Origin of the sequence: Methanococcus voltae (assembly GCF_024807655.1) — an archaeon.
GTDB lineage: Archaea > AGJL01 > Methanococci > Methanococcales > Methanococcaceae > Methanococcus > Methanococcus voltae_D.
Genome location: NZ_JANUCR010000003.1, coordinates 115343 through 173013 on the forward strand (window position 1 = coordinate 115343; position 57671 = coordinate 173013).

The following is a 57671-nucleotide window of genomic DNA, read 5'->3' on the forward strand; positions in this document are numbered from 1 at the left end:
AAATACGATTTAGTAGAGTTTAATAATAGTTTAGCTAAAAAATTGGGCAATAAAGGATATAATATTATAGATTTATCCAAATTAAACACTATTTCAAAATTGGAAAATAAAAATATAACTAAATTATCATACTCATACTCAAATATATTATACAACTTTCCAAATTATTATATTGATGATTTAACAACGTCTTATGTAGTATCAGAACATAAAAATAGCGGATATTATACAATAAATACTTTTTGGGACGTAAAAACGTCAAAAACGTGGATAGAGTTGTATGTGTTGACCTAAACCCCTAAAATTAAAAATAAAATACTAAAAATAAAATACTAAAATATTAATTAATAATCAAAAATACTTTTTTAAATTTTATTTTAGATAACTTAAATTAAATAAAACTTATAATTAATTGTACCAATTGTAATTTAATGTAAGATTAAATAATCCCTTTTGTACTTACAACTCCTTTTCTATTATCTTTTTGCGTAGCCATATCCATAGCGATACCAAATGCTTTAAAAAGTGCTTCTACTTTGTGGTGTTCGTTTTTACCACTTACTTCAAAGTGTATGTTAACTTTTGCGTGGTTTGCAAAAGATTCAAAGAAATGAACAACGTTTTCAGTGGAAAAATTGCCTATTTTTTCAGTATTTGGTACGTAATCCCCCACTACATAAGGCCTACCACCTAAATCAACACAAAAAGTTGCTTTTGCTTCATCCATTGGTATCATAGCCCAGCCAAATCTTTTTATATTGTTTTTTTCGATATTACTAAATGCTTGACCCAAAACAATGCCTATATCTTCAACTGTGTGGTGGTCATCTACTTCTAAATCTCCATTAGCTCTTAAATTTAAATCAAATGCACCGTGCTTAGAAAAGGAGCTTAATACGTGGTCAAAAAATGGTACCCCTGACACAATGCTGTATATTCCAGTTCCATCAATATTTAACTCTAATCCGATTTTCGTTTCTTTTGTTTCTCTGTTTATTTGAAATTTTCTCATTTTTTCACGCAATACCTAAATTGAATAAATAATATGGTGTAATATTCGATATTCTTATATTATTTAGACTTTACATAAATTTTTATATGGCCATATTAAATAATAATGGTAATAATATTACTAATAATATTACTAATAATATTACTAATAATAATTTATTTATTGTATGATGGTATATGATAAATTATATTAATACAGTTATTTAATCTTTTATGACTTGATACGGTGGAAGTATGATTACAAAAAAATTATTGAATACAGAACAATCAGAAATTAGAAAAATATTCAATATGGCTTCAAAAGATTCCATAAATTTAGGGATTGGCGAACCAGACTTCAATACTCCTCAGCACATTATAGATGCCTGTAAAGATGCACTTGACCGGGGAATTACGAGTTATGTGCCAAATATGGGTATCCCTGAGCTAACAGAAGCAGTTTCTGAAAAATTAAAGAACGATAATAATTTAGATATTCCTCAAGGTAATATAATGATTACTTGCGGAGCTTCTGAAGCGATTATGCTCTCTATAATGGCATTTGCTGAAAAAGGAGACGAAGTAATTGTCCCAAATCCTGGATTTGTTAGTTATAAAAATATGACGCAAATAGCTGAAGCAAAACCCGTTGATATGAATTTAAAATATGAAAATAATTTTAAAATAGACCTTGACGAATTAAATGAAAATATAAACAAAAATACTAAATGTATTGTACATAATAGTCCTTCAAATCCGTTAGGGACTGTTTCTTCAAAAGAAGAAATTAAAGGACTCGCCCAAATTGCAGAAGATAATGATATAATAATTATTTCCGACGAAATATACGAAAAAATTATTTATGGTAAAAAACATTACTCCCCTGCAAATTATACTGATAACTGTATTGTTATAAATGGTTTTTCAAAAGCTTATGCGATGACTGGCTGGAGACTTGGGTATATGGCAGTAAATGAAAACCTAAACGCAAAATATGATGTACTTGACCATATTTTAAAAATACACCAGTTTGGATTTGCTTGTGCAACTTCTTTCGCCCAGTATGGGGCTGTAGAAGCTTTAAAAGGTAATCAACAGTGTGTTAAAGATATGGTAAAAGAGTTTGAAAAACGAAGAGATTTGATATATAACGGTTTAAAAGACAAATTTGATGTTATAAAACCAGAAGGGGCATTTTATATATTCCCCGATGTTAGTGAATATGGAAATGGTATGGAAATTGCAGAAAAATTAATCAAAAATGGGGTTTTATGCGTTCCAGGTCGTGCTTTTGGTTCAAATGGTAAAAATAATGTTAGATTCTCGTATGCTACAAAATATGAAGATATTGAAAAAGCTTTGGAAATAATCGATAAAATAATTTAATAAGCGAAAATGAATAAAAATAAAAAATAAAAAATATAAAAATAAAAATTTAAACGGTGAAAATATGCCTAAATTGATGCTCGCACTTGATGTATTAGATGAATCAGAGGCCATAAAAATATCTGAAGAAACATCTGAATACGTTGATTGTATTAAAATAGGATATCCATTAGTACTTGCCACAGACTTAGGCATAATAAAAAGAATAAAAGAAAAAACGAATAAAGAAGTTATATGTGATTTTAAAGTAGCCGATATTCCCGCCACTAATGAAAAAATAGCAAGATTAACTTTAAATTATGCAGATGGTATTATATGTCAGGGTTTTGTAGGTTTAGATAGTGTTAAGGCTATTATTAACGTTGCAGAAGAATATAAACAGGTCGGAAATTCAAAAAAAGTTATTATGGTCACTGAAATGTCCCACGAAGGTGCAAAATCATTTATGCAACCAATTGCAAATGAAATTGCAAAAATGGCGGGAAAATTAAATGTTGATGGAATTGTTGCACCATCTACAAGACCAACACGACTTAAAGAATTAAAAGAGATTGCAAACAACGCTTTTGTAATTTCTCCAGGTGTTGGTGCACAAGGTGGAGATTTGCAGGAAGTTTTAAAAGTTTTAGATGAAAATGATTATGTAATCGTTGGTAGAGCCATTTATTTAAATGAAAATCCAAAAGAAAGTGCCAAAAAATATAAAGAATTATTATAATTTATTTTTTAATTTATTTTTTAATTTAATTCTTCAAATTTAAATCCATTATCTGCCCTATAGAATTTTATACCTTTTTTAACCACATAATTTAAATCCATTTTAGCAGTGATATTCTTTATCAAAAGTTCAGATAAAGGCGGTTCGGTATTTATGCCGTGTATTGACGTTGTTATTCTCGGATTTACCTCGATTATGGTTATTTCATTTGTTTCTTCATTAATCATAAAGTCTACTCCAACGTATCCATTTAACCCGTCAATACATTGTAAAGCTTTAGCACATAGCTCTTTTGCAGTTTCTTTCAATTTATGGTTAATATTTATTTCTCCGCCACAATAACATTCTTCAATGTATTGTTTATTCATACAAATTGGATATAAATCATATCTATTATTAATTAATTCATTATTTACTTCTTTATTTAATTCATTTTTCAATTTTTTAGATACGATAAATATATAAGAGTAAGGAACGCCCTCAAAATATTCCTGAACTATTAAATTATCACCTATAACGTCGTGTATTCCATCACAGCCCAAATTTTCCTTTATAATGTACTTTTTAATTGGTAGTGTGTAGGGGGTAGGTACAGTATCCTTTATAGCCAGGTAAGTAAGATATTTATTACCTGCAATTTTAACACCTTCGCTATTACAGCCTAAATTAACGATATTTTTGTTATTTTCAATTATTTGGGTTAGTTTTTCTAATTCATTGTCATTTTCCGGACCGATTATAAAACCAGCTGTTTTATTATTTTTTACATTCGCAATGTTGTTAAATTTTTCCAAAGTTTCCGATAGTTTTTCTTTATAATCAGAAGTTAAATTATTAGTATTATTATTATTATTATTATTATTATTAGCATTATTATTAGTATTCCATTCATTATGGGTTATTACAATAGTTAAATTCCCATTAGAGGAGTTATTTAATGTTTTGTACTCTTCAGAATATTTATTGTACACCTTTTCGTCTAAAAAGCAGGTTAAATTATATTTTAAATCAGAATTTAAAAATTGCTTTAAAAGGGTATCAAACATTAATTTACCTTCATTTAATAAATTTTCATCAGGGAATCCCGTAGACACCATATATTCTAAAAAAACAATGTTTTTTATGTGATTAGAGTTATCAATTTGATTATTCAAAATTTCCCTCGTAATTATGGTAATTAAAATATAGTCCATATCGATTTAAGGTAGTATAAAAAGAATTTAGTATAAAAAGATTTGTAAATTGAATTGAAATTATTATTAAAATATTATAAGTAGTAAAAATAAAAATAATATAAAAAAATAAGTGATTAATAAAATAATAAATTAATAAAGTAATAAAGTAATAAAGTAATAAATTAATATAAAATTCCTTCATTTATCGCTTCATTGATTGATTCATATGTTTTTTTACAAATAAAGTCTATTTCATCGTTTGTTATCGTAAGAGGTAATACATAAATCAATCTATTAGCAATCGGTCGAATATATACACCTTTTTCAAGTAATTTGTCAGAAATCTTGTACCCTACTTTATCGGCGTAATCATACATTTCTTTTGTTTCTTTGTCTTTTACAATCTCAATTGCTATCATTAAACCGGTTTTTCTAACATCTCCAACTTTTGAAAGTTCTTTTAGCCCATCAAGACCTTTATGCAAGTAATTTATTGTTTCTCCAATTTTTTCAAATGGTTTGTCATTTTCAAGTATATCAAGTGTGGCGTGAGAAGCTGCACAGATTATTTGATTTCCTGCGTATGTATGACCGTGGAATAACTGCTTACATTCTCCATACGTACCTAAAAATTCGTTATAGATTTCATCGGTAGATATAGTTAATGCTAATGGTAAATAACCGCCAGTTATTGCTTTTCCTAAACAAATAATATCAGGTTTCTCAATACTTGTTAATTCTTCTCTTTCTGAAAAGAATGCACTTCCCAAACGTCCAAATGTAGCTATTTCATCGAGAATAAAGATTATATCGTGCTCTTTGCAAACTTTTGCAACTTCTTCGATATAGTCTTTTGGGTAAGGAATCATACCTGCTGAGCCCATAACACCCCCTTCAAGAATTACACAGAATAATTCGTCCTTTTTTTCCGTTATGAGCTTTTTAATATTTTCAAGGCACTTCATATTGCAACCTTGTTTGTTTCTGTCGTCAGTATCTTTAAATTGGGGGTTATGTGTACATCTATAGCAGTAAGGAGCTTCTGCAAAGTATCCATCAAATAATAAAGGTCTAAAACATCCGTGGAACAACTCGCTACCGCCTACACTCATTGCACCCACGGTATCACCGTGGTATCCTTCTTTTACAGATACAAATTTAGTTCTTTTGAATGTCTTTTTAACGTCTTTATTGTCTTTATTATCTTTATTATCTTTAGTATTGTTATTGGTACTATCGTTATTGTTATTTTTTTTGTTATCTCTCAAAAGACAGTATTCAAAAGCCATCTTCACGGCAATTTCTACAGCTTCTGCACCATCTTCTGAAAAGAATACTTTGTTAAGGTGTTTTGGTGCAAAATCTGCAAACCTTTTCGCAAGTATTGCGGAGGTTGTGTTTCCGCAACCCAATTGTGTTGAATGCCCTATTTTAAAGGCTTGTTCTGAGATTGCTTCAGATATCCGATTTTCCGAATGTCCAAAGAAGTTGCACCAAACTGATGAAACGCCATCAAAATACTTCTTGCCATTTACATCAATTAAATAGTTTCCTTCCCCCTTTTCAATTAATATGGGGTTTCCCTCTTCATATTCTTGCATTTGCGTGAATGGGTGCCAAACTAAGGTTTTATCCCATTTTTCGACGTCTTTTTTATCATAAACTATTTCTTCGTTTGTAGCATAATTTTTTAATATTATTTTTTCATTTTTTAAGTCATTTTCTGCGTTCATTTTACCACGAATTAGTCGGTATCCCTTATTTTAAAATTTTAAGATAGGGTTGTTTTTTTCAATAAGATATATTAAATTCTCATATATAAATTGAATGACAAATAAAATTCATAAAATACGAATAAATTTGATAATTTAATAAATACGAAAGAATACGTCATTAAAATATAATTACATATAAAATAAAATACGAAAATAATCTAAAAATAATAATAATAATAATAATAATAATAGTAATAGTAATATCATTTTTTAAAATAAATAATAATTTAATTATTAGTAATTAATATTACTAATAATAATAAATTAATTTTTTATTGGCCAAGTGGCAGTACTTGGAGCTTCTGGCATTTTACCGATTTTTTTCTGGATTAATTCTGGCCAGTCTTCAAATTCAAGACCATACTGGGATAAGAAACCCATTACCCACCGGGTTAATCCGTATCCTGTACAACCAGTCCATACTTTTCTACCTTTGTAGTCTTTAATTCCAAATCCTTCGATAAAGTGAGTACCGTGTATGTTTGCAGAAGTTACAGCTACACCTTTTCTTTCATCTTTAATGTGTGGCATCCAAAGTCTCATTTCGTATTTAGGAACATCTGGGAATTCTATTCCCCTATCTTCTGACTTTCTACCTTCTAAGTAGAATGGGTCGTCTCCTACTTCAGTCCAGTACTCCAAGTCTAATTTTTCAGCTAATTTTTCAGCATATAATAAACTGTCGTCTCTGGTTTTTTCAACGAACTCAGGGCTACCCATCCATACACATTCGCCTCTTAAGAATTCATTTACTCTATCAAGACCTTTAGCTCCTCCGCCTTCCCATCTGTAAGTCCAACCGCTTTTATCAAAGAATTTGAACGGTTTATCAACGTCTACTAACTCGTGGTCAAAGAAGCTGTAAAATGGTTCACATTGTGCAGGTGCAAGAACATAACCTGGGTCTCTCAATAATCCTTTTAATGTTTCTACAGGAATCTCTTTTTTAATCATCATTTCGTTAACAAATTCCTCAAACATTTCAGGGTCTCTTTTTGGAGGGCATACGTAGTACATACCCTCAGGTAAACCTTCTAAGTATCTCATTTTGTACATAACGTCTAAAGGAATTAATTTAGGGAATAAACATTCATCAAATCCTACTTTTTCGATACATTCCTCAACAATTAAGCTCTCAAATGCTCTGAACAATTTTGTCATAGGTGCTGTGTAAAACCATTGTCCTCTACCCACGAACCTTCTAACCCAGCCCTTAGCTTCAGCTATTTCAGTTGGTTCTTGTTCAAATACACTTGCTCTTGTTGTTTTGTATTCTGAAACAATTGTACAAGGTGCAATTTTACAAACGTCAAATGTTAAATCTTGGGAATCTTTTTTCTCTAATTTTTCTAAGTCATTTCTTACAAATTTGATAGCCCTATCAATAATATTTCTTTTTAATTCGCTATCGCCCATATCTGTAAAAATGATTTTTACACCATTTTTATCATATTCGACTTCACATTCAGGCACTTTTAAGTTTTTACTTTGTAATGCTTCGATATATTCTTCTCCAGCAGGTATTGTAATTACGTATCTTTCAATCAAAATATCTCTGATTCCGATTTGGTGTTTTCTACCCACTTTTTCCATAATTGGCTTTTTTAACCGTACAATACCTTCGTGTGCTCTTGTATATGTGCCAGAAATCATATTTAATTTGAGTTCTTTTCCATTAAATTTATAATCCACGATTTTAGAAGCTTCATTTTCCTTGCCTTCAGGCACTCCTTTCAAAAATATGCTTCTATCATTTAATACTTCAATAATATCTGTTTGTGTTTCCTCTAATACATCCTTGCTGAATGTAATTATCCCGTTTAATTCAAATTTCATAACTTCACCGTTTAATGTTCGTATTCATAATTATATGGGTTCATTTTGAATATACTTTGCGAATAATGTTGTAATTCATAATTTAATTAAATAATAATGTTTAATAATGTTTAGTTATTTTTAGTTATTTTTTAACTAATTTAAATTTGTCATTTTGTCATTTTTACCATATTCATTATATTTTAGCAGTATTTAAATTTAATTAATTAAAAAGATATAACTATGATAAATAAGATAATTTTTATATATTTTTCATATACTTTTATACATTGTATTAATTGATAAGGGCGGTAATATGGACTATTCAAAACTTAAAAGAAATAAAGAATCCATAAAAAATTTAATTGAAGAATTTAAGCGTGAAAAAATAGATTGTACACAATATTGGATTAATAAAGATTTTAAAGAAAATGATGAAATTATTAGTAATAATAACAATGAAAATAGCAATGAAAATAAGAGTAAACAATTATCAAAAGATTATAATTTCTTTGCGATAGATGGAAGCTTTAATCAGCGCAGTTTTTTAGATTTTAGCATCTACGTGGTTGGTGCTGAAGCTTACGGGCATAAAATAGGTACAAAAGTAAAACCATTATTAAATGCGTGGGACTCTGGCGTAATTTTGCCATATCAATACAGTAAAAGAAGCCGATTAGAGCACTATATGGCAACTATGGAGCTTAAACTTGCCTTATGCATATTAACTAATAATAGTAATAGTAATAATAATAGTAATAATAATAGTAATAATAATAGTAATAGTAATAATGATAAAATAGAGTCTTTTGATTACTATATTTATGATGGTTCAGTTTATTCCTGGCTTGTGCACGCTAAAAATAACCGATTATTAACAGAATACAAATATAATCGAGCAATTGGGGAATTATATATAAAATATGAAAAAGAATTTAGAAAGTATTTGCTTAATGAGCTAAATTGCGAAAAAATAGACGCTTATTCAAATTTTTATGAATATGCAAATATAAAAGAGGAAGAAGAAACCGAAAGCTTTGGTGAAAATGAGTTAAAAGTACTTTTTGAGCAATTAGAGTATATTATAGTCCTTTCAGAGCTACTAAAACACAGGGACAGAATAATAGGGGTTGCAAAAACCTCCAAAATGAATGTTTACTTTAAAGATAACTTACGTTCCGATATGTCTGCATTTTCACGATGTGAACCGGGTTATTCAATACCTATGAATTTAGTTGAAAAAGACATAAAATCAAGTAGTACAATTGAAGAGTTAAAAAAATTTGATATACATATTGATACGCTTAATTATCAGTTTTTAAAGTTCAAAAAAGGTGCTATGGGGATTACCTCGTTTAAAAAATTAGATGAGGAAGTTTTCGATGCACTTTATCAAATTACAGATATGAATTACCCGTACATATTAAAAAAATGTCATGAAAAGGTTAAAATATCGGAATTAGAAATGGATAAATATATTAAATATCTCGGAATTTATGAAGATACTGAAAGAGGCGTTTATTTGGATTAATAAGGAATAAGTGGAAACTAAAAAGTCAAAATATTATATTTTGATATTTTTAAAAAATTTAAATCAATAAAGATAAAAAGTATAAAAATAAATTTATACATAGATATAATATAAAAACAATAAAAATAACATAATATATCATAAAATAACATATAATAAACTATTAATTAACTAATCAGTTTATACATAATAATACAGTAATATATTGATAAATTAACAACTTATAGGGGGAGTAGCACTATGCAATACAAAAAGATATTAGTACCCACGGACGGTTCAGACGTATCTCTCGAAGCAATAGAGCACGCAGTATCAATCGCTAAAACGACAGGAGCTGAAATTTTTGGTGTTTATGTTTTGGATACGACGCCATATACAGAAATACCTGCTGACGGACTATGGAGTAATTTAAAAGAAATACTCGAAGAAGAAGGAGACAACGCATTGCATCTTGTTGCAAAAGCTGCAAGAAAGTATGATGTAGCTTTTAAAAACCAGGTTTTAGAGGGAAACCCTGAAAAAGAAATCGTTGAATTTGCAGATAAAATTAATGCAGACCTTATTGTAATGGGTACAACAGGTAAAACAGGTTTTGACAGACTTTTATTAGGTAGTGTTGCTGAAAGAGTTTTAAAACATACAAAATGCCCAGTTTTACTTGTTAGGCAAAAAGAATAATTTAATAACTTAAACTTAAAATTAAACTTAAAATTTACTTTTTTTATATTATATTTTTAAATTGTTATATCATTAATTATTAGCTTTATTATCAATTATGTGTTATTTTCTATTTTAATTTTCATAATATTTAACATAAAATAAGTAATTAGTTTTAAATGAGCACATAATGTTTATTTTAATATTATAACTATTACCTATTTATATATTGAAAATTAGAATAAAATAATATAAAATAATATAAAATAGTATAAAATAATATAAAATAATATAAGGTCTAATTCCACAATTATATTGTTATGTATTGTTATATGATTATTAGACGTTATTAAATCATTAAAATTTAAAAAAATTAATTTATTCGGGAAAATATGACAGGACTTATAATTTGCGAAAAGCCAAACGTGGCAAAAAAAATAGCGGATGCTTTGGGAAAACCTAAAAAGAAATCACAGAGTAAGGTTCCTTATTATGAAGTAGATACCAAAGGTAAAACTTATTACGTAGCATCAGCAGTAGGTCATTTGTACACGCTTATTGAGAAAAATAAAACCAAATTCGGAGATTACCCTACTTACGATATCGATTGGGCGCCTGCTTCGACGGTTGAGGGTAAAGAATACGTTCAAAAATATATCAATGTACTTAAAAAGCTCTCAAAAGATGCTAATGAGTACTATGTAGCTACGGACTGGGATATCGAAGGGGAATTAATAGGATATCACGCTTTACATCATGCTTGCGGTCAAGATATTGCAAAAAGGATGAGATTTTCAAGTTTAACTAAAAAAGAAATCTTAAAATCATTTGAAAATACTGATAGTATTGATTTTGGACTGGTGGATGCAGGGGACAGTAGACACAAAATAGATTGGTTCTTCGGTATTAATATCTCGAGAGCTTTAATGCAAGCGATTAGTTCAGCTAAAAGATGGAAAACAATGAGTACGGGTAGAGTACAAGGTCCTGCTCTTGCTTTTTTAGTTGAAAAAGAACTGGAAATACAGAAATTTGTACCGGTACCTTATTGGGTAATCAATGCAAATCTTAAAAATGAAAATGAAAATAATGAAGTTCCACTAATTGCTACCCACGAAATAGACAAATTTTGGGACGAAGAAGAAGCTAATAAGGCATATGGTAATGTAGAAGGTCAAAAAGAGGCTATTGTTGAAGAAATCAAAAAAACTAAGAAAAAGATAAAACCTTATCCTCCTTTTGATTTAGGTGCACTGCAAAGGGAAGCACACAATGCTTTTAGATACTCTCCAAAGAGAACGCAAGAAATCGCTCAAAAACTTTACGAAAAAGGTTATTGCTCATACCCAAGAACAAGTTCTCAAAAATTACCTAAAGATATGGAATATATGAATGAAGTATTAGGTAAACTTTTAAAAAGCAAGGAATATGGAAAATACGCCTCTGAGATACTTGAAAAGAACTTAAAACCAATTGAAGGCAAGAAAGATGACCCTGCACACCCTGCAATTCACCCCGTAGATGTTCCAAAAGAAGCTTTACCGGACGATGAACAGAAATTATACAATTTAATTGCAAGAAGGGCACTTGCTGCATACTGGGATGATGCAGAACGTGAATATTCAAAAATAACCGTTGACATAAACGGTGAAAAGTTCAAATTAAGTGGTTCACGTACTACACACGAAGGTTGGCACGAAATTTATTACTTTACAAAATTTGATGAGAATGAACTTCCAGAACTTAAAAAAGGTAAGGTATTACCAATAGAAAGTACGGAAAAACTTGCAAAAGAGACCAAACCACCTAAAAGGTACACTATGGCCTCAATCATTAAGGAACTTGAAAATAGACATTTAGGTACAAAAGCTACCAGAGCCGACATTTTGGAAAAATTAACTAAAAGAGGCTATGTAATAGAAGATGGTTCACTTAGTGTCACGGAATTAGGTATCGGAGTTATAGAAACTCTTAAAAAATACTGTCCTGAAATCGTAGAAGAAACACTCACTCGTGATTTAGAGGATAAATTAGAAAAGATACAAGACCATAAAATAAAAAAAGAGCAAGTAATAGACGAAACTAAGGTAAAATTATCGCAAATACTTGATGAATTTAGGAAAAAAGAAAAAGAAATCGGTAAAGAGCTTGTTGAAAAGATAGATTCCACCAATCGGTCATTACAACTTATTGGAAAATGTAAATGCGGTGGAGACCTTATAATTATTAAATACAAAGGCAAAAGCAGATTTGTAGGTTGCTCTAACTACCCAGATTGTGATATTACATACCCATTACCTCAAAAAGGTGCTATAAAAGTGCCGAATAAAGTTTGTGAGGTTTGTGGGCTTCCAATAATAAATTATATGGGCAAAGACCTATGTGTAAATATAGAATGTAGTTCGAGAATTTCTGAAGAAGATAAAAAAATACTCGAAAAAATCGAAAACGAAAAAGAAGAAGAAAAAATATGCCCTAAATGTGGTGGAACTCTTACCATTAAAAGAGGGGCTTTCGGCGTTTTCAGAGGATGCTCTAATTATCCCGAGTGTAAATATACGGAAAACTTAAAAGGCGAATCTAATGAAAAAGAAATCGTTGGAAAATGCCCTAAATGTGGTAGCGACTTAGTTAAACGTAAAGGTAGATTTGGGGAATTTATTGGTTGCTCTAACTACCCTAAATGTAGACATACTGAAAAGATACTAAAAGAAGGGGAAGAGGGTAAAGAACCTAAAAAGGCTACTAAAAAGACTACTACTAAGAAAACAGCTACTAAAAAGACTACTACTAAGAAAACAGCTACTAAAAAGACTACTACTAAGAAAACAGCTACTAAAAAGACTACTAAAAAGACCCCTGCTAAGAAAAAAGAATAATAAATATAATAAATTTTTAATTATCTTTTTTTAAAAATTCTAATTCATTATCCTCTGGAATATATTTTTTTAAATCACCATTCGGTCGTAAACCATATAATAAAGCTTTATCAGTGTAATTTAAAACTAAATTCATTATATCAGTGGAATTTATTCTATAATATCCGTTTAAAACATCCATTTCATTGAAAGCTTTTGTACTATCTTTGCCTACATTTTTACCGCATATTGCAATAGGCACTAACTCTCCCGAATGAATTAAACCCCCTGTTGAAGGTGTAGCGTGGTCTCCAGTGATTATATATAAATTTTCGTCTCCATTTTCCTTTTCTTTGTCGATTTCATCAATTACAACTTTTAAATTTTTATCTAATTTTTCTAAAACTCTTACCTTATTAATTGGATTTTTTGTATGACCTGCTTCATCGGGCTCTTTTGTATGAATATGGATAAAATCATAAATTTTTTTATTATTTATATTATTATTCTGATTATTATTATTATTATTATTACTATTATTATTATTATTTGTATTATCATTTTTAAATTTTAAACCTAATTCAATAGCTTTATCAAATTCTTTAACTTCATAATAATCCATTTTTAATAATTTTGCCAAACCTCTGAATAAACTACTATTTGCGATTATTACACCGTTTAAACCCCATTTCTGTTTAAAAGAAGGTAATTTTTTATAACTACCCGCCCATTTTGTTAATAAAAAGTTTGCAAGAGATTTATTTTCATTTTTACGACTTATATTTATTGAATCATTTTCCAATAAAGTATTACAAGTTGTTAAATACTTATTTAAAGCATTAGAAACATTTAAAGCGTTTAAATATTCTTCATAAGTTCCTATTAATTTAATCACTGGTTTAACCATTATTACGTGCCTATCTTTATAAAATGGGTCGCTATCAGAGATTTTATTAGATATACAATTATTAATATTATTAATATTACCATATTTTAAAATATTTTTTTCATTACAAAATTCTTCATAAGTTAATTCAAATCCATTCTTTTTAAGATTATTCTTTTTAAGATTAGGTTCTGTTTTTAAATTACCATCATTTTCCAATTTTGAAATTTCTAAAATACTATGTATGCCTTGCATATGATGTATTGTAAACAAATAGCCATCTATATTAATATTTGAGATTTTATTTAATAGTTCTGAGATTTCTTGATTGTTTATATCTTTTGTTCGCCTATCTAAAACTAAAAAGTTGTTTTCTTTTTGATTATAATTTACATGCCCCAAGGTTGCCCTTAAATATATTGAATCTTTTTTTAAGTCTATCCCTTCACCTAACGCTTCAATTACACCCCTACCAGGAAACTGGCTAATATCATAGCCCCAAAGTAAAAAATGGGCTACTTCAGTACCTAAAGGCACCCCTATTTTTTGAGGGCACATTAAACCAGTAAGTGAACTTTTCGCAAATTCATCTAAATTTGGAATATTTGCATATTGTAATGGTGTTTTATAATTTAACTCTTTAGAAGGTCTATCTGCAACGCCGTCAAGCAATATAACGATTGTTTTCATTTTTATACCTGATTACACTATTTAATAATTTGGATAATCTTTTTTACATACTTTTTTAAAATACTTTGCTACAATACTCATATAATCAAAACTATTGTTATAACCATTATGAAGCAAATCTTTGCTTATTACTTCCACATATTCTTTGTAAATACGTTCTATATCTTCCAAATGACATTTTCGCTCGTTTACAGTGTTATCAATATTTCTATAGTTTTTACTAAACATACAGGTAAACTGACTTGCATCTTGCTCCCAATCTTCGTTGATTATTTCTTTAATTTCAGTACCTTGCTCAACGTCTTTTAAAGGAGAGATTATTTCAACGTCAAAATCTTTTGCAATATTTGCATAAACCTCAAAAGCTACTGCAATCTGATTAATTTTATAATTATCATCGTGTTTAAGCCTATCTCCCGATATTATTCGTTTACCAAAATGATTGGCTATTGGAATCCTCAACATTCTTAAATAAGCGTGGCAACCCATACAAGGAGAGTAATAGAAAAATTTATCGCCGATTAATGATGAAAAACGCCCATTTATTGCGTGCCATAAACTTGGCTCATACATAAAGTGTAATGGCAAAAATATCTTATCCTTATGCATTTTTATATCATCACTGTTGCCCATTTTATTTTCTTTTTCGTTTTCTTTTTTTGGAATATAAAAACGGCTTGAAACAAACGAAGAATCTATATTATTTATATTATTCATATCCATATTCATATTCCTATCTTTTTCAGCATATTTTGACGAATTCCGATTTTCTTTATCGTTATATTTACCAACAAATGCTTTTACCATCTCAGTTAATGAAAAAGTATCATTATGCTCAGAAAATCTGGCATATATTTTTTCCCAATTTCTATAATATACTTCAAACTTTTCATAGTGTGCATATTCTTTTAAGGATAATGCTTCTGCCATATTTGCATAAAATTCATCTACTGGCTGTTTTTCATAACCTAAACGATTATACTGACTATTTATGCTATTTTCGTATGAATTATCGTACTCTAAACCAGTAAATGCACATATTGGTAATATCACATTTACATCATCATTGTCTTCAAAAGCCTTTATTATAGCTGCTGAGCTATCCCTACCTGCAAACTCCCCGATTACAATTTCTTCAGGTTTTATACCTAATTCATCGATTATTTGATTTGTTCGTTTTGACAAAATTGGTTTTTCAAATGAAGTTTTAAAATCTATAAAATTGTCCATCTTTTTGGTAAAATACATATTGACCCCCGCAATAATTTTTATCAAATATTAATTTCTATAAAACATTATATAGTTTGTTTTTGAATTTATTTATTTATTTGCATATTTTCGTATTTTCGTATTTTTGAGCAAATTAAAAGAATAATATAATAAAAGAAAAAAAGTATGGATAAATACTGTAAAATTTATTTAAAATAGGATTTACTTAGTTATTTAATCATATACCTATTAATTATTATTTATTAATTATTATTTATTAATTATTATTTATTAATTATTATTTATTTTTTATTTATTTTTTATTTATTAGTTATAGAATAATAGTCAGTTAATTTATTTATAAAATTTAATATTTGCTTACCGCAGTCTGATAATTCGTAAATTACTTTTCTACCATCTAACTTTATGATTACTAATTTCATATCTACAAGATTCTCTAAATTATTGTATAAAGTACCCTTTGAAACGTCAATCGTATTGTATATATCAACATACCTGCAAGCGCCATTGTGTTCCAAGCATTTTAGTGTACTTAACACACTCTTACGACCTAAAAGCGTTATAATTTCGGAGTCTTTGAACATTTCTGTAGGGTTGTTATTATCCATATTATCTGTAGTTTTATTTTGCAAAAATATCCCTCAATAAATTAACTATAAAGAACTATAATAACCGTAAAATAATCAAATTTTAAATTTAAAATAATAAGAATTAGTTAAAACTTGTACAATTTAAAGTTATTGATTTAATAAGTATAATAAAATTATAACCTAATAAAATTATAATAAAATAAAATTATAATAAAATAAAATGGCAATAAAATAGAGTAAATAATTAATTATATATTAATTTTAATTTTAATTTTAATTTATTATAACTTAATAACTAAATCTTCAGGGATATTGTTTAATGGCCTGTATACGTTGTACCCACTTTCTTTAAAAGTTTCCCAAATGGATAAATTGGTTGATACATACTCTCCTCCTTCCACCCATTTTTTAATTGGGGTTTCAGTCATTTTAAAGGAGATATTCTTTTCATTATCAATAATATATCTCTCAATATCCTGTACAACGTCAGCTACTGCCATATATTTTTGTAAAGCTTCATTTTCGTGTCTTTTTTGGTACCCCTCGATTACTTTGTTGTATCGTACCAGTATTACTTCCTCATTTTCAGAATTCCATCCGCAAATTAATCTGAAAAGGTTTTTTCCATAAACACTTATTATAAACATTGGCTCCCCATATACCAAACCCCTGTATTTCCCAAATATTAAAGCTTTCTTTTTGCTTTGTCTTACTTCTTTTATATCATTTACTTTCATTGTAATGTCCGTAATATTTTCTAAATCTTCAAATATTCGCATATAACCACCAAAAAATAATTAGATACTATTAGATATTAAAACAATAACGATTATTTTTATTGATTTATTATGTAATCAATACTATTTATAATTAGTTAAAAAATTTTGTTAAAACTATATGTTGTATATAAAATAGCGAATAAAATAAAAATTAAACTAATAAAATGAAAAAATAAAAAAAATTAGATTATTTAAGCTGTTGTGGAATTATTAACATTTCCCACTAAAGCTATCAAAAGTCTTGATTCAGCCTTATCTATTTCTTCTAAGGAATTACCTTCGATTAAATAGTGATTAAATCCTACTTTTGTAATTGTTGCAGTATTGTTTGTTTTTCTAAGTTCAAATACTGTTGTTTTATTACTATTTTTTACTATATCCAACTCAGTAGCATTTAATACAATATCTATCGGATTTGACTCATTTCTATAAACTAATAACTGTATTCCTGTGTTATTGCCGTCAATACTTGACAAACTTGCAATATTATGTGGTTTGTAGTAATTATCATATATATAATAACCATTGAAGTTAATTAACTTAATTTTTAAGTCCATTACAGCCACACCACCCTCATTATTTGGTAATGATGGGTCATATTCAATATATGCAAGCTGTGAATTATTGAAATAATTATTTTTAAGTTCTGCATCTGAAGTATTTACTAAATCTACTGAAACTGTGTCTAACACGTCAGCTCTTAAGGTTAATACTTGCGATTGGTTTCCGAAATGTACAAGATACTCAGAACTTGACAACTGTGTGGTATTGTTATCGTTAGATTTGCTCGTACAAAGTGAAAAACTCGCAACTAAAACCAAAGTCAATGCTAAAACAGCTAACTTTTTAAAATCCATTGTTTCACCTGTGTAAATTACATTTGTGAATATTTAAATTTTTATGATAATGTATTATTTAATAATATATTATACAAAGTACTATTTTATAATATATATTATTTATCAATACGTTAGGTTAAAAAAATATAATCTTAAAAAAGAAATAAAGAAAATAAAGAAATATGGAAAAAATAATAATTTATTTATTATTTATTATTTATTTATTATTTATTTATTATTTATTTATTATTTAACGGGTTTATTTGGATTATCAACTTTTACCTTACCATTTCCTTGACCCACTCCCGGATTGGTAGAATTAGCAGATTCGGGAATCACATCTGGATACCCGTAGTTTTTAAAGTTTTTTTTTGATGTGAATTTATACTGTGAAATCATACTTTGGAGTTCTATTTCAGCAGCATAAGCATTTACATAATCTTCGTCTTCAATGTATCCGTCTATTTCTGCCAATTTATTTTGCAATGCTTGATAATTTGAATCATTAGTCATATTTTGACCATATGTGTTCAATTGATTCATTTTTCTAATTAAAAACTGTCTCGTGTTTTGAACCTTGTTCTGTAAAACCCATCCTGGCATTGCTTGAGTGCTTACCATAAATCCACGGTTGTTTAACCTTTTTACAAGTGCTGAACCATTGAATAGTGGATTTTCAATAACTGTAATGTTAGTCTCATTTGTAATGTTTAAATCATCTAAAGTATCATTGTCAATTGATAAATTAGTTCCGTTTGTAAGAATTACGAATCCATAACCGCTACAATTTTCGTTTATGTCTTCTCCGTAAACTATTGTAATATTGGTAATGTTTGCGTCTCTAAATTTTTCTAAAAATTTATCTATTACTTCCTGATTAGTTTCATATCTATTTGAACCATTTAATCTCGCATAAGTTATATTGTATTCGTCTAATTTATCATCATATTCGGTTGGAATTGCTACTGGTCCACCTATTATGTAAACTATTTCCGGCTCTTCGACCAGTATGGTATCCCAGGTTTCATTTGTATATTCGCCCCAAGGCGTTGTAATGATTACGTTATCGTTTAAAACTTCGCCCAATGAATTTGCAGTTAAACAATCTGCAGAATTATCACTTACGAGCAAAACTTCGGTTGCTAATGCCGATGATACGCCAAATAACAATGATACAATAGTCATTGTAGCAATTAGATATTTTAAACCACTTGATTTTAAATCTTTGCCCATATTATCACCATTTAAATAAATTAATTTTATTAATCAACATTTGTTTATATGTATTCAACATATATTTAAATATCTATATAATTTAATTTAATGTATAGTATTATGTTATTTTTCATATATTAATGTATTTTCCATAAATGAAATAAGAAAAACTGATTTAAACTATTATTTTAAAAAAATAAAAAATAAAAAAGTAATTTAATTAAATTTATGTAATTTAGTAGTAATTTAGTAATAATTTAGTAATAAGTTAATATTACTAAATTAGGAAACTCTTACGACTTTGTACTGTCCTGCTACAAATGTCACTTTTATGCTATCTTCTGGTAATTCGTCTAATTGTGCGAAATACTCGACAGCTGTTCGAGTTCCTACCCTATCAGAACCTGCAAGTACTATTACAGTGTAATCGCCTACATTAAAGGTTTGGATTACACCTACACCTTCACCGGGTTCGTCATTTGTAATTGGTATTGGCAAGTAATTTCTGTATCGGTTAGTAATTGGGTTAGATACTGGACCACCGATAAGTATTGTTTGTTGTGTGATGTTATCATATGTTCTACTTGAAGCTAAAACTCCACCATCTGTTAAAGTGGTTGAATAGCCTAAATCAATAGAATTTCCTGCGATTACTTCAGAATTGTAGATAAAGCTTCTTAATTCAAGAGATGCGACATCTTCTGCTACTCCATCGAATGAATCTCTACTACTACGTCTATTGATTATACTACCACCCGTCGAAGCGAGTAAAGAACCTCCAACTATCCATTTACCGGATGTATCTTTAGTATATGCCCATACATAATCTTCTGCGGTATTTACGCCACCGTTAGGTGATGTAAATACTACCCATTGACTGCTTGTTTCATTGTATCTGTATAATCTTAAGCTATTTTCGTCAATATTACTTGGGAAATCTGCTAAGCTATAGTATACTTTAATGTATGAATTATTAATTACTGAGCTATTTAATAATGGTATTTGTATTTCCCAAGGACTTGCACCTGCTGAAAATGCTCCGCCACTTGCTGGAGGATTATTTAACTCAGATACAGATATCGGTGAGGAAATATTTTGTGTTGTATTTATTTCAATATATATACCAGATAAATTAATTATCATAGTATCATTTGTATTAAATTGTGTGTAATTATTGTATGTGTCATTATTTGTTATATTTGTAGTCAATACGGTTAAATTTTTAACATATCCTGATGTATTAGTGTTTCCGTATTCATCAGAAGTATTTACTGCTACTTGGTAAACTCCTGAGCTTATATTTTCAACGTTTGGCTGAATATTCAATATAAATAAGTTATCTGCCAATTTTGAAACGTTATATAATTTTGTACTGTTATCTTCTGCTTTTAACGTAATATTTGTTTTATTTTCAGGAATATTCACATAATCATCAATTAATACCCAAATGGTAGTATTTTGGTTTAAAGCCACTTCTTCAGGCGTTATGTAAATATTACTTATTATTGGTGATTCCATATCGATGTACAAACTCGTGTAATTCATTGACTTTTTATGTCCGAGTACATCAGATATATTTACCATAATGGTTTGATTACCTGGTGTATCACCTAAATTCAATAGTGCATACCACGTTGTTGAGTTTTTAGGTGTTAAATTATATACATTGCTGTAATTACCGTTGATAGTCACATTTAACTTATCAATCGGGCTTGTATCATTAACTACAACTGTAATATTAGTCGTTCCGTTTGCTTTTGCGTAAGTTGGGTCAAATGATACCGTTATATTTGGAGCAGTGTTATCTACTACGAAGTACTTTCCAAAGTCAGATGACAATCTGTAAACCGATGGATTGCTTGCTGTTTTTGTAGATACGTTCAAATCATACATTCCTTCAACTGTTGGCGAACTTGGTAATGCTACTTTGTAAACATCCCACGTATCATTTAAGTATGCCAAATCAATTGTCGTTGTATTGTTTCCTATGCCTTGTCCAATTATTGAAACATTTATTTGCGTTGGAATTCCCGTACCTACGATTGCTACATAGGTATCTATTGCTACGCCTGTTCCATTAGTTTGTCCTGGAACTGTGTATATGTAATCAATAGATATACTTCCATCATCCATATATGATACTGGATAGCCTAATGAATACTCGGAAGTCCCAACGTTTTTTAAATATGCTGAAGCTACGATGTATGAATTATTATCAATATTTAGCGATGATACATCGATTGTTTGTTCAAATTCTGCGGCTGTTGTGTTAAATACGCCTATCAATTCCCAGCTTCCTGGGTGAATTGCATTGGACTTGTCTCCCGCAGTTGTATTGTTCACGAGGAATAATTCAATTTTTGAATTTCCGAATTCTGTAGCATTTGGTGCACTACGTCCTATGTATCCTTTTACGTATAATGAGTTATTTGTTTCATTATATGATACATTTGTGAATATTGGATAATTCATATCGCTGTTTGCTTTTGAACTGTTTAAATAGCCCGTATTGTACTCAATAGCGAATAATTTTGTTGCATCACCATTTGAATAAACGTATGGCGTATATTCGAAATTATATATTGTATTATTTGAAATTATTATATTTTTTGAATTTTTATTTGTAATTATAATACCTGATGAAGAAATATTATTAATTTTATTGTTTTTTATTTCAGAGTTTTGAATTTCTGAAAATAACATTCCACCATAGGAATTACTTATATTGATATTTTCGAATTTTGAATTTATTATATTTCCTCCAACTATTGCATAAACCCAATTTTCCAAAGATAAATTACTAATCATTAGGTTATCAGCGGAAGATATCGCAAATGGATAGTGTCCATCTATCGAAATGTTATAGCTTGAATTATAATAATCGTAGCTATATCCTTGACCGTAGATATTAACATTATCTGCGGAGATAAGTATACCATCGTCTTGAGTTTGTACTATATCTTCCATTATATAGTAATTACCGGACCTTGTTATGTGATATGGAATACTTGAATTATAGATGTAGTACGTATCGTTTACATAAAGCCAACCGTCATACGTATTAAAGTTGCTTACATTGTCTCTTGCAGTGATTGTATAGGAGTAATTACCTTTACTGTGAGGTACTGAAATGTTAACACCCCAATGGTCGGTGCTTAATTCAGTAAACCAGTATTCGTCCCCTAATACACCAATACTTACATTATTTACTTCTGCATTAGTCCAGTTGTTTCTTGTTGTTAGGTTAATAACTAAATATTCGTCTGGATTATTTACAATGAAATTCTGAGGACTTGAAACATTTAGTATTTCTACAGGATTACCTGTCACATTTATATTACAACCGCATACATCACAGGAACAAGTTGTAATATACATTATAGGAGTTAATACTCCTTGATTATAGTATGTTGTAATCTGTACGGGATAAACCCCTGTAGTATTAGGCGTGTAGATTGTACCATTATAGATTCGGGTAGTTCCCGCATCTGAAGTCGTTAATTTGTAAGTATTATTGCCTAAACTCACGTTTACGTCCACTATATTATAACCGTTTGGCTCTATACTAACATTTATCCATACGGGTCTATTAACTACTTCTTCAGTTAAGTTTAAAGATACATTTCTACATAGCGGTACTTTTTCACGAACTGGCGCATTTAAACCAAATTCTGATGTATCATACTTACCTGAATCGTAAAGTCTCGCTGTTGCTGTAAGATATGAGTTATTTGTTAAATTACTGTAATTTACACCGGAAATATTAATGTAAGCTTTAAATACGCTGTTTGCATTGGTGGTATTTGAACCTAAGTACTGTATACTCCCACCGTGATTTTTAATACTTGAGTAATTATCGCCTAAATCTATATCAGTGTAATTTACTACGTAAATATCAACTAACGTACTAGCAAATGTACTACTTGAATTATTTACTCCCACATAACCGCAAACGTAAAGTATATCTTCACTGCTCATATTTGCAGTCATAATTATTGGGTGGTCTAATCCACCATTGCCAGTGCCATCAGTATTATAAACTCCGTCATTAGGTAATGAATCTGATGGAATGGTCTTTAATGGCGAATATAATGAGATTCCCAATATATTTTGATATATTGAGTTGTTAAATATATTTGCGTAATCTGAATCTTCATCTATGTATATACCAACACTATTATTGGTAATTATGTTTTCAGTGATGTTGTAATCATCAGAATCGGAAATCCGTATACCATATTCATATCCATTGATTTTGCTTTCTGAAATGTTCCAGTCGTCGGAAATTTCATATCTAACACCAACATCTCTCGATGCAAAACCGGAATTACTTCTTACAGTGTTGTTTATAAAGTCGCTGTAGTAAGTATCATAAAAATCAAATCCGATTTCACAATTTACTAATGCGTTATCTTCAAAAGTGCTGTAATCAGAGTCATCTGCGTGTATACCCACAATACTACACGATGAGATATTATTTGTTGTAATATTTGCACCTGGAGAAGTTAGTAAACTTATTGCAGTTGGTGAATTAGTAATTACTGCGTTTGATATAGTAATATCATTACAGTCTATAATATCAAAGGCTGTTGTTGGACAGCTTGGCACTATTACATTATTAAATGTACAATTTGCACTGGACATTACAAGTACTGCATCAGAACCAGAATTTTGTATATAACAGTTATCAACAGTCGAATTTTCAAATTGAATAAGTTTTAAACCTTCATTATCTGAATTTCGTATGTTAACGTCTGAAATATTTACATAGGCACTTCCTTCATCGTTTATACCTATATCCCAATCTGACAATGTAATATCTGTAATTGTAATATTGTCAGTTTCTATTACATCGTTAAATATACGAATACCATCTTTAGCAACCCCGCCACTGTTAAATGTTAAAGTATGGCCATTACCGTTTATTTTCACGTTGCTTGTTTTAATGTAAATAGCATTTTTCCTATTTACGTCGACACTCTCGTTTAAATTATAAATACCGCTTTCTTCAATGGTTATACCTACAATACCGGGGTCTGTAAAGTTAACTGCACCAATTGTATATTCATTTGCTGCATAACTACATCCAAGTAATGAAAGTAAGATTATTGAGAATAGGGCATATTTTAATAAATTAGTAGATTTCATAATCCCCCTCATCAAATCACTCCAAATTTGATAGATTACTATCAAATACTTGATTACTGTCGAATGACTAATTAGTTATAATGTATATTAGAAAAAAATTTTACACATATAATTATCTAATTAAAGGGTTATATATATTATTTGACTTATAATTACGATTTGTTCGGGATATAACAGAATAATAACGTATTTTTTTAATAAATAATGGCGCATAATTGATTATAGTGTATTAATCGGCAAAATAAAGTTAAATAATTTAATTGAAAATATATAGTTATAATTTCAAATATAATAAACTCAAATTGATAAAAATATAAAAAATAAAAATAAAAATAAAACTATAAAATAAAACTATAAAATAAAACTATAAAATAAAAAATAATTAATATGTATTAAATTAAAATTCTACGACTTTTCCGCCATCGTCTAAGTATTTTTTTAGACTAATATGCCCGTGCAAGTCATTCTCGATAGAAACTTTTCCAATAATATCATCTAATATTCCGTGCATACTGGAACAAGCTTCACAAGCTATAAAATTATCTTTTAAAGGTTTTACGTGCTCACTAAATGGATGTTCTGGGTTTATTAAGTCTTTTGCCCATTTTACACCCTCCCCTTCAAATATTATTTTTACGTCGTCTCCTTTCTCTTTTAACTCTCTTGCAAATAATAATACGTGGAACATTAATGTATTCATTGGTGCCCCATCTTTTTCATAGGAAAAAACTAATAAAGAAATTTTCAAATTTATCCCCTCATAAATTTGTATTATTTATATTATCGATATATTTAAACTATTTAATATGTTAAATAGTAAATATTTAATATTTAATATTAAATTAAAATCTGCTTTCTTCTTGTCTTGTACCTGCTATTTTTGGGTCAATACCACAAAAACCACACTCGGGTGTATAGCAAGATACATCATAGAAAGTACATTTTTCCCCACAACTCGGACATTGGTCGGGTACTTTATCGCCTTCAAATATATACCCGCAATTAGAACATTTCCACCACGTCATAAATTCACCCCCGAATATAATGTGCTGAAACTGAATTTTTAAAAATAATTAATATTACATACTATTTGTATTATTATTCTTAGTATTATTCTTAGTATTATTCTTAGTATTATTCTTAGTATTATTCTTAGTATTATTCTTATTTAAAAAATGAAAATTAAGTAAAAGTATATAATTTATTCGAGTAGAGTTTTATGCAAATATACAATATTGGCTTTATTGTTATTTCTTATTACTATTTTTTTATAGTGATTTCTTTTTCATAAGTCCAAAGCCCGTGAAGATTACAGAACATAAACGCTTTTAATGTCATTTTTAATCCTTCATGACCTTCAGACGGAGCTTTTAAAACCACACTTATTTCTGGTTTAACATACTGGGTCATACTACCCCTATATACAGTTAATTCGCCTATTCTAAGCTCAATGTATTGTATAAAATGTCCGTCTTCCATAGGGTGAGGAACTCCGTCTGTATGCACCTTTACCTCATATAACTCATTTACAGCTATTTCATCTTTACATTCGATTATTGGAACGTGCTTTTTCTCAAAATCAGTTCCTTCTTTCAATGTTTGCACATGACCACTCATATAACACCCTCTTAGTACTAAATTTTAGGTATTTAGTTATTTATTAATTCATCAATATTTACTTATTTTCTTTTTTATCAGATTCCATTTCTTTTTTTACTTTATCTAAGGTTCTTACTGCTTTAACAAATGGTGGCATTCCTGCAGTTAATAAAACCATATTTAAAGCATCCATTATTTCGTCATAGGTAATTCCTAAATGGTCCATACCACTGTACATTTGTCTAAATGTTCCCCTTTTATCCCCACTGGCTGCTGTAATGGCTATAGCAATTAATTTCTGAGTTTTATAATCCAAAACCTTTCCATTAAAAACCGCATCATTTAAACCTACAATTGCGTCGTATAATTCAGGGTTTTCTTTCTTTACGATAGGCATTCCTTTGCCATAGAATACTTGCTGCTTCATATTTTCCCTCAAATTTTTTATATGTGGTTTTATTTTAATTTCATTTACGTATATATTTTTGTAAATACAGTTATATATATTTTTTACTTTGAATCTTAATTAATTTTTCAACATTATATATTATAATTAATTAAATAATGAGTGCAATATACTAAATAATTGAAATAAGATAGTAATATAATACTATAATGATAATATAATACTATAATAATAAGAATAATAGTGATAATTAACTAAAACGGTGATTTAATGTTAAATTGTAAGATAAATAACTTAATAAATTCAAAAACTAAGTTATTGGGCGTAATAGGTCATCCGATTGCTCATTCACTGTCTCCGATTATGCATAATTCTGTTATTTTCCAAAATAAGACGAATAATTTAAATAAAGAAAATATTTCCCAAGATATTAATACTATTGAAAAATTAAAAGAATTAAAAGATTTGGAAAAAAATACAATTGACAATTTAAACTACATTTATCTTGCTTTTGACATTGAACCGGAAAACTTAGAAAATATCGTTATTTCTGCAAAAACTCTAAATATTAAGGGTTTAAACATTACAGTACCATATAAAATAGACATTATGCAGTATTTGGACGAAATAGACGAAGATGCTAAAAAAATAGGTGCTGTGAACACCATATTATTTGAAAATGGAATATCTAAAGGGTATAATACTGACGGTTTAGGATTTAGAAAAGCAATTGAGGAATTAATGGAAATAAAGGATAATAAAACCAACAATAATAAAACCAACAAAAGTACTAAAAATAATAAAATACTTGTTTTAGGAGCAGGAGGGGCTAGTAGGTCAATTTGCTATGAAATGTCGAAAGATAACGCCATTACAATTGCAAACCGAACTTTTGAAAAAGCGGAAACTCTTGAAAAGTACTTAAAATCAATTGGTCATAAAAATGTTAATTCTATTAAACTGGAAGAATTTGAGGATATGACTAAATTAATGGACTATAATATTATAATAAACACTACTTCATTAGGTATGTACCCAAATATAGACAATACGTTCATTGATTTATCTAAATTACCCGAAAATGCACTTAATGGTAAATTTGTAGTTGATATAATATATAACCCATTTGAAACAAAATTCTTAAAACAAGCCTCTGAAAAAGGAGCAACTATTCAAAATGGACTAAGTATGTTAATCCATCAAGGAGCCATTAGTTTTGAAATTTGGACAAATGAAAAACCAAATATTGATATTATGAAAAAAAGTATTGTAAATGAATTAGAAAATAAGAATAAAAATGAAATAGACTAATAATAAACTAATAATAAACTAATAATAAACTAATAATAAATTATAAAATAAATACTATTATTTTAAATCTATTTTATTATTTTACAACATATTAATTATAATATCATAAATATTGTAGATAATATATATACTATTTATATTGTTCATAAGGGTGATAAAATGGATTCTTTGAAAGAATTATTTAAAATAGGGCATGGACCTTCGAGTAGTCATACGATGGGGCCTCAAAAAGCAGTGAATGATTTTAAAAAATATTTAGTTGATAATAATGTTAACTTTGATTATTATGTGGTTGAATTATATGGAAGCTTGGCAGCTACTGGAAAAGGGCACCTAACCGATAGGATTATTATAGATACACTAAATCCTGAAAAAGTGGTTATTTATTGGAAACCCGAAGTAGTAAAAGAGTACCATACGAATGCCTTGAATATTAAAGCAATTTTAAAAAATAACGCTGATAAAAGTAATAAAAGTAATGAAAATACTAAAAATGATGAGGATAGGGAATTTTCTGAAAAAATTGTCTTTGAAGAAACCTATTACTCCATTGGCGGAGGCACTATTGTAAAAGATTCAGAACTTGGAGAAAATAAAAATTTCAAGCCATATAAAAAACCAGTGTATCCATTTGATAAGATGGAAGACATTTTATCGTGGTGTGAAGAAAACGGAAAAGAATTATGGCAATATGTGGAAGATTATGAAGAAAACGATATTTGGGATTATTTAACGGATATTTGGGAAGTAATGCAAAAATCAATCGAAAATGGATTGGATAAATCTGGCGTATTACCCGGACCTTTGAAATTACCCCGTAAAGCAAAGCGGATATATAAACAAGCAAGAATGAGAAAAACACGTTTTTCAACAAATGGAAAGTTATATGCGTATGCTTTGGCAGTTGCTGAAGAAAACGCCGACGGTGGTTTGATTGTCACGGCACCTACTTGCGGGTCTTCGGGAATAGTACCTGCCCTTTTAAAAGTTTTGGAAGAAGAATATAATTTAACAGAAGATGAAATTTTAAAGTCTCTCGCTATTGCGGGTTTAATTGGAAATTTGGTTAAAGAAAACGCATCTATTTCCGGTGCTGAAGTTGGTTGTCAGGGTGAAGTTGGAACAGCTTGCGCTATGGCAGCGGCTATGGCTTCGTATATATTGGGCGGTACAAATCAACAAATTGAATATGCTGCAGAAATGGCTCTTGAGCATCATTTGGGAATGACTTGCGACCCTGTGGGCGGTTATGTACAAATACCTTGTATTGAAAGGAATGCCGTGGCTTCAGTACGTGCTTTAGACTCTGCAAACTTTACATTGTTCACCGATGGACGTCATAGAGTTAGTTTAGACCAGGTCATTATAACTATGAAAGAAACGGGTCAAGATTTAAAATGCGGGTATAAAGAAACTTCAAAAGCAGGTTTGGCCAAATATTATATGAATACGGAATTTGAAAACTAAATTAAAAAATTAAAAAATAAAAATACTAAAAATAAAAATACTAAAAATAAAAATACTAAAAATAAAAATACTAAAAATAAAATTTAAATTAATAAGATAATTATAATGTATTTTATAATGTATTCTTTTTTTAATTTTTTGGATTTATAAATCAACTATGAAATTTATTTTAAATTCGCCTTTATTATCAGAAATATTCATTTTGTGGTAAGTTATTGCTTTAACTTCCTCTTTTGCGTCGTGTTTTTTAGTATCGTACTCTTCTCCAAAGTAATAACAATCTAATGTATAATATTCTTTAACTTCTTCGTCATTGTTTGATTTAATTTCTTCCGTAACTGATTCAATATTTATTTTAAAGTTTGATAGCAATAAAAATTCTGAATCGTGAAGTATTAATAATTCAGTTAAGTAATCATATAGTAAGCTCAATAAATCATCTGAAGCTATTTGAAATTTCCCAAGTGCATTATCATTGTCATTGTCAATCTTGTCGATATCGACCATAATGTTAAATAATCCCTTGCCTGCGTTTTCAAAAGCTTTCTCGATGGTTTCCCCGTAAGAAGTAATACCGATATCTGCCATAGTCTCAAAATATTCGTATTCGTTCAAAATCTCACCTTTCAACTTTTTTTAAACGCTCATTTCGATTTAACTTCATTTCATTTTGTATTTTTTTGTATTTTTTTGTATTTTATAGATTATTTATTTTATATCATTCTATGAATATATGTGTATTTTATAATATATAATTGATAGATTTGAAATTCTATTAATACGCAAATATAAAAACTTATATTAAAATCGAAATTAAAAAGATAATTTAATAAATAACGACTTATAAATTAAACATCAGGTAAATATAAGAAAATATAAAAAAATATCAATTAAAAATAAACAATTGTGATAATTATGATAAGAGTTTCTGAAGAAAATTTTAATACAGATTTAGAAGTCAAAAAAATGCTTGAAAAACACCCTGAAATAGGAGGGCTCGTAAATTTTATTGGCGTGGTTAGAAGTGTTGGTTATAAAGGAGAAGATGAAAAAGAAGTTAATAAATTAGACTTTGAAGGTTATATCCCAATGGCAACTAAAAAATTAGAAGAATTAAAAGATAGGGCTATGGAGCAATACAATATCATTGATGTAACTATGGTGCATAGATTAGGTACGTTAAATGTAGGGGAAAACATTGTTTTAATTGTAGTTGGTGCCATACATAGAAAAGACGCTTTTTTAGCGTGTGAATTCTTAATCGATAAGCTTAAAGAAGAAGTCCCAATATGGAAAAAAGAATTTGCAAAAGATGGGAGTTATTGGGTAGAACAACATTAAATCTACCCTTTTAAATTATTAATTTTTACTTTTTTATTATATTTTATATTTTATATTTTATTATATTTTATATTTTATTATATTTTATATTTTATATTTTATATTTTATATTTTATATACTATTATTTAGGCATATAATTTCTAAGAGTTAACGTAAATCCTACAACGGATAAAGAGCTTAACATCATTGCAAATGCGGCATATTCTGGTCTGAATATAATACCATAAGGGATTAATAAACCGCCTGCAATCGGTATTAATATTGAATTATATGCAATCGCCCAGAATAAATTTATTTTAATTTGCTGATAGACTCGTTTGCTCAATTTAATGAACTTATACACTGAAGTAATGTCGTCATTCATTAAAACAACGTCTCCGCTTTCAATAGCGATATCAGTACCCGAACCTACAGCTACACCGATATCTGAAACAGAGAGCGCTGGAGCGTCATTTATTCCATCACCCACAAATACAACCCTTTTTAATTTGTGATTTGAAATGTTTCTTTCGATTTTATCGCTTGGATTATCTTGCAAAATACAGGTTTTTGCCACCTTTTTAAATTTTATATCCTTATTTAATTCATCTCTTATTTTTAGTACAATTTCAGATTTTTCATTTGGCAATATTTCAGAGTAAATATTTTCTTCAGGGATTCCCAACTGATTACCGATTACAGTAGCAGTTTTCTTATTGTCCCCTGTAATCATATATGGACTAATTCCTAAATTCATTAAATTAGCAATCGTAGTTTTTGCGTTTGGCTTCACTTTATCCGCAATTGCCACTAAACCCTTAATTTCGTTATCAACTGCTAAAAGTACTATTGATTGAGCATCTTCTTGATATTCATCTAATTTTTTAAGGTACTTTTTAGGTATGGAAATATTGTTCTCGTCCATTAGTAATTTATTTCCAACAAATAACGTTTTAGTTGTATCTCCATCAACTAATGTACCACTAATACCCCTACCGATAATCGTTTGATAATCGGCGATATTTTTAATCATTGGTCCTGTTATTTTAGACTCAAATTTATCCTTAAAGTTTTCTACAATTGCATTGCCCAATGGATGACTGGAATTTAACTCCATTGATACCACATAACTTGCAAAAGTCTCAACCGGCAAATCGGTGATATAATCAGTCATTGAAGGTTTACCTTCTGTTAATGTTCCAGTTTTATCAAATATTATTGCACTGATATTTTTAGATAATTCAAATACTTCAGTATCTTTTATAAGTATCCCCAAATTTGCAGAACGCCCTAAACCTACGGTAACAGCCGTAGGAATAGCAATACCTAAAGCACACGGACATGCAATTACTATTACAGATATAAATATGGTAGCGGATACTAATAACCCATAACCGTTTAAATACCAATAACTTGAAAATATTATCGCTAATAAAAATACAACAGGTATGAAATAATTAACCAATCTATCAGCGATATTTTGGAAATTTGGCTTAGTTGATTGTGCTTGCTTAACTACTTCAATTATTTGAGCGAGTAATGACTCTTTACCAATTTTTTGAGCCATAATCTGCAATACACCTTCTTGATTTATCGTACCGCCTATTACACTATCTCCTTTGTGTTTTGCATTTGGTATTGGCTCACCAGTTATTGAAGATTCATCTACATAACTACTACCCGTATATACAACACCATCTACAGGTATCTTTTCACCGGATTTAACAAGTACTATATCCCCTTTTTCTATTCTATCAACTGGTACTTTAGAATATTTTTCAACTCCGTTTTCAAATTCGACTATAATCGCATATTTGACCTGTAAACTCATTAATTCTTTTATAGCTTTTGAAGTCTTTCCTTTTGCTTTTCCTTCCAAATATTTGCCGAGCGTTAATAAAGTTGCTAACATTACGGGCGTAGAATATACAATAAAGTCCTGAGACAAAATTCCAAAAGTTGCCAAAATGGATGCTAAAAAGGACGCCACAATACCCAGTGTATACATTACGTTCATATTTAAGTATTTGTGGTTTACTGCAATGTATCCGCCCTTAATTATTGGCCAGGCCACATAATACATAGGGAATAAAGATATTATCAATAATCCGAAGTTTTTTAAAATTGCGTTTATAGGGGTCATACTTACCAGTACGAGAAGTATTGAAAAAACGACACCTATCCATATTTGAAGTTTTTTATGCTCTAATTCAAGCTCTTTTTTACTTTTAAGTGGTCTTGGCAATTTTGATGTATGATTTAATCCATTTTTATTTTTAGATATTATTGCAATATCCATATTTAAATTAGAATCGTTTTCTGTTGTTTTTTGTCTTTCTATTGTATTATTATTATTATTATTATTATTTTCGGAATTTTTTGAAATTTCTAAGGCTTTATCTCGGGAATTTTTAAGTTCGATATTTGAATCTTTTAATTTTTTAATTCTATTTGTATAACTAACATTTGATTTTTCATTATTTTCGTTATTCTCTTTATTATTTTTCGGCGCTGTTTCTTTAATACTTTTTACATTTCTTTTAACGGTTAAATCGGTTAAATCAGCATCTTCTTTTTTCACTTTGATTTTTACAATATTTTTAGGAACTTGTTCCTCCCCTGCAATTTCAAAAGTAAATCCTAATTCCACGATAATCTTGGTAATGTCATCTAATTTTACAATATCGGGATTATATTCGACTCGTGCAATTTCAGTAACTGGATTAATAGAGATATATTTAACTCCATTAAGCTTTAAAACGTTGTTTTCGATATTTGACGCACAACTACTGCAGTGCATTCCAAATATTTGTAAGGATATTTTTTTAGTATTCTTTGTATTATTCGCATTATTATAAATATTAGTATTATTATCAATATTAGCATCCTTATTTTTAGTATTTTCATTATCATTACTATCTTTAATACCATCTAATTTATTATCATCCTTGGTATCGGCATTTATCTCATTTTTATGTCCTATAACTCCATAGCCCTCGCTATTGATGTTTTTTAGGTTATTTTTATTAGTATTTTTATTACTATTATTATTTTTACCATTTTTATTATCGATATTAATTATTTCGTATTCAAAGCCTAATTCTACAATTTTATCCAATATTTCATCCAAATCTACCATATTCTCATTATAGTCTATAACCCCTATTTCAGTAATCGGGTTGATTACTATGGAATTAACTCCGTTAAGCTTTAAAACGTTGTTTTCGATATTTGACGCACAACTACTGCAATGCATTCCAAATATTTGTAAGTCTATTTTCATAACAATCCCAAAATACAACATAAATAAGTGTTGTTAGATAGCTCCCATCATCTATTCGTCTATAATTTATCTATATTATTATATATTTATAAATTTAATTTTGTAATTATATATGTTTTTTTAAATGATTTTAATAAAAATTTAATATTTTACAAAATTAAACACTTTTATATAATATCGTTTTATCGTTTAAATTTAAGCGTACTTAAATAATTAATATAGGATATTCTAACTAGTTATATATAAATACTACGATTTTGCACCTTTAAATTATTAATTTTTATAGTAATATTATTATTATTAGTATTAATAATCAATATCAGTTGCAATACCATAAAACTGTAGTATATTATTTAAAACCATAATTTGATAAATGTTCTTTAAATTCAGAATTTAATTCCTCCACATTTATTTTAAGTAATATTGGGGTACTATAGGGATGAATTTCACTAAATAAATTACATAGCTCATTCCAATTTTTTGAAGATGTTTTGTAAACTACCCCTACCTCATAGCTCGTAATGATTTGACTATTTCCATCATCCATATTCTTCAAAATTTTTTCATTGTAATCTAAAGTGTCAGAAGTTTTGCCAAGATATAAAGAATTATGCTCCCAAAAATTAGCACAAAATATTAACTTTTTTTCAAGTAATAATTCAGAAATACTTTTAGCAGAATTTAAACTCGGAAAAGTTGAGTATATTAATATCATAGATTTAACCGCCTATAAATTTTAAATTAATAGTAAATCGGTAAATATAGTTGATAATTTAATATATAATAATGTAAAAAGCATAAATTTATGGCTATTAAAAAAGTTGTTAAAAATAATTATTATTTTTATTTTTTATTCTATTTTTTAGGTTATTATTATTATTATTATTATTATTACTATTATTACTATTATTATTCATTAGAATGATTGCTACTTCCCAATTTTCTTCCAAATTCACGGCATGCCCGTAATTCCTCTAACTGTGGTGTAAATCTTATTTTTAAACAATCGTCGTCTATAACTTTATAGTTTAATTTTTTAAAAGTTTCTTCAATATGTTCTGTAGCACATTCTACCCATCCGTAGGAGCCAAAAGCTACACCAACCTTATCTACGGGCTTCAAATCCTCTAACCACGATAATATATTTCGTACTGGAGGATATATGTTAGCATTCATTGTAGGAGAACCTACAAGTACATAACGAGCATTCATAATTTCATTCATAATCGTATTTATTGAAGATTCGGTATTTAATATCCTAACTTTTACACCACTATTAATTAATCCATCTGCGAGTGCATAAGCTATTTTTTCAGTAGCTCCGTACATTGTACCGTATAATATTACTGCTTTATTTTCAGGAACGTCAGAGCTCCAAACTGCATATTTATAGATTATATCGTCAACTAAATCGCCCCTCCAAACAGTGCCGTGTGCTGGACAAATATAGTTTATTTCATATTGCGATAATTCTTCTAATACCGAACCTACAAACATTCGATATGGCAATATAATAGAAGCAAAATAATCTTTAGCCTCATAAAATGACCTACTACCGCCATCAATTTGGTCTGCAAATCTCTCAGAAGATGCTAAATGTTGACCAAATGCATCGTTAGAATAAAGTACTCCATCACTCGAATAAGTGACCATATTATCTGTCCAGTGCAACATCGGCGTCCTTATAAATTTTAAAGTTCTCTCGCCAATTTCTAAAGTTTCATTCGTATCTACGACCACGAAATGCCATTCTCTCGTATCATACATTCGTTCTAAATATTCCTTTGTAACTTTATTTGCTATAACTTTAGCACCTGTATCTCTTACTAAATACTCTAAACTACTACTATGGTCCATTTCAGAGTGGTTAATCACAATATAATCAATTTTTTGAGGATTTATCACTTTTGCAATATTCTCGATAAATGCATCATAATATTCTTTTTTTACTGCGTCAATTATAACTTTTTTATCATCAAGTATCAAATATGAATTATAGCTCGTGCCGTGTATATCAAAACCGTGAAAATGAGATGCTTTCCAATCTACAACCCCTACTTGATATACCCTATCGGTAATTTTCATAACTACACCTTTTAGATTAAATAATTTGGATAAATTAAATAAAGTAGATTATATTATTATATTATTATATTATTATATTATTACAATAGTATACTAATATAATATTATATTAGAATTATAACCTAAAACTGTCTAAGGTATTTTATTTTATCCGTAGTACTTGTATTATCAGTATATTTATTCCCAATATGCCCTCCATTATATTGATAATTACCAAATACTATATAATGTAGTAATTTATTAATTATTCATTATTATTCTTAATATATAATATATTATATTGGACAGATTACATCTTATAATTTACCATAGTAATTTATTTAGTTCATTTGTTTTAATACATTATTATTTATGAAAATTTCAATATATAAATTAACTGCATTATTAGAATTATTTATGAAAAGATAGTGCATATTCTAAAGAGGACGAAACATGTACGAACAAGTAATCATTATTAGAAATGATTTAAAAATGGGTAAAGGTAAAATAGCAGCACAAGCAAGTCATGCTGCAATACAGGCTTTTTTGCACGCTGAAAAAATATGCCCTGACGTAGTTAAAAAATGGATGAATGAAGGTCAAAAAAAAGTAGTTTTAAAAGTTAATTCTGAAAGTGAACTATTGGAAGTATTTAAAAACGCCAACATAGAAGGTTTACCTGTTGGATTAATTAGGGACGCAGGCAGGACGCAGATTGCTTCTGGAACCCTTACTGCAGTAGGAATAGGCCCTGAAAAAGAAGAAAAAATTTCTAAAATTACCAAAGATTTAAAATTGTTATAGAATAAATTGATAAAATGAATTGATAAAATGAATTGAAATTAAAATGTATGGTTTAATATATATTATAAAAGATATACAATATATCAATATAATTAGTATGTTAAAATATAATATCAATATTATGATAATAGTACAGTGATAATCTGAATAATATAATGATAATATTGTTTTAAATTATATTAAATATATGAATATGGAAAATATAGGAAATATGAAAAATATGTTTAATTATATTTATTTGGTGATATTATGACGGTTAAAATTGCAGAACTTACTTGCGGTGCTGAATATAGTGGCGTACAAGCTGAAATAGAAAAAGCTGCCCAATTAGTTGGTGGAGAAATCGTATTTCCAGAGGTGGACCTTGAATATATCGATGAAATTCAAAAACATCTTGGTTTCGAAGTAGCTTCAGCAAATTTAAAATTAATGTTTGCAAGAGCAATGTCTATCATCGAAGGAAAAACAGATGCTGAAGCGGTTTTTATTGCTACCTGTTTTAGATGTGCCGAGGGGGCATTAGTAAGGAACGAAGTAAGGAGATTAATACAACAACATACTGATTTACCAGTTGTTATGTATTCATTCACTGAAAGAACTAAAGCTCCAGAATTACTTACAAGAATGGAAGCACTTGTCACAATCGTAGAAAAAAAATCATTACTTGCAAGGAAAAAACAGGAAGGTATCAGTCTTGGGTTAGATAGTGGTTCTACAACTACAAAAGCAATTATAATGAAAGATAACGAAATTATAGGTACAGGATGGGTTTATACTAAAGACGTTGTTAAATCAGCCCAGGAAGCTCTCGATAATGCACTAAAAGAAGCTAATATCACGATGGACGATATTGAAACAATCGGTACAACCGGTTATGGTAGACATAACTTAGGTAGACACTTTAATGCGGATTTAATACAGGAAGAATTAACCGTTAACTCAAAAGGTGCGGCTTTCTTAGCAAATACTCAAGAAGGGGAGTCTACGGTTATTGATATTGGCGGTATGGATAACAAAGCTATTTCATTGAACAATGCAATTCCGGATGGTTTCACGATGGGCGGTATTTGTGCTGGTGCGAGTGGTAGATTCTTTGAAATGACCTCAAGAAGATTGAGTGTAGAAATTGGAGAACTTGGAGATATGGCTGCCGAAGGAGACTGGAGAAACGTTATGATGAACAGCTATTGTATTGTTTTCGGTATTCAAGACTTAGTTACGAGCCTTGCCGAAGGTGCTACACCTAATGACGTTGCAGCAGCTGCAGCTCACTCTGTTGCAGAGCAAATTTATGAACAACAGTTGCAGGAGGTTGATGTAAGGGAACCATTAATCTTAGTTGGGGGGAGCAGTTTGTTAAAAGGTATGGTTATGGCTCTTGAAGAGATTTTGGGCAAAAAAATCGTTGTTCCTAAGTATTCACAGTACATTGGTGCAGTTGGTGCAGCGTTATTAGCTTCAGGATATAGATATAATAAGAAAAAATAATCAAATATATTTTTTATTTTTCGTAGTTTAAATTTATATTTTTATTTTTAATTCTATTTTTATTTTATTACTATTTTCAAATATTTTATTATCATTTATTAAACTATGTGTAAAAATTAATACATTATACCCATTTTAAGATATTTTTTTAAAAAATAGTAATTTATAAAGTTTTGTCCCACCATATATTCGGATAAATATATATAGTAGGATATACATTAGTAATATTAAGTCGGAATCGGAATTCCGGTTCCGGTATAAAGTAAATGTTAACTTCACTTAATAAATATTGTAATACTAAACATTGTTAATTACAAATAATAACCCAAATATTAATCAAAAAATATACCAATTAAGTAAATAACTCCAAAAAATAGATAAAAAACAAAATAAGCCCTAAAAATATAAAACAATTAAAATAACAACAAAAACAAAAAATAATAAAATTATTGTGTGAAATTATGAAAAAAATTGAAGCTATTATACGTGTGGAAAGGCTAAATATCGTTAAAACAGCACTTGCGGATAATGGATTCATTAGTTTGACGGTTTCCGAAGTAAAAGGCCGTGGTGTTCAAGGCGGTATAGTCGAAAGATACAGAACTTCCGAGTATATAGTTGACTTATTGCCAAAGATAAAACTTGAGATAGTCGCTTCAGATGAAGAAAAAGATAAAATAATCAGTATAATCAAAGAAAATGCTTATACTGGCAATATGGGAGATGGAAAAATATTTGTAATCCCGTTAGAAGAAGTAATAAGAATAAGAACCGGTGAAAACGGTACTACTGCCATTAAATAAGCATAGCTAAATGATATGAAAAAAATGAATAAAAAATGAATAACGACCAAAATATAAAACAATCAAAATATTAAAAGGTGAATTTGTGGCTATAACAGAAATTGCGGGGGGTACAACGAACATTGCTCAGGGTTTAGCGAGTTTAGCGAGTGCTGGAGACGTTATGTTCTTAGTATTTGCAGGTGTTCTTGTATTTACCATGCAACTTGGATTTGCACTACTTGAAGGAGGGCAAGTGCGTGAAAAGAACGTTAACAACGTTATGATGAAAAACATGTCCGATTGGATGATTGCAGGTATCTCCTGGTTATTCGTAGGATATGTATTATCTACATCATTAAACATAGGCGATTTAGTAGCTTGGTGGGGAAACATAATGAATACATCTTCATTAAGCAACTTGGATTTAGCTAACTGGTTCTTTGGTCTTACTTTTGCAGGTGCAGCATCTACAATTGTTTCTGGAGGAGTGGCCGAGAGGATTAAATTTAGCTCATATATATTAATTGCAATTGTAATTACCGCACTTATATACCCTATATGGGTACACATTAGCCCCTGGGGTGCTGGATTACTAAACTACGCTGATTACGCAGGTAGCTATGTAGTACACGGTTTAGGTGGCTTCTTAGCATTAGGTTTAGTAATGGCCCTTGGACCGAGAGCTGGAAGATTTGTTAACGGTAAACCAATCACAATTGCAGGACACAACATACCAATGGCTACAATTGGAGCTTTCGTACTTGCTATAGGCTGGTACGGATTCAACGTAGGTAGTGCATTTGCCGTTGCTGACATATCTGGTATAGTTATCGCAACTACAACCGTTGCAATGGCAGGAGGTGGAATAGGTGCATTATTAGCTTCTAAAAATGACGTATTATTCACTGCAAACGGTATTGTGGCTGGATTAGTTGCAATTTGTGCAGGAACAAACGTAGTAAGCCCAGTTGGTGCTTTAATTATTGGACTATTGGCAGGAATACAATTGCCGTTCATGTACAAACTAATTGAAAAACTTGGTATAGATGACGTATGTGGCGTAGTGCCAGTACACGGTACAGCAGGTATACTTGGAGGAGTATTAACTGGTGTATTCGGATTAACTGCATTAGGCGGTCTTGGGGGTGTAAGTCTAATTGACCAGGTCGTAGCTGCAATTATAACCGTTATATTCGGAATTGGTGGCGGATACGGACTTGGTAAATTAGTAGGTGCATTTACTAAAGGTCTAAGGGTTACGGATAATGAAGAACTCGTCGGTTTGGATATATCTGAACACAAATTGCCTGCATACCCTGGAAAACAATAATTATGATAAATTACCAATAAAAAACATTATAAAAAATCATTAAAGTAAAATAATACGTAATAGTGCCAAAATATTAAAATATTGCTCAAATATCCCAAAATATAAAAATAACCATAATAAATTTAATAACATAATGATACGCCATATCAAAAAATTTAAAAATAAGAATTAGTCTTAATAATTCTTATAATATTTTCCATTTATTATTGTACTATATATTTTACATTTAAAAATCATATTATCATAAGGACTAAATTTAGCCTTTGATTTAAATTCAGAGGCGTTTACTATAGTATTGTCATACAAATCAATTACAGTAATATTCGCCATATTACTTACATTTAGACTGTTATTTATAGAAAATATCTTTGAAGGATTTACAGACACCATTTTAATGGCGTCCTCTAATTTAATCTTTTTTTCTTTTGCTAAATCAAAAACTATTGGTACAAGAGTCTCAATACCTCCGATACCAGAAGGACACTCCATAATATTATCTTTCATTTTTTGTTCATAAGTATGTGGTGCGTGGTCTGTAGCAATAATATCGACTGTTTTGTCATTTATGCCATTTATTAATGCTAAATTATCCATTTTAGTTCTGAGGGGTGGATTAAACTTACCCATTCCTTTTAAATCCTCTGCCATTTCCTCATTTAATATTAAATGATGGGGTGAAACTTCACAAGTGATTACTACATTTTTTAAAGTTTCTTTTGCTTTTTTTATCAAAAGTAAGGCTTCTTTAGTAGACACGTGGCAAAAATGTACTTTTGGAGTTATTTCCTTGTTTATTACACATTTTTCATTGTCAATTTCGTATAAAACTTTTAAAACTTCATCAATGGCATTTATCTCGCTGTATCTGTCTCTCATTCTACAGTGCGTAATGAATTTAAATTTACCATCTTCATCGGTTTTATTATTTTTATCACAGAATTCTTCAATAAAATTTTTATGCTCTGCGTGAATTGCAAAAAGTTTATTTTGCATTAAAATCTCTTTTAATTTGTAATAGTCGTTTATAAACAATTCTCCGACTGATTTAACCATAAAAATTTTGTAGAATTTTGCATCATCTACGATATCCATATAATTATTCTCCGTGATACCATATGCAAAATATAGATTAATTGCGCAATTATCCCCTTTTGCCTTTTGCACTTTCTCATCAAAAAGTTGTTTTGTAATCGTTGGAGGGTTGCTATTTGGCATATCTATCGCAAAACAAACCCCTCCATTTAAACCAGCTTCACAACCTGTTTTAAATGTTTCTTTTTCTTCATTACCGTGCCTAAAATGAACGTGGGCGTCTATTACCCCACCAATTACTAATTTTTCGTTTAAATCGATTAGCGGTAAATTGTTTTTATTAGTATTAGTATTAGTATTAGTATTAATATTAATATTATTATTAGTATTATCCTTATTATTAGTATTATCCTTATTATTAGCAATATTACTATCTTCGATTTTTGAAATTTTACCCTCAATTATTTCAATATCTTTAATAAAAAATTTATCAACTTTATCATCATAAATTTTACAATTTTTTAGAATATAGCTATTTCCATATTTTTCTTGATATTCATAGCTCAAAATCATCACCCAGTAAAATTTTAAAATCTTTTGGAGGTTCTTCAATTAATTCTATTAATTCATTTGTTCTTGGATGTATAAAAGTTGTTTTGTAAGAGTGAAGCATTAAACTGTAATTTTTAAAATTATCGTTTAATTCGTTGTTATTAGTATATAATTCATCGCCTACTATCGAAAAACCTAAATAAGCCAAATGTCGCCTTATTTGGTGAGTTTTACCAGTTATTAATGAAGCTTTTATTAAAGTAAAATTGTTGGAAATTTCGGTATCTTTATTATCTTTATTATCTTTAGTATCTTTAGTATTTTTGATAATTTCAAAATTTGTATGCTCTATTAATTCATCAGTATCTCTATCAAATATAATCACTGAAAATTTGGAATTATTTTCTTTATAGATTTTTAAACGTAAATTAAGGGGTAAATTATACTTCTCATCGTTTAAATTGTTATTTAATTCGGTATCTAAGCTATTATTTAAGTTAGTATCTAAGTTATCAACATCCATATTGCCAGATATTACAGCCAAATATTCCTTTTTCATACAGCCCTGAAACTGATTAGCTATTTTTTGGTGCGCAAATGAATTTTTAGCGATTAAAACGATTCCTGTGGTATCCATATCAATTCTATTGATAAATCTAATTTTAAAACGTTCTGATTCACTTTTGTTATGATTTTGATAATCCATTATTGCATTTGCGAGTGTTCCAGACTTTATGGTCTTCGTAGGGTGTACAACCATATTTTTAGGTTTATTAACTACTAAAATATCCATATCTTCATACATTATATCCATAGGGGTATTATCCAATTCGGTATTATTTATTAAATTTTCATCTGTTTCGATGTTTTTCCCCAAATAAATGGTTATTGTTTCGTTATCCTTTATTTTTGATTTTAAGGATATATATTTATTATTTACGAGGATATATTTATTTTTATCAAATTTATTAATTGATTTTCGAGATAATCCTATAATTTGCAAAATTTCAAGTAATTTTTTGCCAATAAGTTGATTATTTTTGTTATTTTTTGAATTTAACTCAATTACTAAATTATTTATGTCGCCCTCAATTTTAGGATTTAATGTTGATGATAATACCATAATACACCTTTACTTTTTTTATTAGTCTTATTCTTAGTCTTATTCTTAGTCTTAGCATTATTCTTAGCCTTAGTCTTAGCCTTAATCTTAGCATTATTCTTATTTTTATTCTTATTTTTTATAAGGGAAGCTTCTAATCAATTCTGTCATCTTAATTTTATCAATATATTCTTCTTTTCCAATTGAAAGACTTTTTTCTTCAGTTATTCTTCCAAAATTTGTAATTGGACATCTGTTTTCTAAAGAAATTTTTAAAACGTCATTTAAACTTTCTTCAGGCATTGCGATTATATACGTGCCTAAATACCTTGTAGCCCTCGGGTAAGGTATTGAATGTAATTCAACACCGACTTTTGCCTTTAAAATCATTTCAAGTAAATTACAAAGCCAACCGCCTCGTGAAGCATCTTTGCACGCATGGATTTCTACATCATTCTTTAGGATTTCTAAAAATGTATCATACTTATTTTTAGCTTTTTGTGCCCTTTCTCCGATATCACCCTCAATCGGGTGTCCTAACATGACTAAAACGTCATCAGACTTAGAACCGGCGTCATATATTATTTTATCGCTTATTAATTCACCGTGAACCATTACACTTACACAAGACTTTAATTCTTCGATTGTTTGCGTGTTTCCCCCGATTATTGGAATATCAAGACCCACGGACTGTTTTTTTAGTCCATCTATGACCATTTTGATTTCTTCAGGTTTTGCTTGGATTGAATCCATTGCAAATATCGGTTTAGCACCCATAGCTACGATATCACAGGACGTATGGATTAATGCAGTTTTAGAACCGAGTACTAATGGATAAGGTCCTTCCATATTGTATACTTTATTACCTATGATTATAGAATCGTCTCCTGCTCGTATCCCTGCCTTTAAATCGGGTATTTGAAGGTCCATATTCCAGAATTGCTTTCTCGGGTAGTTATTTTCGAGCATATGCTCTATTGCGTGATTAATTTCATAATTGATTGATTCCATAATTTCACCGCTGTCGCTGTTATTCGTAATGAATTGATTATTTCGTATAGATTAGTGATTATTGATTAAAATAGTATATACGTACTAATTTATATAAAATATGCGTATGATAAATAATATAAATTAAAAGAAAAAAAGAATAAGAACAATAATGCGAATAAAAACGATAAAAATAATTTAGATGATATTATGGGTAATTTAAAAAATTTTAAGATATGCGTGATAAAAGGCGACGGTATAGGCGTAGAAGTTATAGATGAAACCGTGAGAATGCTAAAAGCTTATGAAAAAATATTAAAATCAATTCATTTTGAATTTATTGAAGCAAAAGCGGGTTTAACAGAATTAATGACCAATGGAAACGCTATACCTAACGAAACAATTGAAATTGCAAAAGAGTGTGATGCAATTTTATTTGGGGCAATTACATCACCTAAACCAACGGAAATAAGCGAAGAACTTAATAAATCATATAAAAGCCCTATTTTAACCCTTAGAAAAGAATTAGACCTATATGCAAACGTTAGACCAACAATTGATTATAAATCAAATATTGATTTTGTGATAATTCGGGAAAATACCGAAGGTTTATACATAAAAGACGAATATTACGACGAAGAAAATGAATTTGCAATCGCTAAAAGGAAAATTTCTAAAAAAGGTAGTGAAAGAATTATAAAATTTGCTTTTGAGTATGCAAAATCTAACAATAGAAAAAAAGTATCCTGTATACACAAATCTAACGTATTAAGAATCACAGATGGCTTATTTTTAAAAACTTTTGAAGAAATTGCACAAGATAAAAAATACAATGGGATTGAAGCTAACGATTATTTAGTGGACGCTACTGCAATGTACATTATAAAATCTCCCGAAATATTCGATGTAATGGCAACTACCAATTTATTTGGAGATATCCTTTCAGATGAGGCTTCTGCGTTAGGTGGTGGTTTAGGTTTAGCACCCTCTGCAAATATTGGGGATAAATATGCGTTATTTGAACCAGTTCACGGCTCTGCTCCAGATATTGCAGGTAAAGGAATTGCAAATCCTATGGCAACAATGTTATGCTGTGCTATGATGCTTGATTACTTAAAAATAGATAGTGAACCGATTAAAAACGCTGTAAAACGTGCTTTCCTTGAGGGAAATACTACAGCAGATTTAAGTGGCTGTCTTACTACAAAAGAAGTCGCTGATAAAATTATTGATTATTTAAATTAACATAAAATTTTTATTTTTTTATTTTTTTTATTTTTTATTTATTTTTTATTTATTTTTTATTTTCCGTATGCTATTTGCCACCTTTTGGCAATATTGTGCCATAAATTGGCAAAAATATATATAGATAAATAAATATAATATACTATTATGAAAGCTGTTGACAAAATATATTGGGCATATTATAATCAAAAATCGGGAATTGGATTTGAAAAAAACCAAGTTCATTATTTTAGCGAATTAAGGGAACTTACGGGGCTTTCTCATAGTTCTTTACAGAATTCTCTTTCAAAAATGGAAAAAGATGGACTTATTGAAAAAATTAAGGAAAAATCTAATACGTATTATAAATTAACAGACAATAAATTTAACTATTTAAAATTTATCAGTTTTGATATTGATAAATTTGAAAATTTACATAGAAATGTTAAAATGCCGTTGCGTAAATTTATTGAGGAATGTCCAAAAAACATTGATTTTATAATTCTTTTTGGCTCTGCTTCTCGAATGGAAGAGCAACGTGGGAGCGATATCGATTTATTGGTTGTAATCAGTAGTTTTGAAAATTTAGAACTTCAAAAACTTTACGATGAAGAAATGAGAGTTTTAATTGAAAAAGCTAAAAAAAAAGCTAATTCTAAATCAATGTATCCGTTAAGTATATTTTATACAAATTACGACAATTATGCGAAATATACAAATTTAGATGGTATTGGGGGTAAGTACGGTAATGTAGACCACGTACTTGAACAGGCTAAAAAAACAGGGTTTCCGATATTGGGGCATCAAAAATATTATGGCATATTTTAGAGGTTAACGGGGGTGTTTTATGATGTTTATGATTACAAATTATTTTGACAATGAAAAAGAATTAAATTACAAATTAAGAAAATACAAACGAGAAAAAGTAATCGGAAAATTCAGTAATGCAAAAACACTGGTAGGTGCACATATTGAAAAGACAAATCACAATTTAGAGTTTGTAAATCACCTTATGGAAGATGAAGATTCTGAATTTAACGATTGGAAGATTACTGGACTTTACTATGCTGTTTATCACGCAAGTCTTGCGTTAGTTTGCTTAAAAGGGTACATTTCTAAAAATCACACTGCTACATTGTTATTTTTAATAAAATATTACTCTGATAAATTGAATTCTGATGATATATATTTTATTGACGAATTAGCACTTAATAAAGAAGATTTGTTATTTTATGCTGACTTAAAGGCTGAACGTCAAAAAGCAAGCTACTCAACTACTTTAAATTTTTCAAATAAAACTGTTGAAGAATTACGGTTTAAATCGCTTGAATACATAAATAAAGTTGAAGAAATCATCGAAAATTCTAAAAAAGTCAGTAATAACTTAATAAAATAATGAAAAAAGAATAATTAAAATACTTAATTAAATTAGTATCCTAATTTTTCCAATAATGGTTTAACTGAAATTTGGTGAACGTCTAAAGCTAAGTCTTTAGGGTCCATTCCCATAGCTAAACCTAAGAGTTGTGATAAGTGGAGAACTGGTAAATTGTATTCTTTACCCATTTTTTCTTTAATTTCGATTTGTCCTCTGTCAAATTGTAAGTGGCAGAATGGACATACGTTTACAACACAGTCAGCGCCTGCTTCAACCATATTTTCTAATTTTTCGTTGGTCATACTTAAAGCCAAATCTAATTCTTTAGCTCTTACACCACCACCTGCACCACAGCACATCATTTTGTCTTTGTATGCAACTGATTTAGCACCGGTAGCTTCTACTAATTCATCTAACATTGTAGGTCTTTCTGCTGCACCTAAACCTTTTGCGTTGGTTGGTTTTAAGAAGTGGCAACCGTAGTGTACACCTACGTTTATAGCACCTAAATTTTTAACAACTTGTTCAGCAATAGCTTCTGCACCTAATTCTTTTGAAATTAATTCTGCAAAGTGTCTTACGTGTGTAGTTCCTTTGTATTCCTTACCCACTTTTGCTAATTGTTCGTTTACGAATTCTAAAGCTTCTTTGTTGTCGTGCAACATATGCGCTGCTTCGTATAATGAACCGTAGCATCCATTACATACTGTAACGATGTCTGTTCCTTTTTGCTCTGCAAGTACTAAGTTTCTTGCTGCTAATGTAACCCATGTTTTTTGGTCGAATGAACCGAATACCCCAGGAGCTGGACAGCAGGAAGCTCCTTCGAGGTCTACTAATTCAACGCCTAATTTATCCATTACTGTTCTTGTAGCTGATTCCACACCTGCATATCTATTTGGCATGATACAACCGAGGAAAAATGCGTATTTCATAAAATCACCTGTGTTTTAATATTAATATTCGATTTGGTTTTCTAAAATCTTTATACCATTCTTAAATATAGCCATATGGTATTTAATTACTAAATTTGTGGGGAATTTAATAATTTTAAGTTAATAATTTAATTTAAGTTAATAATTTTAAGTTAATAATTTTAAAGTATTTAAATCATTAATTATTCTTTTAATGACATTGTTTCCCAATCAAATCCGATTAATTCATCGAATTTTAATTCTTTAGCGATAGTTTGAATTTCATTCATATCTTTTTCGCTGAATTGTGCAATAGGAGCTTTTTCTGATAATCCGATTGATTTTCTTAATTTTGCTGTGTCAGCATTTGCAGGTACTGCGTGTCCTGCTTTTAAAACGTATAAAGCTGTCATTTTGTGAGCTTTTGCCATATTGCCTTTTTGAGCTGCTAAGTTTCTTAATGCTTTGATAACTTCCGTAACTTTAACATCTCTTGGGCATCTTTCAAAACATGTGTAGCAAGTTACACATTTCCAGATGTCATCGCTGTCTAAAACGTCTTCAATTCCTAATAAAGCTTGTCTTATAACTTTTCTTGTTCTGTAAGCTGTTCTTCTACCACTTGGGCAACTTCCTGTACAAGTACCACATTGGTAGCACGCTTTGAATGATTCAATCACATCTTCCCCAGGTACTGGGTTTCCTGCTTCTATGATTTTGTCTGCAAATTTCTTATTTGTTCCAGTTTCCATGTTTATCATATTATTACACCTCGACACTATATAGGTATATATATAATATATGGATTGATGTTTACATTCTTCTATTATACAACTGTATAATACTCTCTATTATTCACATACTGGATAAATTATATGCTAAAAAATCAAAATAAAAAACAATACCCGAAAAAGTAATATTAATATTTATTTTCTAAAATTAAGTCTTAAAAAAGGTTATGTATCCAATGGATAATATAAGGGTTCTAATTTAAGAATGTGGGGATATTATATAAATTAATCAAGTATTTAATGGTATTTAGATTATAAATTTATAATTTAAGCTTATAATGTTTTTAATTTTTAAAAACAGATAAATTTATATAGTTATATGATAATTTAATAAAATTATGTTGGTAATATTTAAAAAAACCATCATAATATATAATTTATTTATTAATAACCACATAACATACATTAAACCAAAAAAAGAAGTGATTAATATGGTAAAAGGTAAAAAAAATAACGATAAAAGTACAAGCGCACCAAAAAAGGAAAATAATCAAAAAGGAAAATCCACTAAAAAATCAGCTGGAAAGGGTAAAAAATAATAATATAATGTAATATAATGTAATATAATATTATAGAATAATAAAATAATAAAATAATAAGATAATAAGATAATAAGATATTATAATAATGAATTATCTTTATTTTTAAACGATTATTCATACTCGTTTAGAATTTCAGATAATTCTATAACTTTTATTTCAATTTCATCACGTATTTTTCTATAAAAATGAATATCTTTACCTTTTGGGTCTTCAAATTCCCAGGCAATATGTTTTTTTGCAGGTACGTATGGGCAAGCACCTATGCAACCCATAGTTATAAGTATATCTACCCCTTTTATTTTGTCCATTATTTCGTCAATAGTGTCTGATTTTTGTTTAACGGGCAATCCTAATTCATCCATAACTAAAATTACCATTTCATCTACTTCGTAATTTTCCCCTTTTTCTAATCCTGCACTATAAGCATCTAAACCTTCATATTTTGCAAAACTCTCTGCCATTATGCTCCTTCTTTTATTATGTGCACACACAAAAAGTATTTTCTCCTTTTGTTGTTTTTTTGAATTTTTTGACTTACTTGTACATCTTTGGTTTTTACAGCCACAATCACAGTTTAAATTTGAATTTGATTTCTGCATTCCCTGGTTTGAAATCATCATTTTATCCCTCATTGTTATAAATAAAATATATTTGAATTATGCTATTAATATTTATTTAATTAATGATATATTCAAATATATAAATGTAATATATTAAAAAAATTAGAAAAAGAATAGGATAAAAATGTAAAATGTAAATTTATATGTAAAACTATTTTATTCTTTTTCTAAACCGCATTTTTTCCTTAAATCAGCACCTACTTGTTCGATGAGTAATTCTCCTTCTAATCTTCTCATTGAATTTAAGTGAGGTTTTCCAGCTTGGTTTTCGAGAGCAAATTCTTTTGTAAATCTTCCATCTTGGATTTCTTTTAAGATTTCCTTCATTGCTTCTTTTGATTCTTTTGTAACTACTCTTTCTCTTCTGGTAAGTCCACCATATTCCGCAGTATTACTTACATCGTGCCACATATTTTTAAATCCTTTTTGGTAGATTAAATCAACGATTAATTTCAATTCGTGGCAAGTTTCAAAGTAAGCCATTTCTGGAGCATATCCTGCTTCAACAAGTGTCTCAAATCCTGCTTTGATTAATTCAGTAACGCCACCACAGAGAACAGCTTGCTCACCGAATAAATCGGTTTCTGTTTCTTCCCTGAATGTTGTTTGAATAACTCCCGCTCTTGTTAATCCGATACCTTTTGCCATACCTAATGCAATATCGTAAGCTTCGCCAGTTTCGTCTTTTTCGATGCAGATTAAACCAGGTACACCGAAACCTTCTTCGTAGGTTTTTCTTACCATTTTTCCAGGTGATTTAGGAGCTACCATTGTTATATTAACACCTTTTGGTGCTACAATGTAGTTAAAATGGATATTATAACCGTGTGAAAAGCTTAATGTGTTGCCTTCTTCCAAATAAGGTTTTATTTGGCTATTGTATACATTACCTTGGATTTCGTCAGGTATTAATATATGTATAACGTCAGCCATTTTTGCAGCTTCCTCGATTGAGTATACTTCGTGGCCGTCTTTTTTAGCAGATTCCCAGGATGCACCGCCTTCTCTTAAACCCATTATTACGTTTAAACCGCTCTCTTTCATATTTAATGATTGAGCTCTACCTTGGCTACCGTATCCGATAACTGCTATTGTTTTGCCTTTTAATTTATCATAGTTTGCGTCAGCTTCGTAAAGTACTTGCATATTATCACTCGCATTTACATTTATTTACAGTATTATATTATTATATTATTAAATTCGGTTTATGTTAATTTAAAATTAATATATGGAATAAAATTGATTTAATTATGCTTAATGAAGATTAAATGTATTATTTGATACATTTAAGTTATTTAATATAAATTGCATATCTAATATTTTGGCATATTATATTTAAATATATTGTAATATTTCACTGAGATAAATATAAATCTTTTTATATATATAATTATGGCATAAATTGAATTAAAAGCGTTATTTCCGGATATATCACAGTATATTACAATTTTTTTAAAATACTATTATAATTAAACAAGTAAATAATAAATAACATAAAAATAAGGGATTATATTTTAAAATATTAATTATTTTAAAAAAATAGAAAAAATATTCATAATATTTGAATATTTGGACATTATATTCTATTATTTTATTTTTTGCAACTCGTACATTTACTACAAGCGTTATTTTCTTTATTTTCTTTATTTTCCTTAGTTTTATTATTTTCTTTTTTAATTACTTTTCGATACAATTTTTTGAGAGCTTGAATTCCCGTACCGTAGGGGCACATGTACCTACACCAAAATCTTGCAATTATCATACTCAAAACTAAACCTAATAATATGAGGTAAAGTCTACCATAATAAGCATTATTGCCTGAAATTAGCGTAATCCATATTGAATTTAATAAACTACCTGTTCTAATGGGGCTGTAAAACCTTGGGTCGCCCATTAAAAGTGCAATTACTGCAAAAGTAAATATCAAGTATTTGATTACATTAAATATTATTTTATATTCTTTATTTGTTTTAAAATTACCTTTGAATATTTTTGTCCTTATCTTGTATAATACGTCATTAAGAGTTCCATAGGGGCAAACTCTCCCACAGAAGTCTACTCTCGTAATAGCAAGATATCCAAGAATTAATGCAAAAACAGGCTTTCTTAAATGTCTCGAAGGACAATCCACTACGGGACACATATCGCAAACAACAAAAGGAACAATGTAAGGACATCTAAATACGATTATTGCAAGGGAAGGTATTGAAACTAAAAAAATTCCATATTTAATTAATTTCGTATACATATTTTTTAATAATAATTTTTTCTTTAGAGATTTTATATCTTTGTTAGTATACTTATTTTTTTCAGAGTTAGTTTCGGGTTTATCATCTTTTGAATTCATTATTACACGCTACAAATTACCATAATTTAAATTACAGTTTTTAATTGTACATTAAAACAAAATACATAAATAAAATATGTTTAAAAAATTAAAAACTAAGAATTAAGAATTAAGAATTAAAATTAATTAAAATTAATTAAAATTAATTGAAAATTGAAATATTAAAAATAATAATAATAATAATAATAATATCACCATTATTCATTCAATTTCAAATAATCTGAATAATATTCTTTATAAATTTGTTGACCTTCTTCGAAATTTACAGGTACAAATCCGTGTTTAACCAATATTTGTTCAGCTTCGTCGCTTAAAACGAAATTCTGGTAATCATATGCTAATTCAGGGTATTTTGTGTAGTTCATTACGCCCACTGTGAAAATACCTATTTGGGGAGTCATATAGTCTCTTGGTAATTCTATAACTTCATACTTACCTGCAACTTCAGGTAATGTTATAATTCTTCTTTCAACTAATGTAGCATCTGCATCGCTATTTTCGAATTCTAAAAGCATTTTCTTATAGCAATCGAAATCTTTTGCGGATTTTCCATATATTGAATCCATAAGTTCTGATTGGCTCATCATTGCCTTTTTAGAAGATATTGATGACTTTGAGTCCGTGTAAACAATTACATCAGACCTATTTAAATCAGCTAATGAAGTAATGTTTTTATGGTTGCCTTTTTTGGTAATAATTACCCAGTCTGTGAATTGGTATACTTTATAATCGGGATTCATTAGACTTAAATTTACCAATTGTTGAGAGAATGTCATTGTTCTTGGCAAAAATACATCTGCATAAGCGCCTGCTTCGAGAGCTTTTTCTAATTTACCAGCATTGGCACCAGTAAACTCTATTCTACAGTCATATTTTTGTTCAAAAACTTTATTTACTTCAGTTAGTGCTTCAGTAGGTCCTCCACAACTATAAACAGTTAAAACAGTTTTTTCGCCAGTAGTTGCGCCACCGTCGTTAGAAACGCAACCACTTAATAATAGGGTTAATGAAATTAAACCCAATACTAAAAATAAATTTTTTTTCATGCTATCTACCTAATAATTAATCAAATTGTTAATTGTATTTTTCTATGCTATTAGATTTTTTAATACTATTTTTGTATTTAACAAGATATAAATTATCCATATTTTGTATATATAGTTTATCAAATTTGATATTTTAATAATTAATAGGTATTAATTATATTAATAACTAAATAGCTAAATAATTAAATAGCTAAATAATTAAAATATTTAACATATTTAAAATACCATAAATGATAAATGATAAAATAATATGGAAAAATTAAACTAAAAAAATTAAATTAAGATATGATAAAAAATAAAAAATAAAAAGTAAAAAGTAAAAAGTAAAAATAAAAAGTAAAAGATATAAAGGTTTTAATATGAAACTTAGGCTTATTGAGTGTTATGTCCCAAAAGGAATATTTGCAGGTCTTGAAAGTTCTGTATCTGAAGAATCACTGGATAAAATAATATGGAGTAGTGTAAATGAAGAAAGAAACCAAACGGTTATAAAAATATTGACTACCTTAAGCTGTGCGGAAAGTATCACAGATGAATTGTCTACAGCATACGGAGGCTCAAACTTTAGGATATTTACATTAAGTCCTACAAGTACATACCCTCGTCTTTTAGAGGAAGAAAAAGAAGAATCTAATGAAACTAATAACGAAGATAAAAAAGAAAAATTAACTGAAAGATTCACTCGAGGAGAAATACTTTCCAAAATGGAAGATTTTTCAAAAATAACTAAAGAATACATTTTAATGTTAATATTGTCTGCAATTGTGGCATCAATTGGATTGTGGAAAAATGATGTGGCCATTATTATTGCATCAATGATAATTGCACCACTTTTAGGTCCAAATATTGCATTATCGTTCTCAGTTTCTGTTGCTGACTTTGAACTTGCAAAAAAATCCTTAAAAAACTTGATATTAGGAGTTTCATTAGTTTTAATATTTTCCATCTTTTTAGGGCACATTATACCGATAACTCCCGAATATCCTCAAATAGCTTCAAGAATGGATTTAGGTCTTTATAATGTATTAATTGCACTTTCTGCAGGTATTATTGGTACTTTATCCGTTTTAATTTCGGGAATTTCTTCATCAGTTGTAGGAGTTATGATTGCTGTCGCTTTAATACCCCCATTAGTAGCTTTTGGGCTTATGTTGGGTGCAGGATACTATTTAGAAGCATTGCCGATAATGATATTGTTTATTATGAATATTGTGGCAGTTAACTTCTGTTCAGTGCTTTTATTCTTCGTATATGGGATAACACCATATAAATGGTGGGAAAAAGAGAAAGCTAAGACCTTTACAATATTTACGTTGATTTTTTGGCTTTTAGCACTTTTATTTATGGCAGGAATAATAATTTATCGAGAAAATATTATTAATTTATTTGTATAATCAATTTATACTCCATAAAAAATATGAAAAATAGAATTTATTATTTTATTTAATTATTTAATTATTTTATTATTTTATATTATATATTGTTATTTTATGATATTATTTTAGTTATCGGACTTATTGAACTTATTTACCCCATTTCTAACATCTATCGCTACGCCATAATCGAATTCAAGGAGTTCTTTACCATTTAAAAGGGTAGTTCCAAATGCCAATAATTCATCTTCTTTATTAACGACTAAAACTTCCTCATAAGGTCTTAATTCCTTATCGCAGTCAATTACAAATTTTGCATAAACTGATTTACCATCTTTTGCAAATTCTTCAACACTTGGGTCTATTACCACTCTGTGGAATGGTGCAGGTATCTTTTCGTGTAATAACTTAGCTCCTTCTTTTGCAGGTATTAAAAAGTTATCACTTGCCCTTACAGTGAATAAAACTTCCTTTGTATCCTTCCACATTACATTTCTAAGTCTTTTAGTGGTTTTACTTCTTTTAGTAATTAATTTATCCATTATTTCATTATCAAAGATTTTATGACCATATTGATATTGCAACATTTTGTCTAATCTGGTTAAATCACAATTATCTTTGTGTGCGTAGAGTGTTTCTTTAGTCTTTTCAAATTTGGTTTTTGAATGGTTGGTATAGTAATTGTACGTATGGATGTCCATAAGTTTTTCAGGGCTTTCTTCTTCAATTTTACTCATAAAATTACTTACAAATTCATTATTAAATTTCTTTTCATAATCATACAATTCTGGAACTTCATTCTGTGATAATGGGTACATTGTATCGATATACATCGGTACTAAACCAAATACGGGGTCTTTTATGAGTACGTCCACATCACACTCAATATTTGGTAAATTTTCACTGTATGGCTTCCTTACAGTACTTGACACATTTGTAAGATATATTTTATCCATTTGCACCCTGTTTAACCTCTGTTTATGCCTATAAACTTCAGGTCTAAACATACTTTCAAATCCTGTGTAGAAAAATCCTGACTTTTTAGAAACTGGGTCGTTCTTTTCCACAAATTCCATATATTTTGAAACTCTTCTTAATCCATCCATTAATTTAGGGTGTGCCCTACATCTCTCCTCTACGAGCTCCCATAAATTACCTTCTTTGATGGCAAATTTAATTCTATCGAGTTCTTCAAAAGTTATGTATAAGTTGTGTTCGGCTAAAAGTCTCTCAGCTTCTTTCCTTTCATCCTTGTTCTTGCTTACAAACATCTTATTTAATTCTTTTGGCGTGTATTGTGAACATATTGGACACTGGCAAGGGAAATTCTTTAAATCTTTCAAATCATCGAGGTGTTTTGTACCATCGACAGTTAAATAACGTCCTTGTTTTGCGTAAAGTGCGTATGCTGCACTATCAAACAAATCACAGCCTAAAGCAGCTGAAAGTGCGAATAACATAGGGTGTCCACAACCAAATAAATGAACTGGCTTGTTTGAAGGTAAGTGTATTTTGGAGTTTAAAATAATATCTACGACATCACCATACCTATATTGTTCCATAAGTGGCACTACTGCACCTAATGGGTATATATCAAAGTTCATTTTACCCATTTCTTGAGCACTCTTTATTCTTAAGTCCATATGTGTAGAACCTTGAATGGTACCATTTAATTTTAATTTGTAATCCATTTCTTCCCTTCTTGCAAGTGAGTCTTTTGCACGAATAATGGTTTCATCTAATTCTCTGCTTGCTCTTTCGTATGAAACGTCCGGGGGTGTTGGTATATCCAAAATAGTACCTACATCAACCCCTATTTTTTCCTGGAAATCTATAATCTCCATAGGTTGAACATTTACACTTCCATAAACGCTTAGTTGAAAAGAACCGCTATCTGTAACGATTACATTCTTAAATTTGGTTAATTCGTGGATACCCTTTTCAGAAGCAATTTCATTTAATTCGGGGGTTGTATATGTGATATATGAATTTGTAATAATTACGTCAGCCAATTTATTTATTAAATCAATTGGTACTGTCTGCTTTTTTGGATTTGGATGTACTACGGGCATTATTGTTGGAGTTTCTATTTTTTTTCCGTTTATTTTGATTACTCCGAGTCTTGCCATTGCATCACGTGCTTTAATCTCGAACATTGTTTCACCGTTTTTGCTTGCATTACTGCATATAAATTTTAAAAATTGTATGATTTTGAAAAATACAAATTAGATGTAATTATTTTTAACTATTTTACTATTTATTAATTCATATAAATAATATGCGATGAAAATAATAAACTAAGAAAATAAGGGGTAATAAAAAATAAGAAATAAAAAATAAGAAATAAGAAATAAGAAATAAAAAATAATAATAATAATAATAATAATAGTAATAGTAATAGTAATAATACTAATATGGATTATAAAACCAATTTCTTTTCACCCTGCATTATCAAATATATCACTACTAAACCGCCAACTACGTCTAAAACTGCACTTATTGGCAACACAGAAGCCGTTTTAATGTCGAATAATAATTGAAATGGCAAATAATAACGTAATGTAATAATATGGCACACTAACATTAATAAAATACCGATTAACATACTTGCAGGGAGTAAATACGTATTATCTGACGTTCTAAGCAAAGGTCTTGCTAAATAAGGGGCAGATATACCTACAAAAGCCATTAAACCTACATATGGAATTATTAAACCGACTACAAATGAAGTTAAAACTAAAATTACTATCCTAACTTTCTTTATATTCAATCCAAAACTTTTTGCATAATTTTCCCCAAAAATTAAAGCGTTTAATGGCTTAATAAGGAATAATGACGCAATAATAAATATTATCGTGGCAAAAGCCATTGGAGGTACTGCATTATATGTTAATTTAGATAAATTACCCACTACGAAACCAAAATATTCGTCAACAGCAAGACCGCCGGCACTGTTGATTAAATAGGACCTAATACCACTGAATAAGTAGCTTGCAAGTAGTGCTATAATAATTACGCTGTTTGACTCCTTTACCTTAAAAGCTATGCTTATCAACACCACCGTTGAAATCATACCACCTATCCAACCCGCTATTAGCACATTTGAAGTTTCAAAGGCATTTAATAAGTTTGAAAAGGAATCTATAAAAATTACAAATGAAATCATTAGTAAAACTCCACTCGATATACCCGTAGTATATGGAGAAGCCAGTAAATTCCTAAATAATACTTGCAACATTAAACCACTACCTGCAAGAGTTATTCCTATTGCAATTGCCCCAAATACCTGCGGAAATCGAACTTCTTTCAGTAGAGTATCTTTAAACATATCGCCAGTTGATTGGTGGATTACAAAGTTTGTAACATCGTCTATAGATATTGTTTTAGAATTCCCCCCATAATATAATCCTAATATCAAAAATACCACAGATAAAAGTATCAATATGAGTATTACCGATATTTTGTAAATTTTATTATTTTGGATATTTTTTAAATAATTTACCATATTCTTAAGTTTTTTATTATTTTTATTTCCATCTTGGAGTTTATCCATTATTTCACCTAATAATTAGGTTTAAGTTACATTTTAAACTGCTTAGATTTTGTATATACGTATATAG

Annotated in this window: 48 protein-coding genes (2 of these 48 running past the window's edge); 17 read left to right on the forward strand and 31 right to left on the reverse strand. The window is 29.1% G+C overall.

Annotated elements, in window-relative coordinates; translation table 11 throughout:
• A protein-coding gene (locus tag J3E06_RS04760; RefSeq protein ID WP_013180143.1) for a transglutaminase-like domain-containing protein crosses the window boundary here: on the forward strand, window positions 1-294 show its final stretch. 723 nt of this gene lie to the left of the window's left edge; 294 of the gene's 1017 nt are visible here — the last part of the coding sequence; the start codon falls outside the window, past its left edge; the stop codon is at window positions 292-294.
• A gap of 145 nt (window positions 295-439) precedes the next feature.
• Here J3E06_RS04760 and hisB read toward each other — a convergent pair whose 3' ends face one another.
• Window positions 440-1012 carry an imidazoleglycerol-phosphate dehydratase HisB gene (gene hisB / locus J3E06_RS04765; RefSeq protein WP_013180144.1) on the reverse strand — a complete coding sequence of 191 codons (573 nt, stop codon included), beginning with the start codon at window positions 1010-1012 and terminating at the stop codon, window positions 440-442.
• 233 nt (window positions 1013-1245) lie between these two features.
• Between hisB and J3E06_RS04770 the strand changes: the two genes are divergently transcribed.
• Window positions 1246-2376: a pyridoxal phosphate-dependent aminotransferase gene (locus J3E06_RS04770; RefSeq protein WP_013180145.1), complete on the forward strand. Its 1131-nt coding sequence runs from the start codon at window positions 1246-1248 to the stop codon at window positions 2374-2376.
• Between the two features lie 64 nt (window positions 2377-2440).
• Window positions 2441-3094 (forward strand): orotidine-5'-phosphate decarboxylase, encoded by a 654-nt coding sequence (gene pyrF / locus J3E06_RS04775; protein WP_013180146.1) that lies wholly within the window; start codon window positions 2441-2443, stop codon window positions 3092-3094.
• Between the two features lie 20 nt (window positions 3095-3114).
• Here the strand turns inward: pyrF and J3E06_RS04780 are convergent, their stop codons facing one another.
• From J3E06_RS04780 to serS, 3 genes are all read right to left on the reverse strand, one after another.
• Window positions 3115-4248, reverse strand: coding sequence for an ATP-grasp domain-containing protein (locus J3E06_RS04780; RefSeq protein WP_052297119.1), 1134 nt, complete (start codon window positions 4246-4248; stop codon window positions 3115-3117).
• 203 nt (window positions 4249-4451) lie between these two features.
• Entirely contained in the window at window positions 4452-6002 is a 1551-nt protein-coding gene (locus tag J3E06_RS04785) for an aspartate aminotransferase family protein (protein ID WP_013180148.1), read from the reverse strand.
• Between the two features lie 306 nt (window positions 6003-6308).
• Complete coding sequence (gene serS, locus J3E06_RS04790) at window positions 6309-7880, reverse strand: serine--tRNA ligase (RefSeq protein WP_013180149.1); 1572 nt, start codon at window positions 7878-7880, stop codon at window positions 6309-6311.
• Between the two features lie 295 nt (window positions 7881-8175).
• Between serS and J3E06_RS04795 the strand changes: the two genes are divergently transcribed.
• From J3E06_RS04795 to topA, 3 genes are all read left to right on the forward strand, one after another.
• Window positions 8176-9390, forward strand: coding sequence for a DNA double-strand break repair nuclease NurA (locus J3E06_RS04795; RefSeq protein WP_013180150.1), 1215 nt, complete (start codon window positions 8176-8178; stop codon window positions 9388-9390).
• A 240-nt stretch (window positions 9391-9630) separates the two neighbouring features.
• Window positions 9631-10068: a universal stress protein gene (locus J3E06_RS04800; protein ID WP_013180151.1), complete on the forward strand. Its 438-nt coding sequence runs from the start codon at window positions 9631-9633 to the stop codon at window positions 10066-10068.
• A 371-nt stretch (window positions 10069-10439) separates the two neighbouring features.
• Window positions 10440-12926, forward strand: coding sequence for a DNA topoisomerase I (gene topA, locus J3E06_RS04805; RefSeq protein WP_013180152.1), 2487 nt, complete (start codon window positions 10440-10442; stop codon window positions 12924-12926).
• 16 nt (window positions 12927-12942) lie between these two features.
• On the opposite strand, the gene J3E06_RS04810 is transcribed toward topA, so the two are convergent.
• The 11 genes from J3E06_RS04810 to J3E06_RS04860 all read right to left on the reverse strand — a co-directional run bounded on the left by J3E06_RS04810 (window position 12943) and on the right by J3E06_RS04860 (window position 26308).
• A complete protein-coding gene (locus J3E06_RS04810; RefSeq protein WP_013180153.1) occupies window positions 12943-14481 on the reverse strand; it encodes an alkaline phosphatase family protein in 1539 nt (512 codons plus the stop codon).
• A gap of 21 nt (window positions 14482-14502) precedes the next feature.
• Window positions 14503-15729 (reverse strand): hypothetical protein, encoded by a 1227-nt coding sequence (locus J3E06_RS04815; protein WP_013180154.1) that lies wholly within the window; start codon window positions 15727-15729, stop codon window positions 14503-14505.
• Between the two features lie 281 nt (window positions 15730-16010).
• Window positions 16011-16343, reverse strand: coding sequence for a winged helix-turn-helix transcriptional regulator (locus J3E06_RS04820; RefSeq protein WP_013180155.1), 333 nt, complete (start codon window positions 16341-16343; stop codon window positions 16011-16013).
• 239 nt (window positions 16344-16582) lie between these two features.
• Window positions 16583-17080: a hypothetical protein gene (locus J3E06_RS04825; RefSeq protein WP_013180156.1), complete on the reverse strand. Its 498-nt coding sequence runs from the start codon at window positions 17078-17080 to the stop codon at window positions 16583-16585.
• Window positions 17081-17271: 191 nt separating this feature from the next.
• Entirely contained in the window at window positions 17272-17937 is a 666-nt protein-coding gene (locus tag J3E06_RS04830) for a hypothetical protein (protein ID WP_013180157.1), read from the reverse strand.
• A gap of 228 nt (window positions 17938-18165) precedes the next feature.
• Window positions 18166-19152: a cell wall-binding repeat-containing protein gene (locus J3E06_RS04835; protein WP_013180158.1), complete on the reverse strand. Its 987-nt coding sequence runs from the start codon at window positions 19150-19152 to the stop codon at window positions 18166-18168.
• Between the two features lie 264 nt (window positions 19153-19416).
• Complete coding sequence (locus J3E06_RS04840) at window positions 19417-24282, reverse strand: right-handed parallel beta-helix repeat-containing protein (RefSeq protein ID WP_048187128.1); 4866 nt, start codon at window positions 24280-24282, stop codon at window positions 19417-19419.
• A 397-nt stretch (window positions 24283-24679) separates the two neighbouring features.
• Entirely contained in the window at window positions 24680-25030 is a 351-nt protein-coding gene (locus tag J3E06_RS04845; RefSeq protein ID WP_013180160.1) for a DsrE family protein, read from the reverse strand.
• 94 nt (window positions 25031-25124) lie between these two features.
• Window positions 25125-25307: a rubredoxin-like domain-containing protein gene (locus J3E06_RS04850; RefSeq protein WP_013180161.1), complete on the reverse strand. Its 183-nt coding sequence runs from the start codon at window positions 25305-25307 to the stop codon at window positions 25125-25127.
• Between the two features lie 235 nt (window positions 25308-25542).
• Window positions 25543-25899, reverse strand: a complete 357-nt coding sequence (locus J3E06_RS04855; protein WP_013180162.1) for a class II SORL domain-containing protein — start codon at window positions 25897-25899, stop codon at window positions 25543-25545.
• 58 nt (window positions 25900-25957) lie between these two features.
• Window positions 25958-26308: a carboxymuconolactone decarboxylase family protein gene (locus J3E06_RS04860; protein WP_013180163.1), complete on the reverse strand. Its 351-nt coding sequence runs from the start codon at window positions 26306-26308 to the stop codon at window positions 25958-25960.
• A 249-nt stretch (window positions 26309-26557) separates the two neighbouring features.
• On the opposite strand from J3E06_RS04860, the gene aroE reads away from it, so the two are divergent.
• Together aroE and J3E06_RS04870 are read left to right on the forward strand one after the other, a co-directional pair.
• Complete coding sequence (gene aroE, locus J3E06_RS04865) at window positions 26558-27598, forward strand: shikimate dehydrogenase (RefSeq protein ID WP_013180164.1); 1041 nt, start codon at window positions 26558-26560, stop codon at window positions 27596-27598.
• 159 nt (window positions 27599-27757) lie between these two features.
• Window positions 27758-29065: an L-serine ammonia-lyase gene (locus tag J3E06_RS04870; protein ID WP_013180165.1), complete on the forward strand. Its 1308-nt coding sequence runs from the start codon at window positions 27758-27760 to the stop codon at window positions 29063-29065.
• Between the two features lie 144 nt (window positions 29066-29209).
• Here the strand turns inward: J3E06_RS04870 and J3E06_RS04875 are convergent, their stop codons facing one another.
• On the reverse strand, window positions 29210-29680 hold the full coding sequence (locus tag J3E06_RS04875) for an archease (RefSeq protein WP_013180166.1): 471 nt from the start codon (window positions 29678-29680) through the stop codon (window positions 29210-29212).
• A 300-nt stretch (window positions 29681-29980) separates the two neighbouring features.
• Here J3E06_RS04875 and J3E06_RS04880 point away from each other — a divergent pair, with 300 nt between their 5' ends.
• A complete protein-coding gene (locus tag J3E06_RS04880; RefSeq protein WP_013180167.1) occupies window positions 29981-30406 on the forward strand; it encodes a molybdenum cofactor biosynthesis protein MoaE in 426 nt (141 codons plus the stop codon).
• Between the two features lie 122 nt (window positions 30407-30528).
• Here J3E06_RS04880 and J3E06_RS04885 read toward each other — a convergent pair whose 3' ends face one another.
• From J3E06_RS04885 to J3E06_RS04895, 3 genes are all read right to left on the reverse strand, one after another.
• A complete protein-coding gene (locus J3E06_RS04885; RefSeq protein WP_013180168.1) occupies window positions 30529-33669 on the reverse strand; it encodes a heavy metal translocating P-type ATPase in 3141 nt (1046 codons plus the stop codon).
• 349 nt (window positions 33670-34018) lie between these two features.
• A complete protein-coding gene (cutA, locus tag J3E06_RS04890) occupies window positions 34019-34384 on the reverse strand; it encodes a divalent cation tolerance protein CutA (RefSeq protein ID WP_013180169.1) in 366 nt (121 codons plus the stop codon).
• A 194-nt stretch (window positions 34385-34578) separates the two neighbouring features.
• Complete coding sequence (locus tag J3E06_RS04895; RefSeq protein ID WP_013180170.1) at window positions 34579-35754, reverse strand: FprA family A-type flavoprotein; 1176 nt, start codon at window positions 35752-35754, stop codon at window positions 34579-34581.
• A gap of 432 nt (window positions 35755-36186) precedes the next feature.
• On the opposite strand from J3E06_RS04895, the gene pth2 reads away from it, so the two are divergent.
• From pth2 to J3E06_RS04915, 4 genes are all read left to right on the forward strand, one after another.
• Entirely contained in the window at window positions 36187-36537 is a 351-nt protein-coding gene (gene pth2, locus J3E06_RS04900) for a peptidyl-tRNA hydrolase Pth2 (RefSeq protein ID WP_013180171.1), read from the forward strand.
• A 249-nt stretch (window positions 36538-36786) separates the two neighbouring features.
• Window positions 36787-38025 carry a methanogenesis marker 15 protein gene (locus J3E06_RS04905; RefSeq protein ID WP_013180172.1) on the forward strand — a complete coding sequence of 413 codons (1239 nt, stop codon included), beginning with the start codon at window positions 36787-36789 and terminating at the stop codon, window positions 38023-38025.
• Between the two features lie 461 nt (window positions 38026-38486).
• Window positions 38487-38828, forward strand: coding sequence for a P-II family nitrogen regulator (locus J3E06_RS04910; RefSeq protein WP_013180173.1), 342 nt, complete (start codon window positions 38487-38489; stop codon window positions 38826-38828).
• A gap of 85 nt (window positions 38829-38913) precedes the next feature.
• Complete coding sequence (locus J3E06_RS04915; protein WP_013180174.1) at window positions 38914-40140, forward strand: ammonium transporter; 1227 nt, start codon at window positions 38914-38916, stop codon at window positions 40138-40140.
• Window positions 40141-40314: 174 nt separating this feature from the next.
• Here J3E06_RS04915 and pyrC read toward each other — a convergent pair whose 3' ends face one another.
• The 3 genes from pyrC to J3E06_RS04930 all read right to left on the reverse strand — a co-directional run bounded on the left by pyrC (window position 40315) and on the right by J3E06_RS04930 (window position 43837).
• Complete coding sequence (gene pyrC, locus J3E06_RS04920; RefSeq protein WP_013180175.1) at window positions 40315-41745, reverse strand: dihydroorotase; 1431 nt, start codon at window positions 41743-41745, stop codon at window positions 40315-40317.
• Window positions 41729-42847 carry an RluA family pseudouridine synthase gene (locus J3E06_RS04925; RefSeq protein ID WP_013180176.1) on the reverse strand — a complete coding sequence of 373 codons (1119 nt, stop codon included), beginning with the start codon at window positions 42845-42847 and terminating at the stop codon, window positions 41729-41731. Before J3E06_RS04925 ends, pyrC begins: the two co-directional genes overlap by 17 nt.
• A 111-nt stretch (window positions 42848-42958) precedes the next feature.
• The gene (locus J3E06_RS04930; RefSeq protein WP_013180177.1) at window positions 42959-43837 is read right to left on the reverse strand and encodes an AIR synthase related protein; all 879 of its coding nucleotides are present in this window, start codon (window positions 43835-43837) and stop codon (window positions 42959-42961) included.
• 189 nt (window positions 43838-44026) lie between these two features.
• Here J3E06_RS04930 and aksF point away from each other — a divergent pair, with 189 nt between their 5' ends.
• The 3 genes from aksF to J3E06_RS04945 all read left to right on the forward strand — a co-directional run bounded on the left by aksF (window position 44027) and on the right by J3E06_RS04945 (window position 46436).
• Entirely contained in the window at window positions 44027-45061 is a 1035-nt protein-coding gene (gene aksF / locus J3E06_RS04935; RefSeq protein WP_013180178.1) for a homoisocitrate dehydrogenase, read from the forward strand.
• Between the two features lie 147 nt (window positions 45062-45208).
• Window positions 45209-45868: a nucleotidyltransferase domain-containing protein gene (locus J3E06_RS04940; protein ID WP_013180179.1), complete on the forward strand. Its 660-nt coding sequence runs from the start codon at window positions 45209-45211 to the stop codon at window positions 45866-45868.
• A 19-nt stretch (window positions 45869-45887) separates the two neighbouring features.
• On the forward strand, window positions 45888-46436 hold the full coding sequence (locus J3E06_RS04945; protein ID WP_013180180.1) for a hypothetical protein: 549 nt from the start codon (window positions 45888-45890) through the stop codon (window positions 46434-46436).
• 32 nt (window positions 46437-46468) lie between these two features.
• Here J3E06_RS04945 and hdrB read toward each other — a convergent pair whose 3' ends face one another.
• From hdrB to J3E06_RS04975, 6 genes are all read right to left on the reverse strand, one after another.
• On the reverse strand, window positions 46469-47353 hold the full coding sequence (hdrB, locus tag J3E06_RS04950; protein ID WP_013180181.1) for a CoB--CoM heterodisulfide reductase subunit B: 885 nt from the start codon (window positions 47351-47353) through the stop codon (window positions 46469-46471).
• A 182-nt stretch (window positions 47354-47535) separates the two neighbouring features.
• Window positions 47536-48093, reverse strand: coding sequence for a CoB--CoM heterodisulfide reductase subunit C (gene hdrC, locus J3E06_RS04955; protein WP_013180182.1), 558 nt, complete (start codon window positions 48091-48093; stop codon window positions 47536-47538).
• Between the two features lie 682 nt (window positions 48094-48775).
• The gene (locus tag J3E06_RS04960) at window positions 48776-49285 is read right to left on the reverse strand and encodes a low molecular weight phosphatase family protein (RefSeq protein ID WP_013180184.1); all 510 of its coding nucleotides are present in this window, start codon (window positions 49283-49285) and stop codon (window positions 48776-48778) included.
• Window positions 49286-49441: 156 nt separating this feature from the next.
• Window positions 49442-50431 (reverse strand): ketol-acid reductoisomerase, encoded by a 990-nt coding sequence (gene ilvC, locus J3E06_RS04965; RefSeq protein ID WP_013180185.1) that lies wholly within the window; start codon window positions 50429-50431, stop codon window positions 49442-49444.
• A 445-nt stretch (window positions 50432-50876) separates the two neighbouring features.
• The gene (locus tag J3E06_RS04970) at window positions 50877-51632 is read right to left on the reverse strand and encodes a 4Fe-4S binding protein (protein WP_013180186.1); all 756 of its coding nucleotides are present in this window, start codon (window positions 51630-51632) and stop codon (window positions 50877-50879) included.
• Between the two features lie 197 nt (window positions 51633-51829).
• Complete coding sequence (locus tag J3E06_RS04975; protein ID WP_013180187.1) at window positions 51830-52678, reverse strand: substrate-binding domain-containing protein; 849 nt, start codon at window positions 52676-52678, stop codon at window positions 51830-51832.
• Window positions 52679-53037: 359 nt separating this feature from the next.
• Here J3E06_RS04975 and J3E06_RS04980 point away from each other — a divergent pair, with 359 nt between their 5' ends.
• Complete coding sequence (locus J3E06_RS04980; RefSeq protein WP_013180188.1) at window positions 53038-54072, forward strand: TIGR00341 family protein; 1035 nt, start codon at window positions 53038-53040, stop codon at window positions 54070-54072.
• 107 nt (window positions 54073-54179) lie between these two features.
• Here J3E06_RS04980 and tgtA read toward each other — a convergent pair whose 3' ends face one another.
• The 3 genes from tgtA to J3E06_RS04995 form a co-directional block, all read right to left on the reverse strand.
• Window positions 54180-56207, reverse strand: a complete 2028-nt coding sequence (gene tgtA, locus J3E06_RS04985; protein WP_013180189.1) for a tRNA guanosine(15) transglycosylase TgtA — start codon at window positions 56205-56207, stop codon at window positions 54180-54182.
• A gap of 263 nt (window positions 56208-56470) precedes the next feature.
• A complete protein-coding gene (locus J3E06_RS04990; protein WP_013180190.1) occupies window positions 56471-57604 on the reverse strand; it encodes a FecCD family ABC transporter permease in 1134 nt (377 codons plus the stop codon).
• Between the two features lie 26 nt (window positions 57605-57630).
• Window positions 57631-57671, reverse strand: the final stretch of a protein-coding gene (locus J3E06_RS04995) for a FecCD family ABC transporter permease (RefSeq protein WP_013180191.1). 1006 nt of this gene lie beyond the right edge of the window; the window shows 41 of its 1047 coding nt (coding positions 1007-1047); its start codon lies beyond the right edge, outside the window — the gene reads right to left on this strand; it ends in the stop codon at window positions 57631-57633.

Bases quoted from the DNA above. Each gene is read 5' to 3' on its own strand.
- J3E06_RS04795 (WP_013180150.1), top strand. From the start codon at position 8,176: ATGGACTATTCAAAACTTAAAAGAAATAAAGAATCCATAAAAAATTTA.
- serS (WP_013180149.1), bottom strand. From the start codon at position 7,880: ATGAAATTTGAATTAAACGGGATAATTACATTCAGCAAGGATGTATTA.
- J3E06_RS04980 (WP_013180188.1), top strand. From the start codon at position 53,038: ATGAAACTTAGGCTTATTGAGTGTTATGTCCCAAAAGGAATATTTGCA.
- cutA (WP_013180169.1), bottom strand. From the start codon at position 34,384: ATGATATTAATATACTCAACTTTTCCGAGTTTAAATTCTGCTAAAAGT.
- J3E06_RS04815 (WP_013180154.1), bottom strand. From the start codon at position 15,729: ATGTATTTTACCAAAAAGATGGACAATTTTATAGATTTTAAAACTTCA.
- J3E06_RS04870 (WP_013180165.1), top strand. From the start codon at position 27,758: ATGGATTCTTTGAAAGAATTATTTAAAATAGGGCATGGACCTTCGAGT.
- J3E06_RS04860 (WP_013180163.1), bottom strand. From the start codon at position 26,308: ATGAAGCAGCAAGTATTCTATGGCAAAGGAATGCCTATCGTAAAGAAA.
- hdrB (WP_013180181.1), bottom strand. From the start codon at position 47,353: ATGAAATACGCATTTTTCCTCGGTTGTATCATGCCAAATAGATATGCA.
- J3E06_RS04885 (WP_013180168.1), bottom strand. From the start codon at position 33,669: ATGAAAATAGACTTACAAATATTTGGAATGCATTGCAGTAGTTGTGCG.
- hisB (WP_013180144.1), bottom strand. From the start codon at position 1,012: ATGAGAAAATTTCAAATAAACAGAGAAACAAAAGAAACGAAAATCGGA.
- aroE (WP_013180164.1), top strand. From the start codon at position 26,558: ATGTTAAATTGTAAGATAAATAACTTAATAAATTCAAAAACTAAGTTA.
- J3E06_RS04850 (WP_013180161.1), bottom strand. From the start codon at position 25,307: ATGACGTGGTGGAAATGTTCTAATTGCGGGTATATATTTGAAGGCGAT.
- J3E06_RS04880 (WP_013180167.1), top strand. From the start codon at position 29,981: ATGATAAGAGTTTCTGAAGAAAATTTTAATACAGATTTAGAAGTCAAA.
- J3E06_RS04855 (WP_013180162.1), bottom strand. From the start codon at position 25,899: ATGAGTGGTCATGTGCAAACATTGAAAGAAGGAACTGATTTTGAGAAA.
- J3E06_RS04895 (WP_013180170.1), bottom strand. From the start codon at position 35,754: ATGAAAATTACCGATAGGGTATATCAAGTAGGGGTTGTAGATTGGAAA.
- J3E06_RS04800 (WP_013180151.1), top strand. From the start codon at position 9,631: ATGCAATACAAAAAGATATTAGTACCCACGGACGGTTCAGACGTATCT.
- J3E06_RS04770 (WP_013180145.1), top strand. From the start codon at position 1,246: ATGATTACAAAAAAATTATTGAATACAGAACAATCAGAAATTAGAAAA.
- J3E06_RS04960 (WP_013180184.1), bottom strand. From the start codon at position 49,285: ATGATGATTTCAAACCAGGGAATGCAGAAATCAAATTCAAATTTAAAC.
- pyrC (WP_013180175.1), bottom strand. From the start codon at position 41,745: ATGATTTTGAGCTATGAATATCAAGAAAAATATGGAAATAGCTATATT.
- J3E06_RS04990 (WP_013180190.1), bottom strand. From the start codon at position 57,604: ATGGATAAACTCCAAGATGGAAATAAAAATAATAAAAAACTTAAGAAT.
- J3E06_RS04970 (WP_013180186.1), bottom strand. From the start codon at position 51,632: ATGAATTCAAAAGATGATAAACCCGAAACTAACTCTGAAAAAAATAAG.
- J3E06_RS04840 (WP_048187128.1), bottom strand. From the start codon at position 24,282: ATGAAATCTACTAATTTATTAAAATATGCCCTATTCTCAATAATCTTA.
- J3E06_RS04975 (WP_013180187.1), bottom strand. From the start codon at position 52,678: ATGAAAAAAAATTTATTTTTAGTATTGGGTTTAATTTCATTAACCCTA.
- aksF (WP_013180178.1), top strand. From the start codon at position 44,027: ATGGGTAATTTAAAAAATTTTAAGATATGCGTGATAAAAGGCGACGGT.
- hdrC (WP_013180182.1), bottom strand. From the start codon at position 48,093: ATGATAAACATGGAAACTGGAACAAATAAGAAATTTGCAGACAAAATC.
- J3E06_RS04825 (WP_013180156.1), bottom strand. From the start codon at position 17,080: ATGCGAATATTTGAAGATTTAGAAAATATTACGGACATTACAATGAAA.
- J3E06_RS04785 (WP_013180148.1), bottom strand. From the start codon at position 6,002: ATGAACGCAGAAAATGACTTAAAAAATGAAAAAATAATATTAAAAAAT.
- J3E06_RS04930 (WP_013180177.1), bottom strand. From the start codon at position 43,837: ATGGAATCAATCAATTATGAAATTAATCACGCAATAGAGCATATGCTC.
- pyrF (WP_013180146.1), top strand. From the start codon at position 2,441: ATGCCTAAATTGATGCTCGCACTTGATGTATTAGATGAATCAGAGGCC.
- J3E06_RS04910 (WP_013180173.1), top strand. From the start codon at position 38,487: ATGAAAAAAATTGAAGCTATTATACGTGTGGAAAGGCTAAATATCGTT.
- J3E06_RS04810 (WP_013180153.1), bottom strand. From the start codon at position 14,481: ATGAAAACAATCGTTATATTGCTTGACGGCGTTGCAGATAGACCTTCT.
- J3E06_RS04940 (WP_013180179.1), top strand. From the start codon at position 45,209: ATGAAAGCTGTTGACAAAATATATTGGGCATATTATAATCAAAAATCG.
- pth2 (WP_013180171.1), top strand. From the start codon at position 36,187: ATGTACGAACAAGTAATCATTATTAGAAATGATTTAAAAATGGGTAAA.
- ilvC (WP_013180185.1), bottom strand. From the start codon at position 50,431: ATGCAAGTACTTTACGAAGCTGACGCAAACTATGATAAATTAAAAGGC.
- J3E06_RS04830 (WP_013180157.1), bottom strand. From the start codon at position 17,937: ATGGATTTTAAAAAGTTAGCTGTTTTAGCATTGACTTTGGTTTTAGTT.
- J3E06_RS04905 (WP_013180172.1), top strand. From the start codon at position 36,787: ATGACGGTTAAAATTGCAGAACTTACTTGCGGTGCTGAATATAGTGGC.
- J3E06_RS04925 (WP_013180176.1), bottom strand. From the start codon at position 42,847: ATGGTATTATCATCAACATTAAATCCTAAAATTGAGGGCGACATAAAT.
- J3E06_RS04945 (WP_013180180.1), top strand. From the start codon at position 45,888: ATGATGTTTATGATTACAAATTATTTTGACAATGAAAAAGAATTAAAT.
- J3E06_RS04835 (WP_013180158.1), bottom strand. From the start codon at position 19,152: ATGGGCAAAGATTTAAAATCAAGTGGTTTAAAATATCTAATTGCTACA.
- tgtA (WP_013180189.1), bottom strand. From the start codon at position 56,207: ATGTTCGAGATTAAAGCACGTGATGCAATGGCAAGACTCGGAGTAATC.
- topA (WP_013180152.1), top strand. From the start codon at position 10,440: ATGACAGGACTTATAATTTGCGAAAAGCCAAACGTGGCAAAAAAAATA.